This is a genomic window from Arthrobacter sp. SAFR-023 (assembly GCF_051965295.1).
Classification (GTDB): domain Bacteria; phylum Actinomycetota; class Actinomycetes; order Actinomycetales; family Micrococcaceae; genus Arthrobacter.
Map to the genome: position 1 here is coordinate 81,459 of NZ_JBQCMF010000001.1, position 56,384 is coordinate 137,842.

Genomic DNA, 56,384 nt, shown 5'->3' on the forward strand with positions numbered 1-56,384 from the left:
TGCACCTCTAGCTCAATTGGCAGAGCAATTGACTCTTAATCAATGGGTTCCGGGTTCAAGTCCCGGGGGGTGCACCACCGAAGCCCCGCCTTCAAGGCCATAAGCCTGAAGGCGGGGCTTTGTCGTTCCCGGAATGTGCGTGGTGCCGGCTGCGCGCCAGGCACGAGTTGTCGCAGCCGAAACTTCGTGTAGAGTTGCATGTCGTTGCGGAGGTCAACGGGGAAACTAAAGCCCGCGGATGAACGAAGCAGCAGATGCACCTCTAGCTCAATTGGCAGAGCAATTGACTCTTAATCAATGGGTTCCGGGTTCAAGTCCCGGGGGGTGCACCATCGAAGCCCCGCCTTCAAGGCCCCCTTGCCTGAAGGCGGGGCTTTCTCGTTCCCTCGGTATGGCCTCACGCGCGGCGCGCCCGCGGAGGATCCTAGTCCGGAGCACTGCCCGAGGATCCCCTGACCTGCAGCTCGCTGCTGACCAGATGCGTCCGGCCCGGCAGATCCGGGTTGCCCAGCCGCTCCAGGATGAACTTGCCGGCCTGGACCCCCACCGCGAGATTGCCGTTGTCCACAGAGGTCAGGGACAGGTGCCGGATGCGGGCCAGATACGTGTTGTCGTAGCCGACCAGGGAAATGTTCCCCGGAACAGTCACCCCCGCGTCCGCTGCCGCGGACAGCACGCCCATGCAGGCGATGTCATTGAAAGCGAAAATCGCCGTCGGCGGGGTGCCCGCGGCCAGCAGGGTGCGGGCTGCAGCGTAGCCGCTTTCCTCACTCATGCCGCCGGCCACCGTGCGCGGTTCCAAGCCGGCCGTTCGCATCGCCTGCTCGTAACCCGACCGCCGCAGGCGTCCGATCCCATCGGGCCCCTGGAGGTGGGCGATGCGCTTGTGCCCGAGCGCAATGAGATGCTCGGTGGCCTTCCGCGCACCCGCGGCGTCGTCATTGACCACCACATCCACGCCCGGCAGCTCCGGATCAAGCGTGCCTGCCAGCACCACGGGAACCACGGCGGAGGCGGCCCTGATGGCGGTGGACTCCGTGGTTGTCCCCACCACTACCAGGCCGTCAATCCGCTGCTCCAGCAGCGCCTCGACGGATGGTCGGCCGATCCTGCGGTCCGTGTAGGAGTCGGCGAGGACGGGGGAAACGCCGGCGGCGTGCAGGGAGGCGGAAAGACCCTCCAGGAGCTCAATGAACCAGGGGTTCCGGAGATCGTTGAGCAGAACGCCAACGGTCCCGGTGCGCGGCATCGAGAGCCCGCGGGCGAGTTTGTTGGGCCGGTAACCCAGTTCGTCCATCGCCTCAAGCACCGCCCGCCGTCGGGCATCACTGACGTTCCCGGAGCCCTGCAGAACCAGCGAGACGAGTGACTTGGACACCCCGGCCCGGTCTGCCACATCACGGATGGTGGGCTTCGCCGGGGGCTGACCGCTGTAGGGGAACGATGGGCTCAACAATGCTCCTCTTCACGTCATGCCAGCTGGTGCTGCCTGTCCGGTTCCAGCCTAAGGGGTTGACGAACCGGGCCTGTGCCATTGATTATGGACCGGTCCAAGAAAATTCCAAAGAGTCAAAGAGGATCTTGATGAGTGAACCGCACGCACGGCAGTTGGTGGCCGGAATGGTTGGCGGCGGCGCAGGGGCGGACATCGGCAAGACGCACCGCCGCGCGATGCGTCTGGACGGCGAATATGACCTTCAGGCCGGCGTCTTTGGCCGCGATGGGGCCCGCTCCGCTGCCCTGGCGTCCCAGCTCGGCATCCCGGAAGACCGGCACTACGCCGGTTACCGTGAGATGGCGGAAAAAGAAGCGCGCCGGGAGGACGGCGTCGATGTAGTGGTTGTTGCGACCCCGAACGACAGCCACTTCGAGATCGCCCGCACTTTTCTCGAGGCCGGCATCTCGGTGGTATGCGAGAAGCCGCTGACCCGCGACTCAGTGACCGCCGCGGAACTGGTGCGGATCGCCGCTGACAACGGCGCCGTCCTGGCGGTTCCGCACTGCTACTCGGCCTACGCCATGGTGCGCCACGCGGCCCGGATGGTGCGCGACGGCCAGCTGGGAACGGTTACGTTCGCGGACGTAGAACACGCCTCTGGCTGGGCGGCCACTCCCCTGGAACAAGGCGGGCACAAGCAGGCCATCTGGCGGACGGACCCGGACATCGCCGGCTTCCCGAGCGTCGTTGGCGACCTCGGCACGCATGGCTTCCACCTCCTTCGCTACATCACCGGGCTCGAGGCCGAGAGGGTCTCCGGACGGCTGAAGACCCTGGTTCCGGGCAGGCGGGTCTTCGACCACGCCACGGTCGAACTGCAGCTCACCGGAGAGGTTCCGGGCCGGTTATGGGCCAGCATGGCCGCCGCCGGTCACAACCACGGCCTGCGGATCCGGGTCTTCGGCACGAAGGGAAACCTCGAGTGGCAGCATGAGGACCCCCATCACCTGTTGGTGCAGGACCTCGACGGGACCACCACGGTGCTGACGGAAGGGCTCAGTACCCTGTCAGAGGACGCCTCCCGGCTCACCAGGGTGGGGTTGGGGCATCCCGAGGGATTCCTCGAAGCGTTTGCCAACTTCTACCGCGATCTCGCCGCCGAACTGCGCGCCCGCCGGGACGGCACCCTGCCGGAGACCCGGGAACTGTCCTTCCCCACGGGTTACGACGGCCTTGTCGGCGTCCGGTTCGTCGAGGCGGTCGCCGCTTCGAATGCCCAGGATGCCGCCTGGGTAATCCCGGCTGGTGCCGCGGAGAAGGTGGGGGTCTGACCATGCAGCGCTTCGCACTCCTCGGCGCAGGCTTCATTGGCTCGGTTCACGCCGCCAACCTTGCAGCCCACCCGGACACTGACTTCCGCTTGGTCTTCGATGTGGACCAGGACCGCGCGAAGGCCCTGGCTGCCAAGCATGGCGCCCGCGCTGCCGCGGGCTTGGAGGAGGTGTTCGATTCCTCCTCCATCGACGCGGTGTTCATTGCCTCGTCCACCGACACCCATGCCGCGCACTTGCGCCGCGCCGCCGAGGCCGGCGTGGCAGTGCTGTGCGAGAAGCCGATCGACCTGGACCTCGGGCAGGCCAGGGAGACTGCAGCTTTCGCCGCCAAGCACGCGGTGCCGGTCATGGTGGACTTCAATCGGCGCTTTGATCGCGACTACGCCGAGCTCAAAAGGATTGTCGACGCCGGGGAAATCGGAGATGTAGAGCTTATCCAGCTCACCAGCCGCGGCCCGGCCATGCCGCCGCTCTCCTACATCGCCACGTCGGGCGGACAGATGCGGGACCAGACCGTTCACTTCTTCGACCTCGTCCGCTGGCTTACGGGAGCGGACCCGGTTGAGGTCTTCGCCACCGGATCGGCCCTGGCCGAACCGCGGCTGGCCGAGTACGGCGATGTGGATACGTCCGTGGTGTCACTCCGGCTTCCCGGCGGCGCCCTGGTCCAGATCGACTGCGTCCGCCGCACCGGTTACGGCTATGACGAACGGATCGAAATCATGGGCTCTGAGGGCATGGCCGAGGCCGGCCGCCAACGTGCCGGCGCTGTGTCCCGCTACTACTCAGGGAAGGTGGTGGACGACGGCATGCACCCCGGCTGGTTTGAGCGGGTTCAGCCGACCTACGCCGCGGCCCTGGCCCACTTTGTGGCCGCGCTGGAGAATGGAACAGCGGGCGACGGCGGTTCAGCCGTCACGCCGTCACTCGAGGATGGCTTGAAGGCCCAGGCCATCGCCGAAGCGGCAACGCTGTCCCTGCGCACCGGCAGGACCGAGACGATCCAGTACTGAACCGGCGCTCGGCGCGAACGTACAGTTGCGTCCCCTTTTCCGTCCGGAATTGGAGCACAACTGTACGTTCGCGCTGTGTCAGCCCGCCGCCTGGAGCGCCACCCGCACCGGCTCCCCCGACTGCAGCGATGCCTGGGCAGCGTCCGCCACCATGGACGCTGCGACGGCGTCCTCCGGCGTGCACGGGTTCGGCCGCTGCCCCAGCACTACTTCCACGAAGGCCGCCATCTCGGCACGGTAGGCCGTGTGGAACCGCTCGGCGAACGTCAGGTGCGGCGGCCCCGCCGGGAAACCGACCCCGGGCTCGGCAGAAGACATCGCCATCTGCTCATCCATCCCTACCATGACGGACCCTGCAGATCCCTGGAGTTCCAGCCGGACATCATGGCCCGCCCCGTTGTAGCGGGTGGCCGAGACCGTTCCGACGCTGCCGTCGTCGAACGTCACCACAGCCAGCGCGGTATCGACGTCGCCCACGGCACCGATTGCGGGGTCACCGTTGTTGGACCCCTTGGCGAAAACCTCCACGATTTCCTTGCCGGTGAGCCACCGGAGGATGTCGAAGTCGTGGACGGAGCAATCACGGAAGAGCCCGCCGGACGTCGCGAGGAATTCCACCGGCGGCGGCGTCATGTCGCAGGTGACCGCCCTGACCGTGTGGAGCCATCCCAGCTCCCCGGCGTCGAAGGCGCGCTTGGCCTCCAGGTAGCCTGGATCGAACCGGCGCTGGTGGCCGATCTGCACCGTGCCGGCCGCGGTCCGGATGTGGTCGAGCACAGGCAGTGATTCCTCGACATTCACGGCCACGGGCTTCTCGCAGAACACCGGGATTCCCGCGTCCACTCCCGCCCTGATCAGGTCCGGATGCGTGGCGGTTCCGGTAGCAATGACCAGACCATCGATGCCGGAGTCAAGCAAGGCTTCGGCGGAGGGCAGGAACCCGGCACCAATTCCGCCGGCCAGGGCCCGGGCGTGCTCCGCGGCAACGTCGGTCAACTTGAGGTTCACCGTGATGCCCTGCGGCTTCATCAGCCCATTCAGGCCGGTGATGTTGCGTGCGTGCATCGCACCGATCCTGCCCACTCCCACAAGTCCAAGAGTTACTTCTTTGATGCTGCTGCTGCTTGTCACGGCTCCCCTACCCCGATGCCCGGCCGGTGTCGGCCGTGGAGTCAGTCACGCCGGCGACCTCGGCCTGGACCTGCTTGACGACGTCCCCGTGGCCGCCGAGCTGTTCGAGCTCGTGGGCCAGTTCGGCCAGTTCGGCGCCGCCTGCCATCTGGGCGGTGAGTTCGTCGAGGGTGATGTCCTTCTTGTCGTAGTAGCCAATCGACCTGCCGCGCTTGAGCAGCAGGAACCGGTCGCCGACCGGGAAGGCGTGGTGGGGGTTGTGGGTGATGAAGATGACGCCGAGGCCGCGGTCGCGGGCCTGCAGGATGTAGCGCAGCACGACGCCGGACTGCTTCACGCCCAGGGCTGCCGTTGGTTCGTCCAGGATCAGGACCTTCGCACCGAAGTACACGGCGCGGGCGATCGCGACACACTGGCGTTCACCGCCGGAGAGCTGGCCGATGGGCTGCTCAACATCGCGCAGGTCGATGCCCATGTCCGCCAGCTCCTGCTTGGTGATGTCCTTCATGGCCTGCACATCCAGGCGCTTGAAGGGACCAAAACCCGTGGTCAGCTCGGAGCCAAGGAAGAAGTTGCGCCAGATAGGCATCAGGGGGACCACTGCGAGGTCCTGGTAGACGGTGGCGATGCCGGCATCAAGGGCGTCACGGGGCGAATCGAATTTCCGCTCCTCGCCCATGATGTGGAGGACACCTTCGTCGTGCTGGTGCAGGCCGGCGATGATCTTGATGAGCGTGGACTTGCCGGCGCCGTTGTCCCCGAGCACGCAGGTGACCCGGCCGTTGTCCACGGCCATAGTGACGTCCGTGAGGGCGACGATGTTGCCGTAGTGCTTGCCCACGCTCTCCAGTGAAAGCAGGTGCACCGGGGTGTGGGTCAGCGGGTCCTTCTCGTCCTTGAGCAGTTCCTGCTGGTCGATTTGTTTGGCGTCCATGATGTTCAGCCCTTACTTGAGTCTGCGCGGCGCTTGACGATCAGGTTAACGATGGTGGCCAGGAGCAGCATCAGCCCGAGGAAGAACTTGAACCAATCCGGGTTCCACTGCGCGTACACGATGCCCTTGTTGGCCATGCCGAAGATGAAGGCGCCGATCGCGCCGCCCACTGCGGATCCGTAGCCTCCGGTCAGCAGGCACCCCCCGATCACGGCGGCGATGATGTACAGGAATTCGTTGCCCACGCCCTCGCCGGACTGCACGGCGTCGAAGGCGAACAGGTTGTGCATGCCGAGGATCCAGCCGCAGAAACCCACGGCCATGAAGAGGCCGATCTTGGTCGCCTTGACGGGAACGCCCACGGCACGGGCGGCGTTGGAGTCGCCGCCGACGGCGAAGATCCAGTTGCCCACCTTTGTGCGAAGCAGCACCCAGGAGGCGACGGCAACCAGGGCGATCCAGATGAAGACGGTGTTCTTCACGTCCACGCCGCCGATGTTCACCGACGAGGAGAAGATGGCCTGCGCGGACTCATAGCCGTCCATGTTGGAGATGGACGGTGATGAGACGCCGCCGCCGATCATGCGCGTCAGGCCCAGGTTCAAGCCGGTCAACATCAGGAACGTGGCGAGCGTGACGATGAAGCTGGGGAGCTTGGTCTTCATGAGGATCCAGCCGTTGATGAAACCGATGCTCAGCGACACCACAAGCGCCAGGATCACACCGACCCAGACGTTCATGCTGAAGTACCAGCTGAACATCGACGCCGTGAGCGCGGAACTGATGACCGCGACGCCGGTGGACAGGTCGAACTCGCCGCCAATCATCAGCAGCGATACCCCCACCGCCATGATGCCGATGGTCGAGGATCCGTAGAGCACGGTGGCGAACGCGTTCGGCTGGGTAAAGGTCTGGGACACCGCAGCAAAGAATATGAAGAGGACGATGGCTCCCACAAGGGCGCCCACCTCGGGACGGCCAAGCAGCTTTTGCAATGGATTGCGCCTGCCGACACGTTCGTCGGTCACCGCCGGTTTGGAAATTGTCTGGGTCATGGTCATTGGAATGCTCCTTGCTGCCCGGTCCGGCGTTTCCGCCGGGCCGGGCTGGCGGACTGCTAGCGGATACCCTGCTGGGCGAAGGTGAGGGCGTTGGCTGCGCCGGCCTTGTCCACGATGGTGGGGCCGGTCAGGACAGGCTGCCCGCCGCCGAGCTTGAAGCCGCCGCGCTTGGCCTGCCACAGCGCGTCCACCGAGCCGTAGCCCTGCAGCCAGGGCTGCTGGTCAACGGTGAATTCAACGGCGCCGTCGGCGATCTTCTGGGCGAGTTCGGCGTTCATGTCGAAGGAGGCCACCTTGGCTTTGCTGCCGGCCGTGGTCACCGCTTTAAGGATGGTGAGCGTGTAGGGCGCACCCAGCCCGATGATGACGTCGGCATCAGCGGTGGCCTGCAGTTTGGCGGTCACTGTGGAGGACACCTGGGTCATGTCAGTGCCCTGCACGTACAGGATCTCGGTGGCCGGAACCTTGGACTTCACGCCAGCACAGCGGGCTTCCAGGCCGACGTGGCCCTGCTCCTGGATAACGCAGACAGGGTGCTTGAGTCCGAGGGAGTTGAGCTTGTCACCCACTGCTTCACCGGCGAGTTTCTCATTGGAGCCGAAGTGCGTGAACGCCCCGAGCTGGGCGAAAACGGATTCACCGGCGTTGAGGCTCACCACGGGGATGCCGGCGTCGGTTGCCTTCTCCAGGGCGTCTTTCAGGGCGTCCGGCTTGGCCAGGGTCACAGCGATGCCGTCCACCTTCTGGTCCACGGCCTGCTGGATCAGCTGGGCCTGGCGGCCGCCTTCGGGGTCCGAGGTGTAGAGCAGCTCAACGTTGTCCTTTGCGGCGGCTTCCTCAGCTCCCTTGCGGACGATGTCCCAGAAGGTGTCTCCGGGAGCGGCATGCGTAATGAGCGCGACCTTGATCCGTGGCGTCGACGCAGCCTGCCCGCCGCCTCCGGCGTTTGCGTTCTCCTCCGGCCTGCCGCCGCTGGACGAACAGGCGCTCAGCGCCATCATCGGCACGACGGCGGCTACGAGCGCCGCCCTCCGCCATGAAAATTTCTTCACCGAAAATCTCCTTCGATTCGGGTTCCGGCCGTGCCACGCCGCAGGGCCGGAATGTTGATATCTCTGATCATCGTGACTCGGATCACAGTTGTCAATCTTTGTCCTAACATTAGGACGATATTAGTTTTTGTCCATTTCACTCATCCGTGAAGGCGAGCCGGAACGCCGAGAGGGCCTTGTCCCCCGCGGCGACTCCTGATCCGCCCGACGCAGCGGCCTCGAGGCCGATGACACCCGAGTACCCGACGCCGGCGAGCGCCCTGGCGACGGCGCGGTAGTTCACCTCCCCCGTTCCGGGCTCGAAGCGGCCCGGGACGTCGGCCACCTGAATTTCCCCGATCCACGGCTGCGCCCTGCGGACAAGTTCAATCAGGTTTCCTTCGCCGATCTGGGCATGGTAAAGATCCAGCATCATCCTCACGTGCGGGTGGTCTGCCGCGGACACCAGCGCCAGGGTGTCCTTGGCCCGCGCCAACGGTATGCCCGGGTGGTCCAGGACCGTGTTGAGGTTCTCAAGCGCAAAGACCACACCATGCCGCTCACCGAGCCGGCCCAGCCGTTCCAGGGTGCGGAGGCCGGTCAGCCACATCTGGCCGGTGGAGCGGTGAAGGGGCAGCACGGCAACCCCGCCGTCGCCGAGTTCCGCCGGGTGCACCACCATGCGCTCGACACCCAGCTCCAACGCGGTGGGGATGAGTTTCTCCGCCGATTCAACGACCCGGTCCGCGCTGTCCGGGTCAATGAGGCTGCCGCCGAAGTAGCCGCTCATGGAGGAGAAACGGGCCCCCGTCGCGGCGAGCGCGGAAATGTCCCGGTTCCGGGTGTCCCAGAGTTCCACCTCGAACCCCTGCCCATGAATGCGCTGTACCCGCTCGACGAGGGGCAACTCCCCGTAGATCATTTCGGCGCATGCGGCCAGCCGGAAGGTCACGCGCCGCCCTGTCCTGTGGAGTGCAGTCCTGTGGAGTGCAGTCCTGTGGAGTGCAGCCCTGTGAGATGCAGTTCCGTGGGCTGCAGCCCAGGCTCGGCCGCCCACAGGTGGGCCACAGCCGCAACGTCCACCGGGAGGCCGGTCTCATGCGACCGGATCGCCGCCAGCGCCACGGCGAGCGCATTGCGGGCATCGATCCCGCCGGGGACCGCGGTCCCGACCGCCGGGCGTCCGGCCAGTCGGGCGGCAACACCCTCGACGAAGCGTGCAAGTTCAGCGGTGTAGGCGTCATGGAAGAGGTCGATGTTCAACCGCACGGTGTCGGAGGCAATTCCCGCCGCGGTGTAGCTCACGGCGCTGGATGCCTGCGGCCCACCGGCGGCGACCATGCCGGCGGATCCGAACACCTCGCCCCTCACGTCATAGCCATACAGGGCGTTGAAGTTGGCTTCGGCCACCGCGATGGCCCCGTTGCTGTAGGTCACCGTGACCACCGCCGTGTCCAGCAGGCCTCCGGCTTTCGCTTCCGGCGCCACCAGGGCGTCAGCCACTGCATGCACCTTCACAGGAACCGCTCCCGGGTTCAGCCAGTTCAGAGTGTCGAAATCATGGATAAGCGTCTCCAGGAAGATCGTTCCGTGCGCGATCCGCTCCGGGGACGGGATTCCGGCGGCGGTGCCCGGGTCCCGGGTAAGGGACCGCAGCAGCTGCGGGGTGCCCACCACGCCGTCGTCGATGAGTTTCCTGGCAGCGGCGAAGTCCGCCGCAAAGCGCCTGTTAAAGCCAAACTGGACGTTGACCCCGGCGGCGTCCGCGGCGGCCAGCGCCTCATCCAGTTCTTCGACAGTGCGGCCGCCCGGCTTTTCGCAGAACACGTCTTTCCCGGCCCGGGCCGCAGCTGCGATGAGACCTGAATGGAACCTTGCCGGCGATGCCACCAGGACCGCGTCAATGCCGGGGTCGCCGATCACGTCCGCCGGATCTGCAGTGATGCGGGCAACCCCGAGCTTGCCTGCCAGCGCCTCGGCGGCGGGAAGCGCGGGGTCAGCGATGGCATCCAGCCGCGCACTGGGAATCCGGCGGGCCACTGACTCGGCATGGAAGGCGCCGATCCAGCCGGCTCCAATCAGGCCGAGGCGGACGGGGCGGTTGTCACCGGCCGGTTGCTGCACGTAGGTCATGTTGCAATCCTCTTCTCAGGGCATCTAGATCGTTCTAGTGGCATGATCGTGGCACAGTTTTTAGCCATCTGTCTAGATCGTTCTATAGACTGCTGGCAGCAAGGAGGCACATGTCTGAACAGCAACGGCGCCCCACCCTCGTGGACGTAGCCCACGCCGCCGGCGTATCGCGGGCCCTGGTTTCCATCGTGATGCGCGGCGCCCCCGGCGCAGCCGTTGCCACAAGGCAGAAAGTGCTGGACGCCGCACGCGAACTCGGCTACCGGCCCGACAGCCGTGCCCGGCTGCTGCGCAGCACCCGGACCAAACTCCTGGGCCTCAGCTTCTCCACGGGCCACGCGTTTCACGCCGAAATTGTGGACGCCGCGTACGCCGAGGCCAGCGCCAAGGGCTACGAACTCGCACTGGGCGGTGTCACCAGTGGCAGGCCAGAGGACCGGACCATCGAGGCCCTGCTGGATTTCGGGTCCGAGGCGCTGATCCTGATCTCGCCCACGCTCAGCAGCGACGAACTGGCCCGGTACGCCGGCCAGGTGCCGGTAGTGAGCCTGCTCCGCAACGACGTCGGCGAACTCACCGATTCGGTGAGCAGTGACGATGACGAGGGCATCCGGATGGCGGTGGAACACCTCGTGTCCCTGGGGCACCGGCGGATCGTCCATGTCGACGGCGGCACCGCGGTCTCCGCCGAACCGCGCCGGTCCGCCTTCCGGGCGGAGATGGAAAGCCGAGGGCTGGAGCCGGCCATCATTGCTGGCGGGGCGATGGAGGAAGACGGGATGACTGCGGGCAATGCCCTCGGCCCGGACATGCCGACGGCCGTCATTGCCTTCAACGACAGGTCAGCCCTGGGACTCATCGAGAGTCTCCGGGCGCAGGGCCTGAGGGTCCCGGCAGATGTGTCAGTGCTGGGCTACGACGACAGCCAGTTCGCGCGGCTCAGCTATGTGCAGCTGTCCTCGATCAGCCAGGACGCTCCGCTTCTTGCGGCAGCAGCCGTGGACCGCGCCGTGGCCCGGATTGAGGGAACGCAGCCGCCCGGGCATGTTGTCCGGACTCCGCACCTGGTTGCGCGCAGGACCACGGCGGCTCCCCCCGCCGGCGGGTAGTCGCCGGTGCAGGAACCTGCCTCGAGCTAGGAATTTGCCTCGACGGTCAGCCCGGCGTCAGCTCCGGCCACGATGGCGCTGGTCTCAGGCGATGCGAAGCGCTTGGCCAGCTCCCGGACCACGGCCTGGAGTTCCTGGCGGAGCCGGTCCGGGTCGATGGAGGCCGCGGCCAGGACCGACCGCTCCATGTCTGCTGCAGCCATGACGGCTTCGGTGCCACGCTCCGTGAGCGATACGACGTGGCTGCGCCGGTCCGACGTGCTGCGCTGGCGCACGATGTGCCCGTGCGACTCGAGGCGGCTCAGCGTCTTGCCCATGGTCTGGGCCTGCACCCGCACAAGCTGGGCAAGCTGCGCCTGCGTCATGGGACCGCTGTTGTAGAGCACCTCGATGGCGATGACGCCGGCATGGGTCAGGCCAATGGCACCCAGCTTCTCGTTCCAGGAGTGCTCTACGAGGCGGGCCGCCGTGGACAAGAGACGCCCTGTGGGCCAGCGATCCATATCAGGCATACCACCAAGTATAACTAAGCCTGATTAGTACCCGGGACGACGCCTCACTAAGCTGGAATGTCCTGCACGAAAACAAGGAGACAACGTTGGCTGAAAAACTTACGGCGGGCGACACTGCCCCCGGCTTCACACTGAAGGACGCAACGGGAGCAGACGTCAGCCTCAGCGACTTCCGCGGCCGGAACACCATCGTTTATTTCTACCCGGCCGCCGCCACGCCCGGATGCACCAAACAGGCCTGCGACTTCCGGGACAGCCTGGCATCCCTTCAGGCTGCCGGCTACGAAGTGCTGGGGATCTCACCCGATCCGGTGGGCAAGCTGGCCAGCTTTGCCGACGCCGAGGGCCTCACCTTTCCCCTCCTGTCGGACGAAGACCACGCCGTTGCCGAGGCATACGCCGCGTGGGGCGAGAAGAAGAACTACGGCCGGACTTACGAGGGCCTCATCCGTTCCACCGTGGTGGTGGACGAGGACGGCAAAGTCGCTGTGGCCCAGTACAACGTCCGGGCCACCGGGCACGTCGCCAAGCTGCGCAAGGACCTGAAGCTCGAAGAGGTCGGTCAACCCGGCGCCTAACCACCAAGGCCTCACCTGCGGCGAGGACCGCACAGGTGACGGTACAATTGAGGCTGGCATCCGCCGTCGTACGTCTTCCTGCTGGTGACAGCAGGCCGGGCAGCGCGCGGAGCCGGGCGCGAGTGGTGAAATTGGCAGACACGCAGGATTTAGGTTCCTGTGCCTTCGGGCGTGGGGGTTCAAGTCCCCCCTTGCGCACAAAGCTAAAGAGTAGGAAATCCCGGGTTACGGCCCGGGATTTCCTCGTTTAAAAGACCGCCAGAAATTTTTTCGCGGTTCACCCATCCGCTGCTGCCGGCCAGGCGAATACCCAGTGAGACACCGCCCAAGCCTGGAACTACAGGCCGGTGCCCCACCCAGTCGGAAAAGGATCACCGGAGGGCTCCGCAGCCCCTCCAATCCCGTTCGTCGGCACAACTAAGGAGAATCGAAATGCAGTCTTTCAAGCGCTCAACCTTCACCGTCGCAGGCATTGCAGCCGCAGCCCTGCTGAGCCTCACCGCATGCGGCGGCTCCGCAGGCACGACCAGCAGCTCGTCGGCCGCCGCCGAGCCGTCTGCTTCCAGCATGGCGCCGTCACCGTCAGAGACCGCGACGGCGGCCATGGATCCGGCGGCCAACCTCGCTGGTCCGGGTTGTGCCGACTACGCCAAGCAGGTCCCCAGCGGCAAGGGTTCCGTCGCAGGCATGGCCCTGGACCCCGTGGCCGTCGCAGCCTCGAACAACCCGTTGCTGAAGACCCTGACAGCCGCTGTCTCCGGCAAGCTGAACCCCAAGGTCAACCTCGTCGACACGCTGAACGGCGGCGAGTTCACGGTGTTCGCGCCTGTTGACGATGCTTTCGCCAAGGTGGACGCCGCAACGATCGAGACGCTCAAGAAGGACGATGCCCTGCTGAGCAAGATCCTCACGTACCACGTGGTCCCCGGCCAGGTCACTCCGGACAAGATCGTGGGCACGCACAAGACCGTGCAGGGCGGGTCGGTAACGGTGACCGGGACCAAGGATGCCCTCAAGGTGGATGGCGCCAACGTGATCTGCGGCGGCGTCCAGACGGCGAACGCCACCGTTTACCTCGTGGACTCGGTGCTGATGCCCAAGTAGTCGCTGGGCCTGGGCTCGTAGCCGTCCCGGGCAGAGGCCGCGGTTCGCACCCGAGAGTGCGGACCGCGGCCTTTTGCCGCTCCGGGCCCCGGCGTGTCCTGGCTCACGCATAAGCCAGGGGCCCGCGATCCGTCAATTAGACTGGTGGCGGGCAACAGCCGCCCACGCGCACCCCAGCAGTCCAGAGGTGGTAATCGAGTGCCCAGCAGCAGTATCCCGCGCCGTACGGCCCTCAAGACCGGTGCCGTCCTTCTGGGCCTGACGCTCACTTCCTGTACGAGCGAAACCCAGCCCACGCCGTCGTCCGCTGCGGCAAGCACCACGACGGCAGCCGCTGCCCCTTCAGAAACCTTCACGTTCGGCACGGCCTCACAGCCTCTGGGCCTGGACCCCGCCCTGGCGAACGACGTCGAATCGCAGCGGGTCACCCGGCAGATCCTGGAAGGGCTGGTGGGCGTCGACCAAACGACGGGCGAGCCTACGCCACTGCTGGCAACGCAGTGGACGGAATCGCCGGACGGCCTGGCCTATACCTTCACCCTCCGCCCCGGCATCAGGTTTCACGACGGTTCCCCTTTCAACGCCGACGCCGTCTGCACCAACTTCGACCGCTGGTTCAACTTTTCCGAGGCCCTTCGGAAGCAGGCTCCGGGAACCACCTTCAAAGGGGTCTTCAAGGAGCACGCCGACCATCCGGAGCTGTCCGTTTTCAAATCCTGCACCGCCCTGTCGGCGCTGCGCGTGCGGATCAGCCTCACGGAACGCTTCACCGGGTTCCTGCAGGCCCTGACGCTTCCCGCGTTTGCCATCTCCTCCCCCAAGGCACTCGCCGCCGGGAAGGCCGATCAGCCCAGCCTGCGGCGCGGCAGCCAGGCACTTTCCGCTTACGCCACCCATCCCGTGGGCACCGGACCCTTCCGCTTCTCCGCCTGGGACAGCGCGGGGGTCACACTCACGGACAACAAGGAGTACTGGGGCACCCGGGGACAGATCGCCACGCTCAAATTCGTCACCTATGACCACCCGCAGACGCGGCTGCAGGCCTTGCTGGATGGCAGGATCGACGGTTATGACTCTGTGACGGTGGGAAACTTCGACCAGCTGGTCAAGCGCGGCAAGCAGATCATCCAGCGGGACCCCTTCTCGGTGATGTATCTCGGCATGAACCAGGCAGTTCCGGTACTCAAGGACCTCAAGGTCCGCCAGGCCATCGAGCTGGCCATCGACAAGGACACGCTGATCAGGCGCTTCTTCATCGACAACACCGCCCAGGCCTCGCAGTTCGTTCCGCCCAAGCTGAGCGGGTTCAACAACAACGCACCCGCACTCGGCTACGACCCCCGCAAGGCGAAGGAACTTCTGGCAGAGGCCGGCTACAAGGGCCAGGCCCTGAAGTTCTACTACCCCATGAATGTCACACGACCGTACCTGCCCACCCCGGAAAAGGTTTATGCGGAGATCAGCCGCCAGCTCACGGCGGTGGGCCTGAACATCCAGCCCGTCCCGGTGGACTGGACGGACGGCTACCTGCAGAAGGTGCAGAACCCCGGCGACCACGCCCTGCACCTGCTCGGCTGGAACGGCTCCTATTCCGACGCCGACAACTTCCTCGCCCCGCTCTTCGGCGAGAAGAACGGCGAGTTCGGCTACCAGGACCCGCAGGTGTTCTCCAAGATCGACCGCGCCCGCGGGCTTCCGGACGGCCAGGAACGCACGCAGCAGTACCAGACCATCAACGCCCAGATCGCGGAGTCCCTGCCCGCCGTCCCCATCGCTTTCCCGATCTCCGCACTGGCCCTGTCCGACCGGGTGATCAGCTATCCTGCTTCGCCGGTATTAAATGAAGTTTTCACGAAGGTCCAGCTGAGGCCTTGACGCCGGGGCGCAATTTCAGTTAGAGGGCGGTACAGGGATATTCTGTGACAGCCAGAGCCGCCTACGGGAGACTGATTGTGACCTTCATTTCCAAGACCCAACATGCCGACGTCGTCCTGATTGGCGGCGGCATCATGAGCGCCACGCTGGGTGCGTTCATCAAGCAGCTCGAACCCAACTGGACCGTTTCGCTGTTCGAGCGGCTCGACGAGGCCGGCCTGGAGAGTTCAGGACCGTGGAACAACGCCGGCACGGGGCACGCCGCGCTGTGTGAGCTTAATTACTCCCCCGCGGCCAAGGACGGCTCTGTCAATCCTGCCAAGGCCCTGCACATCAACGAGCAGTACCAGCTGTCCCGCCAGTTCTGGTCCCATCTGGTGGACAACTCCCTGATCGGCTCGCCCAAGGGCTTCATCAACACGGTGCCGCACATGAGTTTCGTTATTGGCGACGACAACTCCACCTTCCTCAAGACCCGGTACAACGCACTCAAGGAGCACACCCTGTTCCGGAGCATGGAGTACTCCGAGGACTTCGCGCAGATCGCCAAGTGGGCGCCGCTGATCGTCAAGGGCCGCGACACGAAGCAGCGCGTCGCGGCCACCCGCGCCGCCGAAGGCACCGACGTCGACTTCGGTGCCCTGACCCGCGAGCTGACCGGATACCTCGCCAACAACGGGGTCGAAATCAACTACGGCCACGACGTCACCGATCTCCGCAGGGCGTCCGACGGCGGCTGGGACCTTTCGCTCAAGCACCCCGCTTCCGGTGAGCGCGGCAGCATCCGGGCCAAGTTCGTCTTCGTCGGCGCGGGCGGCGGAGCGCTGCACCTGCTGCAGGCTTCCGGCATCCCCGAAAGCAAGGGCTTCGGGGGGTTCCCGGTTTCCGGCCAGTTCTTCCGCTGCACGGACCCGTCCCTGGCGTCCCAGCACAACGCCAAGGTTTACGGCCAGGCGTCCGTCGGCGCACCGCCCATGTCCGTGCCGCACCTGGACACGCGCTACGTCAACGGCAAGCGCTCCCTCCTGTTCGGACCGTACGCCGGCTTCTCGACGAACTTCCTGAAGAACGGCAGCTACCTCGATCTCCCGCTGTCCATTCGGCCGAGCAACATCATCCCGATGCTCGCCGTGGCCAAGGACAACATGGACCTGACCGCCTACCTGGTCAAAGAAGTGGCCAAGCGCCACGGTGACAAGGTGGAGGCGCTGCGCGAGTACTACCCCGAGGCCAAGGACGGCGACTGGGAACTCATTACCGCCGGCCAGCGCGTGCAGATCATCAAGAAGGATCCGAAGAAGGGCGGTGTGCTGCAGTTCGGCACCGAGGTGATCGCCGCCCGCGACGGTTCCGTCGGCGCCCTCCTCGGCGCTTCACCGGGAGCCTCCACGGCCGTGCCCATCATGATCGAGCTCCTGCAGAAGTCCTTCCCCAAGAACTTCAAGGGCTGGCAGTCCAAGCTCAAGGAAATGATGCCGGGCTACGGCGTCAAGCTCAACGAAAACCCGGAGCTGGCGGCGGAGCTCGAGAAGGCCACCGCCAAGAGCCTCCAGCTGGAAGCATCGCCCGCAGTCCAGCGGTGACCCTCCAGCGCTGACCGGCGCGGGTTGCGGCAGGCACCACCGAAGGCAAACAGTCCGTCAACCCAGGAGAGCATGCGATGTTCCGGCTGGCCCAACTATCCCTCGGGAACCGCGCGCTCATCGCGCTGATCACCATCTTCGCCTCGGTGTTCGGCGTGATCACCATGTCCTCGCTGAAGCAGGAACTCATACCCTCGGTTGAGTTCCCGAGGATCACGGTGATCACGTCGATGCCCGGGGCGTCGCCCGAGGTGGTGGACAAACAGGTCAGCCGTCCGCTGGAGACGGCGCTGAACGGCGTCGAAGGCCTGGAGTCGACGTCGTCCACCTCCCGCAACGGCGTCTCGCAGATCAGCCTGGTGTTCACCTACGGTTCCAACCTGGACCGGGCCCGGAACCAGATCGACCGGGCGATCTCCAACGCGAAGCGTACGCTCCCGGACGACGTCCAGCCCCAGGCTATCGCCGGCAGCATCAGCGACTTCCCGATCGTCTTCCTCGCCGTCTCCTCCGACAAGCCGCTGAGCGAGCTGAACACGGACCTTCAGCGGCTGTCGGTACCGCGGCTGCAAAAGCTCGACGGCGTCCGCGGCGCCGACGTAACGGGCGGCGCCAACCGGCACATCCTGATCCAGCCGAACGCGGCCAGCATGGCCGCCGGCGGTGCCAGCATCCAGGCGGTCCGGGACGCCCTGACCAACAACGGCGATCTCGTTCCGGCGGGCACGATCGAGGAGAAGGGCCAAAGCCTCTCCCTGCAGATCGGCAGCCCGGTCGACTCGGTGGCCGCGGTGAAGGCCCTGCCGCTCACCGGCGCCACAGCCGGCACCACCATCGGTTCCGTAGCCGACGTCAGCATTCAGGATGACGTGCGCACCTCCATCACCCGGACGAACGGCCTCGAAACAATGGCCATTTCCGTGACGAAGAAACCCGAGGGCGACACCGTGGCGATCTCGCACGCGGTGAAGGATCTGGTGCCCCAGCTCGAGGCGGAGCTTGGCTCGAACGCCAAGTTCACCCCCGTCTTCGACCAGGCGCCCTTTATCGAGAAGTCCATCAAGGACCTCACCACGGAGGGCCTCCTGGGCCTCGGTTTCGCAGTGGCCATCATTCTGCTGTTCCTGATGTCCGTCCGCTCCACCCTGGTCACCGCCGTCTCCATTCCGCTCTCTCTGCTCATCACCTTCATCGGCCTGTCCGGCACGGGGTATTCGCTGAACATCCTCACGCTCGGGGCGCTGACCATCGCCATCGGCCGGGTAGTTGATGACTCGATCGTGGTGATCGAGAACATCAAGCGGCACCTGAGCTACGGCGAAGCCAAGCTCACCGCGATCCTCACCTCCATCCGCGAGGTGGCCGGCGCCATCACCGCCTCCACACTGACGACAGTGGCTGTCTTCCTCCCGATCGCCTTCGTCGGCGAACTCACGGGGGAACTGTTCCGGCCGTTCGCCCTGACGGTCACCATTGCGCTGCTCTCCTCGCTCCTGGTGTCGCTGACCATCGTTCCCGTGCTCGCGTACTGGTTCCTGAAGAGCCCCGCCAACGGTGCCGGCGAGGCCCCGCGCTCCGCCCGGGAAGTCCAGGCACAGGCACACGAGGCCGAGCAGCGCAGCCTCCTGCAGCGCGGCTACCTTCCCGTCCTGACCAAGACCCAGAAGCACCCCGTGCTCACCCTCATCGCCGCGGTCCTGGTCCTTGGCGGGACCGCTGCAATGACGCCACTGCTCGCCACCGACCTGCTCGGACGCTCAGGCGAGAACAGCATGACGGTCAAGCAGGAACTGCCCGCCGGCACGAGCCTCGAGGACACCAGCGCCGCGGCCCGGAAGGTCGAGGACGTCCTCCTTGGCATCGACGGCATCAGGGACGTCCAGGTGACCTCCGGCAACGCGCAGGCGGGCTTCACCGCGCTGACGTCCTCGGGCGCCTCCAACTCCTCTTTCACCGTGGTCACCGAAGAAAAAGCAAACCAGGGCAAGCTGCAGGAGGCCGTCCGCAGCGAACTGGCGGCGGCAGGTGCTGCCGGCAAGATCTCCGTCGGTTCCCAGCAGGGAGGCTTCGGAACGTCCTCCACCGTGGACGTCACCCTGAAGGCTGCCACCTCCGAAGATCTGAGGAAGGCCAGCGACTCCATGGTCAAGGCATTGACCGGAGTGCCCGGAAGCAGTGAGGTGACCACCAACCTGGCTGCCAGCCAGCCCGTGGTACAGGTGAAGGTTGACCGGGCCAAGGCCGTTGCCGCCGGCCTGACCGAAGAGCAGGTGGCGGGCGTCCTCGCCTCCACCATCAGCCCCGTCCCCGCAGGCACCGTGCGCATCGACACGGACGATTTCCCCGTCCAGATCGGCGAAGGAAAACGCTTCACCAGCATCGCCGCCGTCCGCGACATCCCGCTCCCCACCGCTTCCGGCGCCGTCCCGCTCAGCCGCATTGCCGCCGTCGAACAGGTCGACGTCCCGGTCTCCATCACCTCCAGCAGCGGCCAGCGGACCGCGCAGGTGTCCGTTACGCCGTCGGGATCCAACCTGGGAGCCGTCAGCGCGGAAGTGCAGCAGCGCCTCAAAGCCGTGGACCTTCCCGCCGGGGTGACCGCGGCGATCGGCGGCGCCACCACCCAGCAGGCGGAATCCTTCCGGCAGCTCGGCCTCGCACTTCTGGCCGCAATCGCCATCGTCTACGTGATCATGGTGGCGACGTTCAAGTCCCTGGTGCAGCCGCTGATCCTCCTCGTTTCGGTGCCGTTCGCCGCCACCGGAGCGGTTGCCCTGCTTCTTGTCACGCGGGTCCCCTTGGGGCTGCCGTCGCTGATCGGCATGCTGATGCTCGTGGGCATCGTGGTGACCAACGCGATTGTGCTGATCGACCTGATCAACCAGTACCGGAATCCGCGCGGCGGCAATCCGGGAATGAGTGTTGCCGACGCCATCACCCACGGCGCCCGGCAGCGACTCCGGCCCATCCTGATGACCGCGCTGGCCACGGTCTTCGCGCTGACCCCCATGGCCCTGGGCATGACGGGCGGCGGCGGGTTCATTTCGCAGCCGCTGGCCATCGTGGTGATCGGCGGCCTGGTGTCCTCCACCGCGCTGACGCTGGTGCTCGTCCCCGTGCTCTACCGGCTGGTGGAGGGGCGGAAGGAGAAAAAGGAGCTCATGCGCCAGCTCAAGCAGCGTCCCGGATTCTCCCCCGCGGAAGACGACGTCGACGCCGAGTTCGCGGACTGGACCACGGGCATGGTGCCCAAGCTCAGCGGACGGCGTGCCGCCCCCGGCTCCCCCGAATAACCCGGCGCCTCCCCACTTCTCCTCCCCACCCAACTAGGTAGCAGCAGAGGGCGTTCCCAGCGCTGGGAACGCCCTCTGCTGCTACCAAGATCACGTGCCTGCCGTGCGCCCTGTGGATAACTCAAATCCCGCCTCTCGTTTTTGGCACGATGGGGCCATGAAATATCCGAGCCCGTTGCCGGAGCATCTCTCGGCCGTGGCCTTCACCGTGGATGAGGCTCTCAACGCCGGAGTTACCCGGGCCCGGCTGAAGAACGGCGGCCTCGTGACTCCCAGCCGGGGCATCCGGATGCCTTCGGGAGCCGGCACCAGCCCCGAGTGCCTGGTGCAGCTTGCACAGTTGGCCAGGCCGCACACGCTGGTGGCCCGTCTTTCGGCCGCGTCACACGCCACGGCGTTCCTGCTGTGGGAGTTCCCCGGCTTTCTCCCGGGCGCCGACAGGCCGGGCATCCACATTTCCCGTCCGGATGCGGTTAGTATCACCCAGCGCCGGGGTGTGGTGGGCCACCGCGGGCAGTTCTTTCCGGACGAAGTCGTGGAACTCTACGGGGTGTTCGTGACCAGCAGGGCCCGGACGTGGCTGGACATCGCACGGCGGATGAGTGTCGACGAGCTTACGGTGGTGGCTGACCACCTCCTGCGCCGTCCCCGCCCCGAATTCGAGGGTAGGTCCGCAGCCCATGCCACCAGCGACGAACTCGCCGACATGTTGGACAGGCACAAAGGAACGCCCGGGATCAGGAAGGCCCGACTGGCACTGGAACAGGCGCGCGTCGGCGCGGATTCTGCCCCCGAGACACGGCTCCGGCTTGCCTTGGCCCGCCGTCGCCTTCCCGAAGCTGACGTCAACGTCCCTGTAACGCTGGTTGGCGGCGTCGTGCGCCAACCCGACCTTTCCTACCCGGAGTTCCGTGTGGCGGTGGAATACGACGGTGAAGGCCATTCGGATCCGGCACAGGTGCTGAGGGATATCGGCCGCGACGAGGATTTCGCGGCCGCGGGCTGGATCCTGGTGCGGATCGGGAAGGCGCACATGGAGAACGACGCGCGGGCGGCCGTCCGAAAGGTCCGCTTGGCGCTCCTGGCGCGTGGCTGGTCCCCATCTGAGTAGCAGTTCAGGACGTTCCCGGCGCTGGGAACGCCCTGAACTGCTACTCAGTTGGGAGGGCCGGGAATAACCTGACGCTGAAGACGTTGAGGGCAGTACATGCAAATGCATGTAAATCGGGTACACTGTTAACACAGGCCCGAACAACCTCGGCGAACGGAAGGCTCATCATGCAGATCGGCGTATTCAGCGTCAGCGACATCACCCAGGACCCCACCACGGGCCGGACCCCCACCGAGCACGAGCGCATCAAGGCATCCGTGGCGATCGCCAAGAAGGTCGAAGAAATCGGCATGGACGTCTACGCCATCGGTGAGCACCACAACCGGCCGTTCTTCTCCTCCTCCCCCACCACCACGCTCGCATACATCGCCGCGCAGACCGAGCGCGTCACGCTGTCCACCGCCACCACTCTGATCACCACGAACGATCCGGTCAAGATCGCCGAGGACTTCGCCATGCTGCAGCACCTCGCCGACGGCCGCGTGGACCTGGTGCTGGGCCGCGGCAACACGGCCCCGGTCTACCCCTGGTTCGGCAAGAACATCCAGGACGGGATCGAGCTCGCCATCGAGAACTACAGCCTGCTGCGCAAGCTGTGGGATGAGGACACCGTCAACTGGTCCGGCAAGTTCCGCACGCCGCTGCAGAACTTCACCTCCACCCCGCGCCCGCTCGACGGCGTGTCCCCCTTTGTGTGGCACGGCTCCATCCGCAGCCCACAGATCGCGGAGGTGGCTGCCTACTACGGCGACGGGTTCTTCGCGAACAACATCTTCTGGCCCAAGGAGCACTACCAGCAGCTGATCAGCCTCTACCGCGAGCGCTACGAGCACTACGGCCACGGCAAGGCGGACCAGGCCATCGTGGGGCTGGGCGGGCAGTTCTTCATGAGGAAGAACTCCCAGGACGCCGTGAAGGAGTTCCGGCCGTACTTCGACAACGCCCCCGTCTACGGCCACGGCCCGTCACTGGAAGACTTCACGTCCCAGACGCCGCTGACCGTCGGCAGCCCCCAGGAGGTCATCGAGAAGACCCTCACGTTCCGCGAGTTCTTCGGTGACTACCAGCGCCAGCTGTTCCTGATCGACCACGCAGGGCTGCCGCTGAAGACCGTCCTGGAGCAGCTGGACCTGTTCGGCGAAGAAGTCCTGCCGGTCCTGCGCAAGGAGTACGCAGACCGCACGCCGGCGCACATCCCGGCTCCGCCCACGCACGCCGGACGCGTTGCCGCACGGATCGCAGCCGAAGAAACCGCTGCCTCCCCGACGGAGTCGCGATGACACCCCGGACAGCCTCGGGGACGTCGGGGCCGTCGATGTCCACAGTCCGGCTGGCCGCCGAAACCTGGGAGTCGCTGTTCCGCGCCCAGGTGGCCGTGATGCGGCGGCTGCAGTCCGGCCCCGCTTTCCGGGACCTGGCGGTGAACGAGTATGACGTGCTGTTCACACTGTCGCGGTGCCCGTCAGGCTGGCTGCGCCTGAACGAACTGAACGACAACGTGCTCCTGAGCCAGTCCAGCCTGAGCAGGCTGGTGGACCGGCTGGAGAAACGCGGCCTCGTGGAACGCACGCCGGCGCCGGACGACGGCCGGGGCGTGTTGCTCAAACTCACCGAGGAGGGCGCCGCGCTGCAGAAGGAGATCGGCCGGGAGCACGTGCGGGACATCGCCGAGCTCGTTGGCCCGGCACTGACGGCGGCAGAGCAGCGGGAACTGCTGCGGCTCACGGAGAAGCTGCGCGCGTCGCTGCCGTCTCGTTAGTCACTGCCGTCCCGGCAGCGGGACGGCAGGCGGCGCCGCCGTCGGACGGCCGACGCCGGGACGCCAGTTAAGCGGATAGTTCCGGTCAGCGGATGACGGCCAGCTTGTCCGGATCCTCCGCCGGCAGCTCGCCGTCCACCGTGGCCATAACCCGGATTTCCCGGAGGGAGAGGCTGCCGCCCACGGTGGACAGGAAGGCTGTGTCCGAGGAGTCGCGCCCGGCCGTGATGCGCAGCATGGCCTCCCTGGGCGCGAGGCCGGTGGGGTCGATCACGTGCCACGCCCCGTTGATATGGGCCTCGGCCACGGCGTGGAAGTCCATCGGGGAAAGGCCCGGCGCATAGACGGCCGCCAGCCTGGCAGGCACGTTCTTGGCGCGCAGCAGCGAGATGGCCAGGTGCGCATAGTCCCGGCAGACGCCCCGCCGGTTCAGGAGGGTCTCCACGGCGCCGTCGGTTCCCCGGGAGGAGCCGCTGACGTAGCGCAGTTCGTTGAACACCCAGTTGCGGACGGCGTGCAGGAGCTCCTCGCCCTGGAGTCCGCCGAACTCCGCATACGATGTGGGGAGCAGCCGGTCGGACTCCGCGTAGCGGCTGGGCCGGACGTAGCGGATCAGCTCCATCAGCGCGGCATCCTCAGGTTCGGCCCGGCCTCCGACGGTCGCGGAGTAATCCACCGTGACCTCCGTGGGCTCGGCGAACTCCATGTAGTGGAACCTGCCGCCGTGGTGGTCCGAAAGCTCGGTCAGCGGAACCTGTTCCCCGCCCGCCGTCACGCTGAGGTTTTCCTCGAAGGACGTGTAGCCGGCGTTCCTCGCCACGGAGATGGCCATTGCCACCTTGGTGTCGGCCACGGTCTTGAATACCAGGCGGGCAGCAACAGTTCGTTCCATGAGTCTCCGGGGTGTGAGGCGGCGTCAGCCAGTCGCGGCTGCGGGCGGGGGATGTGCCGGAGGCGCAGCGGGACTAGTTCTTGATCTTCAGAGACATTAGCATCCGCTGGACATTGGCGAATTCGGGGCCCTCGTTGACATAGCCGGCGGCCTGGTCAAGGGTGTCGAAGGCCTTGGCCGGGGCCACCTTTTCATCCGGGGCGAACGCCTTCAGGGAGCGCACGTCGCTGAACGCGTAGTTCCCCTTGCCGGCCAGGCCCTGCACCACGTTCTGCAACTGGCAGGCCTTGGAATCGGCGCCGCCCACCAGGTTGGTGATGCCGTAGGAGCCGAAGTAGCGGTAACCCTGGATCACCCTGAACACCACGTGCGGGTCGATGGTCCCCTGCCCGCCGCTGTGCGGCAGCTCGACGGGGACACTGCTGACGACGACGTAGGATTTGCGGGCGGAGGCGGCACACGTTGCTGCCGATGCCTCCGGCAGGCCCGTCTGCAAGGTGGCCAGATAGCCGCCTTCCGCGTCCTTGACCTCGATCTTCACCGCGCCGGGAAGGGTTCCCTTGTCCGGTTCCACCGACTGGGCAATCCAGTCCTGCGGAAGCTCGAAGCTCACGGTCTTGGCAGGGTCGGTGAAGACCTTCCAAGCCGCTGCCGTGGCGCCGGGCGAGGCCGAGGCACTGCCCGATGCAGTGCCGGTGGGGCTCGCGGAACCCGAGGCCGCCCCGGCAGCCGGGCTCGTGCCAGGCTCCACTGTCCAGACGGGCGCGCCCTTGCCGTCGCTGCTGCAGCCGGCGATCAGTCCTGCAGTCAACAGCACGACGGCGGCGATGCCCGTGCGTCCAGAGGCCGTGATCCCTGTCATGGCTCCAGCCTAGCCCGGACGCCGGGCCCGACCCGGGGATGCCCGCCGGCGTTTCGACCGTGAATTAGCAACTAGGCTGAGGTCATGGCCGAACATGAGCTGGACGCAGCCGAGCAGACCCTGGCGGGCATGTCCGCCGTCGACATTGCCGACTGGCGGCTGCGGACCTTCGCCCTCTATGACACTGTGCGCAAGATCGCCGCGGACAGCCCCGAGGAAGCGCACGCCTACTGGCGCCAGGAGCGCGACCGCATGTTCGGCACTCATGCTGCGTCGGCCCTGACGGCCGAGGCCAAGGCGTCCTTCTACGGGCTCAAAACGGCGGACTATGATCCCATCTACCGCTTTTACGTACCCCTGACCAAGGAAGGGGCCGGGCGGGAAATGACCGTGGAAACTGGGACGGACGGGCTGGTCAGGTTTGTCCGGCTGGGAACATTCGACCTTCCCGAGATGGGGCAGCTGGCCGTGTGGAAACTGATGGGCTACGGCGGCGGGATCTTCGTTCCGTTCCGCGACGCCAGCGCCGGAAAGCCCGGCGGAAGCTATGGTGCCGGCCGCTACCTTCTGGACACCATCAAGGGCGCGTTCCATGGCGTCCGCGGCTCCGGGCCCGACGCCCAGTACGTGCTGGACTTCAACTTCGCCTACAACCCCTCGTGTGCCTACAACGAGGCCTGGGCCTGCCCGCTCGCCGGCCCCGCCAACCGGCTGGCCGTGGAGATCCCCGTCGGCGAGCTGTACTGACGTCCCGTAGTTCGGGGCCGCTCCGCAGGTATTCTTCACAGGACACATACGCACAGGGCACATACGATGGCTCAATGACCCCAGCTTTTCCGCGGCGGATCGCCCGCGTCCGCCCCCTCGCCCCTGCCCCGTCGTCGTCCCCATCCTCAGCCCCGGGGACAGACTCGGACAACGGACAGCTTCCCGAACAGTTCTTCGTGGCCAACGACGCCGCGGACTTCGCGGGCATCGCCGGCCGGACCTGGACAGTAGTAGAGTCGCCGTTCCCCGGCTCGCGCGCCAATGCCGGCAGCGCCCACCGCAAGGGATGGGAACCCGGAGCTGAGGTTCCCGAAGACAGTTTCACGTTCCTGGCACCGAGCGTCCCGGCCAACGTCCTCGGGATGGCCCACAACACGGGGCAGGCCGGCCGGAACCTTCCCGCGCAGGCCTTCCACAAGGCGGCCACCAGCGTGATCGGCCCGGGCGAGCCGATTGAACTGCCGGCGGGAATCGGACTGGTGGAGCCGGAGGCGGAACTGGCCGTCGTCGTCGGCCGGACAGCGAAAAACCTGACCCTCGGCAGCGCGCGGACGGCGGTTCTGGGCTACACCATCGGCAACGACGTCACCGCGCGCAAGCTGCAAAAGTCCGACGAGCTCTGGCTGAGCGCCAAGAGCCAGGACACCTTCACGCCGGCCGGCCCCTGGATCGTCACCGGACTGGACCATGCGGACCTGCCTGTCGGCGTCGTCCATAACGGTACCGAACTGCCCACGGCCAGCACCGCGGACCTGGGCTGGAAGGTGGATGAGATCCTGGTCTACCTGACGTCATTCATGACCCTGCATCCCGGCGACCTGGTGCTCACCGGGTTCCCGGCGGCGAGCGCCGGCATCCAGCCCGGCGACACCGTCACCTGCCGGGTGGGCGGGATCGGAGAGCTTTCCAACCCCGTCACGGCCGCCAGCTGACCGGCACCTTAACCCGGAATCAGGCCCAGGTTCCGGACGCTTCCGACGGCGGCCGTCACCGCCGCGGCGGCCGCCTCCAGGTCCGCGGCGGTCACCGACGAATCAAAGCTGAACCGCACGGCGGTCTGCGCCACCTCCGTTTCGATGCCGAGTGCCACCAGAACCGGCGACGGCGCATCCGAGCCGGCCGCGCACGCCGAGCCGCTGGAGCACACCACGCGCTGGCGCTCGAGTTCGAGGAGCACGGATTCCCCGCTGGTGCCCGGGAAGCAGAACGACGCCACGGAGGGTAGCCGCTCAGACGGATGGCCGGTCAGCAGGGCACCGGGAATGGTGTCCAGCACGGCGGCAATAAAACGGTCGCGCAGTCCCGTGACGCGGGCCGCGAGCGCAGGCTGGTCGGCGTGCGCCAGGGTGAGGGCGGTGGCCAGCGCCACGGCACCGGCAACGTTTTCGGTGCCCGAGCGCCGGCCGCGTTCCTGGCCGCCGCCATGCACCAGGGGCTCGATCCGGGTCCGGCCGCGAACGAACAGGACGCCGTTGCCCTTGGGCGCCCCGAGCTTGTGCCCGGAGATGCTCAGCGCGTCCACGCCGAGCGCCCGCACATCCAGCGCCAGCCAGCCGGCGGCCTGCACGGCGTCGGTGTGGAACGGGATCCCGCGCCCCCGCGCCAGGTCCGCAAGCTTGGCCACCGGCTGGACGGTCCCCACCTCGTTGTTGGCATACATGATGCTGACCAGCGCGGTTTCGTCCCGCAGCACCGCGGCGAGTGCCTCCGGGGTCACGGTTCCGCTCCCGTCGACCGGCACGACGTCCACGGCGAAACCGTGGAAGCGTTCGAGGTACCGTGCGGACTCCTCCACAGCAGGATGCTCGACGGCGCTGATCACCACCCGGTTCAGCGCCGGGTCCGCGGCCTGCCGGGCCAGGGCAATCCCCTTGACGGCGAGGTTGTCCGCCTCCGTTCCGCCCGACGTGAAGGTGATCTCCCCTGGCCGGCAGCCGAGCACCGCGGCGACAGTCTTCCGGGCGTCCGCGAGTGCCCGCGCGGCGGAGTCACCGAGCGAGTGGTGGCTTGACGGGTTGCCGAACTCGCCGGTGAGGTAGGGCCACATGGCCTCCAGCACCTCCCGGCGGACCGGTGTTGTGGCTGCTGCGTCCAGGAAGATCATGGTGTGCTCACCCCACTGTCAGTTCGACGTCCAGGCCGAGGTCCAGGGCCGTGACGCTGTGCGTCAGGGCGCCGACCGAGATGACGTCCACGCCGGCGGCGGCGATGTCCGCCACGGTGCGGAGGTTGACGTTGCCGCTGGCCTCGACAATGGCCCTCCCGGCCACCTGCCGGACGCCGGCACGGAGTTCCTCCAGGCTGAAGTTGTCCAGCATGATGGTGTCCACGCCGGCGGCCAGGACGGGTTCGATCTGCTCGGCGCTGTCCACCTCCACCTCGAAATGAGTGGTGTGGCCGAGCTGGGCCTTCGCGTCAGCGAGCAGCGCCGTCAGCCGCGCCGGGTCTCCCCCGGTCATAACGGCCAGGTGGTTGTCCTTGGCCAGCACGGCGTCGGACAGGCTGTAGCGGTGGTTGGCGCCGCCCCCGCAGCGCACGGCGTACCGCTCCAGAACGCGCAGGCCGGGGGTGGTCTTGCGGGTGTCCGTGATGCGGGCCTTGGTGCCGGCAGCCAGTGCCACGAATTCGGCTGTCTTGGTGGCGATGGCACTCATTCGCTGCGCCAGGTTCAGGCCCACCCGCTCGGCCAGCAGCACGCTGCGCGCCCGGCCGGTGACCCGTGCCAGCTTTGTCCCTGCGGCGAAGGTTTCGCCGTCGGCCACGAGCAGCTCCACCTGCGTGTCCGGGTCCACCATCAGCATGGCGTCGCGGAACACGCTGCCGCCACTGAAGACGCCCGGGACGCGGGCCTTGAGCACCGCGGTGGCGCTGGCCTCGGCTGGGATCAGCAGCTGCGAGGTGATGTCACCGCTGGGCGCATCCTCCGCGAAGGCCCGCTCCAGGATCTCGCGGACGGGTGCTGCAGGGAGGGTCAGGCTAGTCATGGACAAGGCTCGCTTTCGGGCTCATTCTGAATTCTTCGTCAAGGTCGCCGACTGGAAGATCTGCCGGCCGGCTGTCATCCCGGTAATGCGCGCCGAGCGACACCTGCCGCTCTCGCGCCGCGTGGACCAGCAGCTGCGCGGCGAGCAGCAGGTTGGCGTCCTCGTGCGTGGCCGGGTCCGCTGACTGCGGCACCGCTTCAGGACGCACGACGGCGGCCCACACCCCAAGCGCTGCCCCCGCCTCCCGCAGAAGCTCGCCACTGCGCAACACCCCGGCCTTGGCAGTCATCAGCCGCCGCAGGGCGTCCCGAGAGAACTCGCCGGGAACCGCGGACACATCACGTTCAGGACCATATCCCCGCTTTTTCCCGGGGTAGGGCGGAGCGTTTTGGTCGTCCGCCACGAAGTCGCGGGACAGTGCTACGGAAGCGTGCGTCAAAGGGAGGCCGCTAGCGGCTGAGCTAGCACGCGGAGTAGTGCTGTCTTGCGACGGTTCCGCCAGGAATGCTTCTACAGCCCGCCGGCCGAACACCAGTCCCTCGAGAAGCGAGTTACTGGCAAGCCGGTTGGCGCCCTGGACGCCGGTGCAGGCTACTTCTCCGGCGGCATACAGCCCGGGGACGGTGGTGCGGCCGTGCAGGTCGGTGGAGACGCCGCCCATCCAGTAGTGCGCGGCCGGTGCGACGGGGACGAGCTCCCGGGTCCAGTCGATGCCGGCTTCGCGGGTGCCCCGTGTGATGGTCGGGAAGCGGCGTTTGAGGAACCCTGCTCCCCTGGCGCCTTCGAGAACCCGGGCGTCCAGGTAGACGTGGCCGGTGGGGTTACCGAGCACGGCAAGGTGCAGGGCAATGCTGCGGGAAACGACGTCGCGCGGGGCGAGTTCGGCGTCGGGGTGGTACCCATGCAGGAAGCGGTGGCCGTGTGAGTCCACGAGGACGGCACCCTCACCGCGGACGGCCTCGGAAATCAGCAGCGGGTCCTGGCCGCCGTCGGACTTTGCTCCCTTGTCCTGGCGGACGAGGCAGGTGGGGTGGAATTGGAAGAACTCCAGGTCTGCCACGGCGGCACCGGCGCGCCAGGCGAGGGCAAGTCCGTCCGCGGTGGCAACGGATGGGTTGGTGGTCTGGGCGAACAGCTGACCCGCCCCGCCGGTGGCCAGCAGCACCGCGTCGGCCTGGATGCTGCCCGGCCGGCCGTCCTGCAGGAACTCAACGCCGGTGACCCGCCGGCCCTGCTGGAGGAGGGCTGTGACGCTGGCGTGGCCCAGCAGCCGGATCCTGCCAGTGGCCTGCGCGGCCAGCACGGCGCAGATCAGGGCGTTGGCGATGCCCGCGCCGGTGGCGTCGCCGCCGGCGCGCAGGATCCGCGGCGCGGAGTGGGCCGCTTCGAGCCCCAGGGCGGGGTCGCCGTCGTCGTCCAGGTCAAAGCGGACGCCGAAGCGGCCGAGCCCGGCGATGTCCCGGCGCGCCTCGGTGCACAGCACCCGGACAGCCGCCGGATTGCAGTGCCCGGCACCGGCCTTCAGGGTGTCGGCGATGTGGGCGGCCACGGTGTCGCCGGGTGCCGGCTCGTCCAGGACGGCGGAAATGCCGCCCTGGGCGAAATACGTATTGCTGTCCGCGAGCGCGCCCTTGGTCAGCAGCACCACGTCGGCGCCTGCCTCCGCCGCGAGCAGCGCGGCGTAGAGGCCGGCGATGCCGCTGCCGACGACGGCGAGCCGCCGTCGGCCGGCAGATCCGTGTTCGCTGGGGATGGTCATTGCGGCTCCCTGTTAGGGCTTGGCGGCGAGCATGCGCTCGAGTGCTGTCCTGGCGTCCTGCTGCACGTCGTCGTCCACGGTGATGCGGTTGACAACGCGGCCGGCGACAAGCTCTTCGAGGACCCAGGCCAGGTAGCCGGGGTGGATGCGGTACATGGTGCTGCACGGGCAGATGACCGGGTCCAGGCAGAAGATGGTGTGCTGCGGGTACTGGGCCGCCAGCCTGTTCACCATGTTGATCTCGGTGCCGATCGCGAAGACCGTGGGCTCGGTGGCCGCCGCGATGGCCTTCTGGATGAAGTCAGTGGACCCGGCGGAATCGGCCGCGTCCACCACCTCCATGGGGCATTCCGGGTGCACGATGACGTTGACGCCCGGGAAGTCGGCGCGTGCCTTCTCGATCTGGGCCACGCTGAAGCGCTTGTGGACCGAGCAGAATCCATGCCAGAGGATCACGCGGGAGTCCAGCAGCGCCTGCTCGTCGTTGCCGCCAAGTTCCTTGCGCGGGTTCCACATGGGCATCTGCTCGAGCGGAACGCCCAGCGCCTTGGCCGTGTTCCGGCCGAGGTGCTGGTCCGGGAAGAACAGGACGCGCTGGCCGCGCTCGAAGGCCCACTCGAGGACCGTCTTGGCGTTGGAGGACGTGCAGACGATGCCGCCGTTCCGGCCACAGAAAGCCTTCAGCGCCGCGGAGGAATTCATATAGGTGACCGGGATGACCGGAACCCGGCCTTCGGCGTCGGGCCCGGTGCCGAAAATCTCCTCGAGCTGCTCCCAGCAGTCCTCCACGGAGTCGGCGTCGGCCATGTCCGCCATGGAGCAGCCGGCAGCAAGGTTGGGCAGGATGACCGCCTGCTCCGGCGTGGAGAGGGTGTCAGCGGTTTCGGCCATGAAGTGCACGCCGCAGAACACGATCGCTTCGGCATCGGGCCGGGTCAGCGCGGCGTTGGCCAGCTGGAATGAATCGCCGACAAAATCGGCGTACTGGACAACCTCGTCGCGCTGGTAAAAGTGGCCCAGGATGACGGCGCGGTCCCCGAGCGTGGCCTTGGCAGCCCGGATCCGGGCATCGAGTTCAGCTTCACCGGCAATCTTGTACTCCTCGGGAAGCTGGCCCTGGCGCGGCGTGGAGGCAGGCGCGACGTCCGCGCTGGAGGCGCCGGGACCGTAGGCGGGAACGCCGGCGAGCGTTTCCGCGAGGTCGTATTCCCAGGGACCCTTGGCAAGCGCCGGGCTGCAGGTGCCGCCGGTGCCGGCAGCCTGGGCCAGCTCGGCCTGTTCACGCGTGATCAGCTGGATGGCAGTGTTGACGCTGCTCATGGGGTGCTCCTGTTATCTGGGTCAAGGCCGGGGCGGCCGGTAAAGCGGTAAAGACGCGGCGGGCGGTGCTTGCCGCCCTGCAGGTATTCACCGGTTTCTTCGATTTCCGGCGTCGACTTGATCTGCCGGCGGAAGTTGGCGGGGTCCAGTTGCGTGTCCAGCACGGCTTCGTAGACCTCGCGGACCTGGGCGAGGGTGAAGTATTCCCCCAGGAAGTGGTAGGCGATGGAGCCGTAGGCCAGCTTGTTCCGCAGGCGCCAGAGTGCGTAGTCCACTATCCCGTTGTGGTCGAAGGCCAGGCTGCCAAGCTTGTCGGCGCGGAACCACCGGACGTTCTCGGATTCGTCCGCGAGCGCCGCTTCAGTGGGCTGGACCAGCGCCCAGTAGACGATGGACACCACGCGCTGCGTGGGCGAGCGGTGCAGGCCGCCGAAGGCGTAGAGCTGCTCAAGGTAGCTGGGCGCCAGCCCGGTTGTTTCCCTCAGGTTCCGCGAGGCGGCGTCCTGCAGGGATTCAGCATGGGTCAGCGGACCGCCGGGCAGGGCCCAGAGCCCCTTGAAGGGCTCCCGGATCCGCCGGACCAACGGAATCCACAGGGTGGGCCGGCCTGAGGACTCGCTGGGGCGGAGGGCGAAAATCACCGTGGAAATGGCGAGCGACGGCGGCGCGGACTGCCGCTCGGCCACGTTGGCTGAGGTGGTGTACACGGTAATCACCCGCTTCGCTGCGATCGGCGGGCCCGTCTGGTGCCCGCCCCGGTTAGTTATAGTCAAGTTGACTCAAACTGATTCTACGGCCGGTCGTCCGGGATGCAAAATGTTTCGCCGGAAGTTGGGTGTAAATTCAAAAGGTCCCAAAAGGACCAGTTCCCCAACCCCAAGAAGGTACGCAGCATGACGACGAAGTCCACGGCGGAGCGACCCGCAGTACAGCTCCGCCACAGCATGAAGCCGAGGCAACTCACCATGATGGGCCTGGGCAGCGCCATAGGCGCCGGGCTTTTCCTGGGCTCCGGCGCCGGCGTCCAGGCGGCGGGCCCGGCGGTCCTGGTTTCCTACCTTGTGGCCGGCACGCTCATCATCCTGGTCATGTGGGCGCTGGGCGAAATGGCGGCAGCCAACCCCAACAGCGGAGCCTTCTCCGTTTACGCCGAACGCGCCATGGGCAAGACCGCCGGGGCAACAGTGGGCTGGCTCTGGTGGCTGCAGCTGGTGGTGGTCATCGCCGCCGAGGCGCTCGGCGCCGCGGGGCTGCTGTTTTCAGTCTGGCCGGTGGTTCCGGTATGGGCGCTCTCCCTGGTGTTCATGGTGGTGTTCACCGGCATCAATCTGGCCGGTGTGAAGAACTTCGGCGAGTTCGAGTTCTGGTTTGCCATCCTCAAGGTGACCGCCATCGTCCTGTTCCTGGCCATCGGCGCCGCGCTGCTGCTGGGCCTGCTGCCGGACGCGGCATCCCCGGGCCTGGCCAACGTCACCGGGGACTTCGCGCCCTCGGGCCTGGCCGGCATTGCAACCGCACTGTTCGTGGTGATCTTTGCGTTCGGCGGCACGGAGATCGTCAGCGTCGCAGCGGCCGAGACCGAAAACCCCGAGCACAGCGTCACCAAGGCCATCCGGACGGTCGTGTGGCGGATCCTCGTCTTCTACATCGGCTCCGTCTTCGTGATCGCTGCCGTTCTTCCGGCCACCTCGGAGGCGCTGTCCTCGCCGTTCGCGGGCGTCCTGGATGCCGCCCGCATCCCGGGTGCCGCCACCGCCATCACCCTGGTGGCCGTCGTCGCACTTTTGTCCGCCCTGAACGCCAACCTGTACGGGGCGTCCCGCATGGTGTTCTCGCTTGCAGAGCGCGGCGAGGCTCCCGGTTTCCTGTCCCGGCTGAGCGGCGCGGGCGTGCCGATGGTCGCGGTCGGCGTCTCGGTCGCTTTCGGGTTCATCGCCACCGTCCTGGAACTGCTGTTCCCGGAACGCATCCTGCCCGCCCTGTTCCAGCTCGTCGGGTCCACGTGCCTCGTGGTCTGGGGTTCGGCACTGGTCTCCCAGCTCATCCTGCGCCGGCGGGCAGACCGCGACGGCACTCACCTGCCGCTGCGGATGAGGGGCTTCCCCGGGCTCACGGTGTTCGGCCTTGTGCTGCTGGGGCTGGTGTTTGCCGTGGGTTTCAGCGCCGAGAGCAGCCGCATCCAGCTGATCAGCACGCTGCTGCTGATTGCGGGCATCTCGGCCGCCTGCTGGGCAGGGGCCCGGATCGCGGGATCCCGGCGCGCCCGGCGCTCCTAGCCGTGGATTTTCCCGCTCCGCCGGCAGGTAGAGTGGTGCCCATCCACGGCGGACCGGCGACGAAGCAGTCCCGGCGAGCCCAGTACATGATGAGGACTGAGACTTGACGAGGACTGAGGCGATGAGCGGCAGACACACCGGCGAACAGCACTCCCACACGGTCGAGGGGACCGACCCGCAGCTGTACGTCGCGGTGCACGACCCCCAGAACGACGCTGGACTCCGCCCCATCCTGCTCATCCACGGCTTCTCCGCGTCCAGCAAGCTGAACTGGGAAGACACCGGCTGGATCCCGGCGCTGCTGGAGGCCGGCCGCCGCGTCATCGCCGTCGATCTCCCCGGACACGGCCGGAGCGGCGCGCCGGAGGACATGGACTCCTACTCCCCCAGCCGGATCAGGGCGGACCTGCTGCAGATCGCGTTCGACGCCGGAGCCCGGCCTTTGCGCGACGGTGACCCCGCCAGCGGGCTGGACGTGATCGGCTACTCCCTCGGTTCCCGGCTCGGCTGGGAGTTCGGCGCCACCCAGCCGGAACTGGTCCACCGGCTCGTCCTGGGCGGCCCCAACATGGCGGACCCGCTGGCAGCCTTCGACCTCGTCGCCGCCCAGCGCTACCTGGCCGACGGCACGCCCATTGCCGACGCCTCCACTGCCGGGCTCCTCAGCATGGCGCAGGCGCTGCCGAGCAACAACATCTTCGCGCTGCTGTCCCTGGTGGAGGCCATCAAGGGTGAACCGTACGATCCGGCCGAGGCCGTGCCGCACATGCCCGTGTTGCTGGTCGCCGGCGAAAACGATGAACGCGCCGCGTCCATGCCGCAGCTTGCCGAACTGGCAGCTAAGGCTGGTTCCGTGGCCGAGCAGCTGGTGCTGCCCGGCCGCACCCACACCAACGCCATTACCAGCCGCGCCTTCAAGCAGGCCGCCATCGCGTTCCTCGGCAGTTAAGGGAACCGGCAGCTCCCACCCGAGCCGACCGGCGTAGGCTGGACTTTGGGGGCGGAGACACCGGAAGAGGAACCCATGGGCATGGTTTTTGAGGACCGGGAAGACGCAGGACGGCAGCTTGCGGCCGCCCTGCCGCAGTTCCGCGAGCGCCCGGACACCCTGGTGCTGGGCCTGGCCCGGGGCGGCATTCCGGTGGCCGCCGCCGCGGCCGAGGTCCTGCACCTGCCGTTCGGTGCCCTGCTGGTCCGCAAGCTTGGCATCCCGGGTCATGACGAGACCGCGTACGGCGCGCTCGCCTACTCAGGCGGAAGGATCGTCCGCCTTCTCAACAGGCCGCTCGTGGAGCGGATCCTGGACGACGGCGTGCGGCAGGAGTGGCTCGACCAGGTGGAGCAACGGGAGCGGACCGAACTCATGCGCCGCGCCGACAGCTATCCGGCCGTGCACCCCGATGTTCACGGCAAGACGGCCCTGCTAGTGGACGACGGCTTGGCGACCGGGGCCACCATGCGGGCGGCCGTCGAGGCTGTACGGATGGCCGGCGCGGCAGCAGTAGTGGCCGCCGCGCCCGTCGGTTCGATCGAGGCAGAGAAGTCATTGTCCCGTGTGTGCGATGTCCTGTGCCTCCACCTGCCCGGAAGGTTCCGGGCAGTGGGGGCCTTTTACCGGCACTTCGAGCAACTGCGGGACGAGGACGCCATTGCCCTGCTGCACGGCGCCCGCATCTAGTGCCGGCTCACGCCGAGGGGCCGGCCCCGAGTCTCCTTCGCCAGGATCACGCCGATGGCCGAGATGACGCACAGAACCATGATGTAGATGCCGATGGAGCCGGTCCACTTGGTGGCCAGCAGGAGTGACTCGGCGATGGTGGCGGCAAACGCGCCGCCCAGGATGGCGCCGAACGCGTAGCCGATCGAAATTCCCGAGTACCGCACGTTGGCGGGGAACATCTCCGCATACATGGCCGACATGGGGCCGTAGGACAGGCCCAGGCCCACCGTGAGGACAAACAGCGCCACGCCGTAGAGCACGATGTCCTTCGTGTCGATGAGGGCGAACATTGGGATCATCCAGACGAAGACAATCGCGTAGCCGGTCAGGAAGGTCTTGACCCGGCCGATCCGGTCCGAGAGCCAACCGCCCACCAGTGTGAAGATCAACCAGCCGAAGGATGCCAGCGTGGTGGCCAGCAGAATCTGCGGCGTGGGCATCTTCAGTGTCCTGGTGGCGTACGCGATGAAGAAGGCGATCAGGAGGTAGCCTGCCGCGTTGTTGCCGATGAAGATCAGGGTGGAGTGCAGAACCGCCTTCTTGTGATGGCGGATGAGCTCGCCGAGGGGCGCCTTGCTTTCGGCCTTGCGCGCGGCCATTTCCTTGAAGACCGGGCTTTCGCCGACTGCGCGGCGGATGATGTAACCCACCACGATCAGCACGATGGAGAGCAGGAAGGGAACGCGCCAGCCCCAGGAGGCGAAATCTTCCTTCGACATTCCGGAGTTCAGGAAGAACAGCAGCCCGGTGGCCAGAATCATGCCCACGGGAACACCGATCTGCGGGTAGGCGCCGAACAGCCCCCTTTTGTGCAGCGGCGCGTGCTCCACAGCCATGAGGGCGGCACCGCCCCATTCGCCGCCGGCGGAGAAGCCCTGGAGCACACGGAGGAGGATCAACAGGATTGGTGCCCACGCGCCAATCTGGGCGTAGGTCGGCAGCATGCCAATCAGGGCCGTTGCGGCGCCCATCATGATGAGGGTGAACACCAGCATTGCTTTGCGGCCCAGGCGGTCGCCCAGGTGTCCGGCAACGATGGCGCCGAGCGGCCGGAACAGGAAGCTGATGCCAATCAGGGCGAAGGAAAGGATCTGCGCCAGGCCCGGGTTGGATTCGTTGAGCGGGGCGAGGAACAGCGGGGACAGCAGGGTTGCCGTCAGCTGGGCGAAAATGAAGAAGTCGTACCATTCGATGGTGGTGCCCACCAGCGTGCCGGCGAGGACTTTGCGTTCCTCCCGCTTGCTGCTGGGGCCAACCTCTGAATCTACGGGTGAAGTTGCGGTCATTGAAACTCCGTGGCCGGGGCAGTGCTACTGCCAAGTTTGATGTGAAGCTGTTCGATTTACCGATCGAACGGTCAGTTAGTGTGAGGATACTACGAAGTGTGATCTGGCGCACCCCTCGACCGGTTCGGTGCGCAAGCGGCTACAATGTTCCATATTTGAACACAGAAATCTCATAGAGAACGACGTACGGCAACAGGCCACGTGAGCCCCTTTGGCCGGCCGCCCCGCTTTACCTGCCTAGGATGGACAGCATGACTCCCGACGCCGGTGCCGCAGCGCAGGTTGCGCCCGCCCAGACCTCGCCATCGCAGACGCTCTCACGGGGCATCCGCGCATTGGAAATCCTTGCCGACGCAGAGCGCCCGCTGACCATTGCCGAGCTGGCGGAGGCGATGGGCGTCCACCGTTCCGTGGCCTACCGGATCCTGCGGACCCTTGAGGATCACTCCCTGCTGGTGCGCGACGACGCCGGGCGGGTCCAGCCCGGCCCCGGCCTAGCCGTTCTGGCGCGCGGCGTTTCGCGGAACCTTCAGACCGCAGCGCTGCCGGAACTGACCCAGCTGGCCAACACACTTAACATGACGGCCTTCGTGGCGGTGTGGGACCACCAGGAATGCGTGACACTCGTGACGGTGGAACCACGGCATTCGGCCGCCACAGTGGTGCAGCATCCGGGGTCGCGCCATCCGATCAGCTCCGGCGCACCCGGCATCGCCATACAGTCCGCCCTGACGGAGCACGAGTGGAGCCAGCTGGCTCCCGCCGTGCCGTACCGCCCAGAGGCAGGAGAGGCGCGCAAGCGCGGTTACGCGGCAAGCCACGACGAAGTGATCGCGGGGGTCTCTTCGCTTGCCGCGCCGGTCCGTGTGCCCGGCGGACGCCCGGCGGCTGTCGCCGTCGTCTATATCCGCTCATCGGAGGATCCGGCCGAGGTGGCCGCTGCCCTGACGGCCAGCGCGGCCCGGATCGAAGCTCAGCTCGCCTGAGCTGAGCGCTTGCGGGAACGGACGACGGCGGAGGCCGCCGCCCCGAGAGCGAACAGCGCCGCCGCGGCGGCTGCCGAAACGAGGAAGGCGGCGTGGTGGCCCCCTTCCTGTGCCAACTGGCCGCCGAGGGAGGAACCCAGGGCCGTGCCGGCGACGATGCCGCTGGCGAGGGCCGTCATCACAGTGGCCAGCCGGCCCGCGGGAGCCACAAGCCCGCCGATGGCAAACACCGTGACCATGACCGGGCCCACCGGCAGGCCCAGCGCAAGCAGTACCAGCACCATGCCCCAGCCGTCGGCTGGCAGGAACAGCAGGGCTGAAAGCCCGGCCATGGCCGCCGCGCCGGTCACCCAGCGGGCAGTTACGCGGAATCCGGCCGGCCAGTAGGCCACCGAGATCGCGGCCGCGGCCGAGCTGATTCCCATGACGGCGTACAGGAGTCCGGCCGCCTCCGACGTTGCGAAACCGGCGGCAAACGCGCTCAAGGCTGCCTGTGTGGAGCCGAAAAACGTGCCCATGCAGACCATGGCCAGGACCGGCAGTGCCACGCGGGCCAGGCCGGCAAAGCGGCTGCCGGCCCGGGCTTCGGCATTATTTCCGGCGGCATTTCCCCTGACTGCGCGGCTGCCGGCGCGGGTGCCGGCGGCAGCCCGCCGTGGAACAGCGGCGTGGGTACGGTGGACGGCGAAGGCGGGAACGAGTGTGAGGGTGAGCGCGGCGGCCAGGGCGAGCGGCAGCCACGGGGCGACCAAGCTTGCCAGCACGCCCACAAGGGCCGGACCGAGCACGAAGGTCAGTTCGTCGGCCGTGCTCTCATAGGACAGCGCGACATCCAGATCGGTGCTGTCCCCGGCCCGCCGACTTTCGGCTGTGAGCGCCATCCACCGGACGCGGGCCAGCGGGCCAACCTGGGGGCAGCTGAGGCCGGCCGCCAGAGCGGCCGCGATGACGCCCCAGGCGGCGCCGACGTCGTGCACGCCGGGAATCAGATACGCGGTGGCAATGACGGCAAGTACGGCCACGACGTTCAGGACGGCCGAGATCAGCAGTACCGGGCGCTGGCCGAGCCGGTCGGCCAGCCAGCCGAGGATCGGCGCACCGACGGCCGAGCCGATACCGACGGCGCCGGCAGCGGCCCCGCCTACGGCGTAGGAGCCGGTGACAGACGTAGCAAGGGTGAGGGTTCCCAGGGTCAGCATCGCGAGGGGCAGGCGGGCAAAGAGGCCCACTGGCAGGAATCCCCTGCCCGCCAGCGCCGGCAGGCGCGCGAAACGGCCACCGAACTGCGGGACGGGCGCCGGAGTGTTGGCGGACGGGGTAATGGGACGGGGGTCGGCGGGTGGTTGGGGCGCCGTTGAAGTGCTCATGTATGCGGGCTCGTTCAGTCGTGCGCATCGTCCCTCCTCCCGATGCGCTGAACCCGGTAACAGTCCCATGGTACTGGACCCCGCCCGCCGCGGGGCGGGCATCACCTGGTTCAGACCGTTACGAGCGCATCAACGATGTGCACCGTGGAGCCGTTGCGCTGCTTCACCACCTGAAGCTGGCTGCCGATGCGCTGCTTCATCTCCCCCACGTGGCTCACGAGGCCGACCACGCGGCCCCCGTCGCGGAGGCCCTCCAGTGCATCCATGACCTGCTCCAGTGCCTGCTCGTCGAGGCTGCCGAAGCCCTCGTCGACGAACAGCGTTTCAATGTCGACACCGCCGGCTTCCTGCTGCACCACGTCCGCGAGGCCAAGGGCCAGCGACAGTGAGGCCATGAACGATTCCCCGCCGGAGAGTGTCGAGGTGTCGCGGCGGCGGCCGGTCCATTCGTCCACGACTTCCAGCCCGAGCCCGGACTTGGCGTTCCGGGCTGCCCGCGCGTCCGAGTGCTGCAGGGTGTAGCGGCCGTCGCTCATGGCGACGAGCCTTTCCGACGCGGCAATGGCGACCTGTTCGAGCCGCGCCGCCAGGACGTACGCGTTAAGGCTCATTCGGTAGCTGTTGTCGCCGGAGCCGCGGGCCGCTTCGGCGAGGCCTTTCAGGAGTTCGGCGCGTTCCCGCGGCTCCCGGCCGGATTCAGCGAGTTCCCCGTACTCCGTACGGAGGCGTCCCAGCGTCTGGGCGGCCTGCCGCGCCATACCCGCCGCCAATGCGATGTCCTTTGCTGCCTCGGCGGCCTGTTCGGCTTCGGTGCGCAGCAGGTCCAGGTCCGCGGGGGTGGTCGTGGAGCCGCTTTCGTCTTCCCTGGCGCTGCGTTCCTTGGCTGCGACAACGAGCTCTTCGCTGGCGAACAGTTCCTCCAGCCGCACCTCCTCGTCGCGCCCGGCCTGGACGGCAGACTCCAGCCTCGCCGCTTCCGTCCCCGGCAGCAGCGCCTGGCGGGCCTCGGCGGCGGACGCGAATCCGGCCTCGGGAAGAGCGCGGTCCAGCCCGGTCCGTGCCTCTGCCAGCCGGGCGGCAGCCTGGTCCAGCTGCGACCGGGCAGCGTCTGCCTGTTCGAGAATGTCGACAAGCTGGGCGACGGCGTCGCTGCGGAAAGCGAGGCTGGCGTGGCCGGCACGAAGCGTTTCGAGCGACGATTCCAAGGCGTTGGACTGCCCCTCGATCTCGGTCAGGGCGGATTCTGTTTGCGCCAACTGCGACAGCAGGTCCACTCGCAGCTGCTCCGTGGCCTCGATGCGCTCAGCCAGTTCCTCCTGCCGGCTCCTGCTCGCTGCCAGTTCTGCTACGGCCGCAGCCGCCTCGGCAGCAGCTTCCCGGGCGGACTGGGCGGCTTCCGCCGCTTCGGCGGGATCGGTGTCGCCGTCCTGGCCGGCGAGAACGGCGACTAGCTGCCTGGCCTCGGAAAGCTCCGCTTCCAGTGCAGCCAGCGCCCTTTCGGCCGCCTCGCTGCGCTCCTTGGCCCGTTCCTCTTTCTCGGCAAGCCCCAGGACGGAGTCCCCGGCGGGAACCGGCTCGGGGTGCTCCGGGCTGCCGCAGACGGGGCAGGGCGCCCCGTGTTCCAGGCGCGAAGCCAATTCGGCCGCCGCATTGGCAAGGCGTTCTTCCCGGACGTCCAGCCATTGCCGGCGCAGTTCCTGGTGGTGTTCCCGGCCTTTGAGGTGCCGCTCGGTGACCGCAGCGCATGCGGCCGCAGCAATGCCGTAGCGCCGGACAACATCCACCAGCTCGTCGGCGGCTGCGGCTTCCTTGGTCCGCAGCACGGATTCCCCTGCCAGCTGTTCCAGCGGCTCCAGCGCTGCGCGCAGAGCCTCCATCTCGGTGCGGAGGGAAAGCAGCCTGACGGCCTGGTCATCTCCGGAACGGGTAAGTTCCTGCCGCCGCTGCCCAAGCCCGGCGGCCCGTGCGTGCAGGCCACCCAACCGGTCCTCATCGGCAAGGCGTTCACCGATCACAGCGGCCAGCGAGCGCAGCCGCGAAAGCTCTGCGGCGACGTCGACGGCGGCGTGTTGTGCGTGGGCGCTGTGTTCAATCACAGTGCCGTGTTCCGCGGTGCCGTGTTCCGCAGTGCCGTGTTCCGCGGTGCGGTGTTCCACAACTGGCAGTTCCATAACTGGCAGTTCCGAGCTTGAGCTCACTGCCTCCCGCACGCCCGCAAAGGCGAGGTCCGCAGCTCTTTCCGCCCGTACAAGCAAAGATTCGGCGGCGGTCACGGCCTTCAGCTGGCCGCCCAGGAGCTCGGCCTTCCGGTGCAGGTCAAGCGCGGCTCCCGCGCTGGCCAGTCCAGGCGCGGCGGCCTCTGCATCTGCCCTCCGGCGCAGGGCAGCAGCAAGCTTCAGGCGCCTTTCCTCCCTTGCCAGCTCCGCTTCGAGCCGCTCCGTGCACCCGCGGCGCTGCACCTCGGCGGATGCCGCATCCTCGGCCAGGGCAGAGGCACGCTCGGAGGCGGCAGACTCCAGCCATGACAGCAGTTCGGGACCGTCGGCGGGTTCCGGCGCCGCGTCGGGGTCGACTTCGAGGGCCGTGGCCTCCGCCCTGGCCCTCGCCACCAGCAGGGCCAGCCTGCCCTCAAGATCGGCTACTTCACTGACAGCCCCGGCGGCCTGTAACGCAAGCTGCCGTTCCACTGCCTCGAACCGTTCGGTTCCGAAGAGCTTCTGCAGCAAGTCGAGGCGGTCCGAAGCCTTGGACCGGAGGAACGCGGCGAAGTCCCCCTGGGGGAGCAGAACCACGCGGGTGAACTGCTCCCGGTCCATGCCGAGGAGCGCGGTGATCTCCGCCCCGGCTTCGTCGTTCCGGCCGGACTTTTCTACCCACGCACCTGCCACCCGTTCACGCAGCAGCGTTTTGGCCTGCTGCGTGGTGAACCCGTTCCGTCCGCGGGTGCTGGGCTTGTCCCAGGCCGGCGAGCGGGAAACCTCAAAACGCCTGCCGCGGGCCGTGAATTCGCAGGTCACGCGGGGTTCGGCAGCCGAGTCGGCATGGTCGCTGCGCAGTCTCTTTCCGTCCTGCCGCGCGCCCGGCACGGACCCGTAGAGGGCATAGCAGAGGGCATCCAGCACGCTGGTCTTGCCAGCGCCGGTGGGGCCATTAAGCAGGAACAGCCCGTGGGCGCTCAGCCGGTCGAAATCGATTTCCTCGGTTCCGGCGAACGGCCCGAACGCGGAGATTTCCAGACGATGGATCCTCACAGTGATGCCTCCTGCAGACGCACGTTCTCCAAAGCTTCGGTGAGGGCGGCCTGTTCCGCCGTGTCCGGCTCCCGGCCGCGGACGTGTTCCAGGAACCCGCAGCAGACGGCGAGGTCATCCTCCGCCTCCGCCAGCCGGCTGCTGTAGCTCGCCTGCGAGGCGGCGGGTGCCCCCTCCGGCTCGAAACCGAGGACGAGCGTATCCGGGAACCTGGCACGCAGCCGCTCCATGGCCTGCGCCGGCCGCTGGGCGTCCGTCAGGGTCACCTGGCAGTAGGCTTGCTCGGCCCAGGCGTGCTCCGAGGACTCCAGCAGCCCGTCGAGTGTCCCCCGGAGGACGGCAAGTTTCCGCGGCGCGTCCCAGAGGATCTCCACCACGGCCGTGACCCCGGACCCGTCAACGTCAACGAGCCAGCCGCCCTTCTGGTGCTTTGCTTCGGAGAACGAGTAGGCCAACGGCGAGCCCGAATACCGCACCTCGGTGGACAGGGACTGCCGGCCGTGCAGATGGCCAAGTGCTGTGTAGCTGAAGCCGTCAAACAGGTCCAGCGGCACGGCACCCACTCCCCCGATGCTGAGATCGCGTTCGCTGTCTGAGCTGATGCCCCCGCTGGCGAAGGTGTGTGCAAGCACAACGGAATGGACCGTCCGGGATTCGCTGCGCGTGGCGACGTCGGCCCTGACGCGTTCCGTGGCGGCACGGGTGACTTCGAAGTGACTGGCGGTGTCCACTCCGAGCTGTTCGGCGACCAGCCGGGGTTCGAGCCAAGGGATGCCATAGATGGCCAGTACCGGGTCGGTCCCCGTGCCGCCGAGAGGAAGCAGGACGGGGACGTCCAGATCCTGCAGGCGGGTCCGCAGGTGAACACCGCCCTTCTCCAGAAGCCGGGAGGCGAAGCCGAGCCGGATGGCGGAGTCATGGTTTCCGCTGGTCAGCACCACCTGTGCGCCTGCCCCGGTCAGCCGGACCAGCGCATCGTCCAGGAGGTCGACCACATCGACGCCGGGCAGTGCCCTGTCGTAGACGTCGCCGGCGATCAGCACGACGTCGACGGAGAGTTCCCTGACCCGGGCTACCAGTTGATCGACAAAGGCGCGCTGGGCGTCCAGCATGCCGACGCCGTGGAAGGACCGGCCCAGGTGCCAGTCGGAAGTGTGCAATAACCGCATATTCATAAGCTAGACGCGGGTACCGACAAAATAGCCGACCCCGCGCCTCGGCGCGTCAGGACTCCTTGCTGCGCGGCCCGTCGAAGAAGTCGCGCGCATCGTCGCCGCCTGCACCAGGCGCTGCGGACGCGGGCTTTTCGGCTGCTTCTCGGCCCGAGGTGCCGTCGAAGTCGCCCTCAGGGTCAGACGCGGAATCCGCGGCGTCGTCGGCGTGGCCCGCGGCGTCGTCGGCGTGGTCCGCGAGGGCGGCACCGCGGCCCTGGGCGTCGGCGAACCCACGAAAAACAAGTCCTGCGATGCCGGCACCGACGATCGGGGCCACCCAGAACAGCCAGAGCTGCTCCAGCGCCCAGCTGCTGCTGAAGAGCGCCGAGGCGGTGGCCCGGGCCGGGTTGAAGGGCGCGTTGCCAAGGGCCTGGCCCAGCTGCAGCAGCACCGCAAATGCCAGCCCGACGGCGAAGGGCGCGGCGGCCGCATGGTTGTTGCGGCGGGCCGTCATGCCAAGGAACACGGCGACCAGGAGGGCTGCTCCCAGCACCTCCACGAGCAGCACACCGGCCATCGACGTTTGGATCACGGAGTGCTCGCCGAAGCCGGCGGTGACAGTGTCGAAGGCCGTACGCGCGTCCTGGATGTTGGGCACCGTGCGGAGGATGCCGAACAAGGCGAGCGCGCCTGCCGCTGCGCCGACCAGCTGCGCGCCGACGTAGGCAGCCGCGGCGGCGATGCCGATCCTGCCGGCGACGAGGTTGCCCAGGGTGATGGCCGGGTTGAAGTGCCCGCCAGAGATGTATGCGAAGGCCAGCATCGCCGCCGTCACGGCCAGGCCTCCGGCGAGTGCTCCAGGGAGCGGATTGGACTGCGGCAGGGTGAAGAGCGGCACGCCCAGCCCGGCGACCACCAGAAAGAGTGTTCCGAACGCCTCCGCTCCGAGCCTGGACAGGAGTCCGGGCTCGAATCCGTTGCTTCCGGCGGAATGCCGGTCATCGGTCGGGGGGACGGACACAGGGGTGCTCATGGGAGAATCCTTTGGTTTCTGTCAGCGGGGAATGCGCTCGCTTCGGGAGCCGGCCCCAGCAGTCTGGCAGCAAAGTCTGGACGGTTGCTGAATCCGAGCTTATCGCCCGGCGGCCGGGCCCCCGGCATTGCGAGTGCGACATCACAGCCCAGTCGGGGGCGCAGCGGTCGACACCACAGCATCCGGAAGGCCTGAGCCGGGACAGCGCCGGCGGGAAGGTAAATTTGCCTGCATGAGCACTGTTCCCGGCACCGTTCCCTCCCCCGACTCCCGCATCCATGGCTGCCTGCTCGGCGGCGCCCTGGGCGACTCGCTCGGCTACGCCGTCGAGTTCGATTCCATATCCGAGATCCGGCGCCGTTTCGGCGCCGCCGGGCTCCGGGATTTTTCCGCGCTCGACGGCGGAGCCCACTTCTCGGACGATACCCAGATGACGCTGTACACGGTCGACGGGATAGTCGAGGCCCTGGAATGGGCCAACTCGGGTGTCGGCGCCGACGCCAACGCCTGCGTGTGGCTTGCGTACCTGCGCTGGCTGGACACGCAGGGCGTGCCAGTGCCCGAATCCGCGCCGCGGCCGCAGCCCCGCTGGATTGACGCCCAGGAAGTGCTGCGGCACCGGCGGGCGCCCGGCAACGCCTGCCTGAGCGGGCTGGCCACCGGCGAAATGGGAACGGCCGCCCGTCCGGTCAATCCCGAATCGAAGGGCTGCGGAACCGTGATGCGTTCTGCCCCCTTCGGGCTGGTTCCGCACATTCCCGCGGACTCCGTGTACAAGTTGAGCGCCGACGCGGCGTCGCTCACGCACGGTCATCCCTCCGCGCGGCAGAGCGCGGGCGCTTTCAGCCTGCTCATCTACTCCCTGGTGCAGGGCAGCGGCCTGGCCGAGGCAGCGCAGGCCGCACTTGAGCGTGTGCTGGGCGATAACGAGGCGGCGCCCGAGCTCCGTGAGCGGCTGGGTGACGCGGTCCGGCTCGCCGGTGAGGCCGTCCAGGCCGGCGCCTCGGTACTCAGCCCGGAGGACCTGGTCCGTGAACTGGGTGAGGGCTGGGTGGCGGAGGAGGCTCTCGCCGTCGGCCTGTACGCGGTCCTGGCCACGGCTCCCCGGACACAGGGAGAAAGCGCAGAGGGAGATCGCGCGCCCGATCCCGTGGAGCATTTCAAGGCAGCGATCGCCGTGGCCATCAACCACAGCGGCGACAGCGATTCCACTGGCTCCATCGCGGGAAACATCCTCGGTGCGTACTACGGCACGGACTGCCTGCCTGCGGACTGGCTTGCGGCGCTCGAGGCCCCCGAGGTGATCCGCGGGATGGCCGGGCAGCTGGTTGGCGTCACGTCTGGCTGAGCGAAAACGTTGTTGCACGCCTCGCAGACATCCTCGGGGATTAAGCCCTTGCGCTGCAGCAGGCCGAAGATGGCACAGCCAAGGCAGAACCCGGCGAAGGCCTCCAGCGAGGCGGCAACAATCAGCACGGCCAGCAAGATCCACGCGGCAGGCGCGAGGCCGGCGGCCAGCAGGACGGCGGCAGCCGTGGACATCGCAGCGCCAATGAGCTGGGCGAAGCGCTTGGGCGGACCGGGCACCAGCTTGGCCCGTCCGAGCCGCGGGGCGAGGACCCGGACCGAAAGCAGGGCGAGCGGGGAAATCCTCGGGCCGAACAGCACGCGCAGCCAAAAGCCGGCGGCAATGACGGCCAGGCCCCAGCCGAAGCCGGTGAGCAGCGTCGCGGCCGCCAGCAGGACCACCAGCCCGGCGGTGATGCGCGCGGCGTACTCGTTGACCGGGTTGGGAAAGGCGAAGACGGAGCCCGGCCCGTCCTGACTGCGCGGTTTGCCCGGTTTACCTGGAACGCTTAGTTTGCCCATGGGGCAAGGCTAGGGAGCGGCGGCGGCGCCGGGAAGCTTTATTGCGCCATGTGTACTCTGCGCCCCCATGCCTTTCGGGACGCTTCCTCAGATCATGTCGGTTCTCCCGCGATCCTTCCTCAGGTCCTGTCGCCTTTCTGACGACGCTCCCTGAGATCCTGTCGCTCTTGGTGCGACCCTTCCTCACTTGAAGCCGGGCCTGGGCCATGTCGGGTTGCCCGTGTGTTCCGCCGAGATGAGGACGCGTTTGAAGAATGCCTTCAAGATGTGAGGGAGCGTTTGAAGAAAGCCTGCAAGAGGTGAGGACACGTCGGAAGAAACCCGACGGGATGTGAGGGAGCGTTTGGGGAAACCCGCGAGAGGTGAGGAAGGGTCAGTGGGCGGCGCGAGTAGCTTTATTGCGCCATGTATTCAGAGGCGCCGTGTACGGGCGCGCCGCCCACCATCTGCAGGAACTCCCCTTCGGAGATCACCTCGATGGCCTGGCCGCGGTCGTGCAGCTCCAGCACCCGTTTGGCTTTCCCGGTGAGCCGGCCGGAGCGCAGGTCGCCGGCCACGAAGCCGTCGCCCACCACGAGGACGCTGGTCCGTGCCGTGACCCGGCTTTCCGGGCGCGCCCCCAGTTCCGCGGACCGGGTCTTCGCCTCGGGCCGCGGCATCCCGAGCTGGCCGGTGAACACGACGGTCTGGCCGAACAGCGGGTTCCCGGGTTCGGCGTCGGGATTGGGCTCGGGATTCGGCCCTTCCTCGGGCCACCCGCTGCGGAACGGCCGGACCACCCGGTCAGCACCGCCGCCCGCGGCGGCGAGGGCTGAGACGGTCGCATTGGAAAGCTCACCGCTGGACGGATCGAACGCTGCCTGTTGCGGTATGGACAGCCCAAGCGAAAGGTAGAGCTCGGCGATACTGTTGGCCCGGTTGCGCCCCGCGATGTCGATGAGGATGCCGGCGCACGCCCGGGCGTCCTCGGCGGCATCGTGGTGGTTCACGAGCGGCACGCCCGCTTCCTCGGCGGCAAAGGGCAGGGAATTCGAAACCAGGGAGTAACAGCGCCGGGAGAGCATCACGGTGCACACATAGTCGTAGGCGGGGCCGGGAAGCCCCGAGACTTCCAGCCCGGAGCGGATCACGCCGAGGTCGAAGGCTGCGTTGTGGGCCGCGAGGATGTCACCGCCGATGAATGCGCCGATCTCCGGGAACAGCTCCCCAAAGCGGGGCCGGCCGGCCACCTGCTCCGGCCTGATGCCGTGGACGCGGACGTTGTGGTAGTCGAACGAGTCGTGGTTTTCCGGCGGCCGCATGAGCCACGAGGCTTCCTCGACGATGACGCCGCTGCGGACCTTGGTGAGGCCAACGGCGCACGGCGAACCGCGGAAGCCATTGGCGGTCTCGAAGTCGATCGCCGTAAAGTCCAAACCCACGGGGACAACTGTAGCCCGGCAGGGGCGCTGAGCCCGTCAAGTACCCTTGAAACGTGAACTTTAATGCATTGAGCGACTTTGCCGTGCCCGCGCTGGGTGGCGCCGGCCCCGTCCAGCCGCATCTGGCATCATTCCTGCCCGATTGGCTCAACCCCCAGATATTCCTCGCCGACCCGGCCCTTGCCCCGTGGGTTGTTCTGCTGGTGTGCGGGATCATCTTCGCCGAAACCGGGCTGCTGATCGGGTTCTTCCTGCCCGGCGATTCCATGCTGTTCACCGCGGGCCTGCTCGTGGCGACGGACACGATCAAATTCAATATCTGGCTCTTCGCCGCGCTGATCATCGTGTCCGCCATCATCGGCAACCAGACGGGCTATCTCATCGGGTCCAAGGCGGGCCCCGCCATCTTCAACAAGCCGGACTCCAGGCTTTTCAAGCATGAGAACGTTGACAGTGCCCACAAGTTCTTCGAAAAGCACGGCGGCAAGGCCCTGATCCTGGCGCGCTTTGTGCCCATCATCCGTACCTTCGTCCCCGTCATCGTCGGCGTTGCCCAGATGGACAAGCGCAAGTTCTTCCTCTTCAACGTCATCGGCGCCCTCCTCTGGGGCGGCGGCGTGACGCTTCTCGGCTACGTGCTGGGCGACAAGATCCCGTGGGTGCGGGAAAACCTGGACATCATCTTCATCGTGATCGTCCTGCTCTCGGTGATTCCTGTCGGCATTGAAGTTCTGCGCGGCATGACCGCCAAGCGCGAGGCCGCTGCCTTTGGGACGGACCCGGTGGAGGAGTTCATCGAGGAGCACGAGCCTGAGGCCGAGCGCAAGACCAACCTCGACTGACCTCCCGGAAACAGCTAAGGCACCTCACTCACGTGAGGTGCCTTAGCTGTTTGTGCTGTCAGCGTTTTACCGCAGGGCCTCGACGATCGAGGGAAGCAGTGCCCGGAACGCCAGGCCCCGGTGGCTGATGGCGTTTTTCTCCTCCGGGCTGAGCTCGGCGCAGCTCCGGTCCAGGCCCGCGGGTTCCAGGACGGGGTCATAGCCGAACCCGCCTTCGCCGCGCGGCTCACGCAGCAGCGTGCCGGCCAGCTGCCCGTACTCCACCACTTCGCGGGCCCCGTCCACGGAGGCCGACGCCGGCACGGCGAGCGCCGCGGCGCACACGAAGGCGGCCCCGCGGTGGCCGTCCGGCACGTCCGCCAGCTGGGCCAGCAGCAGGTGCAGGTTGGCGTCGTCGTCACCGTGCCGGCCGGCCCAGCGCGCGGAGAAGATCCCCGGCGCGCCGCCCAGGACATCCACGGACAGCCCGGAGTCGTCGGCGAGGGCCACCAGTCCCGTCGCTTCGGCCACCGCCCGCGCCTTCAGCAGCGAGTTTTCCGCAAAGGTCACCCCGGTTTCCGCGACGTCGGGGGCTCCGACGGCGGCCGCGTCCACCACCTGCGTGTCGACGTCGAGCCCCGGGATCTGCCCGCGCAGCAACTCACGCAGCTCCCGCAGTTTCCCGGCGTTGCGCGTGGCCAGCACCAGCCGGGGTGCCGCTTCAGGTTCGGGCACGCCGCTGACGGCGCTGTCGCTGCTCACGGAGCTTCGGCCAGGGTCTCGCGCTGGATCGCGGCCAGCTGTTCCGTCCCCAGCAGTGCCAGGTCCAGCAGCTTGTTGAGCTCGTCGCGGTCGAAGGGGGCGCCCTCGGCCGTGCCCTGGACCTCCACGAACTTGCCGGAGCCGGTCACCACGACGTTCATGTCGGTTTCGGCCCGCACATCCTCGATGTACGGCAGGTCCAGCATCGGAATACCGTCGATGATCCCCACGGACACGGCGGCGATGGTGTCCACCAGCGGCTGGGCGTTACGGGCGATCATCTTGTTCTCGCGGGCAAAGCGGATGGCCTCGGCGAGCGCCACGTAGGCGCCGGTGATGGCCGCCGTCCGGGTTCCGCCGTCGGCCTGCAGGACATCACAGTCCAGCACGATGGTGTTCTCCCCCAAAGCCTTGGTGTCGATGATCGACCGCAGCGAGCGCCCGATCAGGCGGGAGATCTCGTGGGTGCGGCCGCCGATCTTGCCCTTGACGGACTCGCGGTCCGAGCGGGTGTTCGTGGCACGCGGGAGCATGGCGTATTCGGCGGTCACCCAGCCGCGGCCTTCGCCCTTGAGCCAGCGCGGAACACCTTCGGTGAGGGAAGCGGTGCACAGGACCCGGGTGTTGCCGAACTCGATGAGGGCCGATCCCTCGGCCTGCTTGGACCAGCCGCGGGTGATGCTGATGGGCCGGAGCTGGTCCGGGGTGCGGCCGTCGGCACGGATGACGGGGGCAGTGGTTGCTTCGGAAGTCATGCCTTTAGCTTATCGAGGCTGCAGGCGCGACGGTGCCACGTTTACGGTGCCACAGCAGGGAACCCGGCGTCAGACGGTGTAGTGCACGCCCGCCACGGCCACGGCCACGTCACCGGCGAAGGCGGGACGTGCCTCGGCCATGACCTTGGTCTGCGACGTCCACACCGGAATGTGGGTCAGGAGAAGGCGGCGGGCGCCGGCGGCGGTGGCTGCCTCGGCGGCCCGTTTGCCGGTCAAGTGGACGTCCTTGATGCCGTCGTCGCGGCCCTCCTCGAAGGCCGCTTCGCAGAGGAAGAGGTCGGCGTCCTTGGCCGCCTCCTCCAGCCCGCGGCACGAGTCGGTATCGCCTGAATAGGTCAGCACGCGGGTCACGGCATTCCCGGCGGCGTCCGGTTCGGTCACCTCCACGCGCAGCGCGTAGGCCTCCTCGACCGGGTGGTTCACGGCGAAGGGCGTGACAGTGAAGGGGCCGACGGTGACGGACTGGCGCTCGGTCCAGTTCGTGAAGTCGAACTCCTCGTGCATCCCCGGATCCAGGTCCAGCCCGTAGGCAGTTGCCATCCTGTCGGCGGTGGCGGCGGGGCCCCAGACGGGGATCCTGCCCCGGTCCCAGCCGCCGGGCTTCCAACGGACCGCCACGTGCAGGCCGCAGAGGTCCATGCAGTGGTCGGGGTGCAGGTGGGTGAGGAAAATCGCGTCGATGTCCTCGAGGTCCGTGTACCGCTGGATGGCGCCCAGGGCCCCGCTGCCGAGGTCCATGACCACTTTCCACACCCGTCCGCCGTCGTTGGCAGTCAGCAGGTAGCAGGACGCGGGCGATCCGGGGCCGGGAAATGAGCCCGTGCAGCCGACGATGGTGAGCTTCACTGGAACGACCCCCCGGTGGCTGCCCCGCTGCCGGCGGCCTGCCCGACGAAGTTGGAGATGCGCGGGCGGGCGGCCGCGTTCCGCGCGGCTGCGATCATTTCGGGGGTGATCCGGGCCAGGCTGCCCGTGGGGTACTGTGCCGCGACATGGTCCACGTGCTTGACGCTAAGCACCTCCGGCCCCAGGAACCTGCGGGCCAAGGCTTCGAACTGGCCCGGATCGCCGGTGGCGATGAAGCTGTGCTCCGGCGGCGCCGGGTCCGTCCGTTCGAGGCCGTTGCTGGCCAGCGCCCGGTAGACGTCCTTGGCGGTTTCCTCGGCACTGGAGACCAGCGTGACGTCCTCGCCCATGACGTAGGAGATCACGCCGGTCAGGAGCGGATAGTGCGTGCAGCCCAGCACCACGGTGTCCACACCGGCGGCTTTCAGCGGCTCAAGGTACTCGCGGGCGACGTCGAGAAGTTCCGGCCCCGTGGTGATGCCGGCCTCCACGTACGGCACGAATGCCGGGCAGGCCACGGAGGTGATCGCCAGGTCAGGCGCCGCGGCGAAGGTGTCCTCGTAGGCCCGGGAGCCCACAGTGGCGGAGGTGCCGATCACGCCGACGCGGCCGCTGCGGGTGGCTGCGACGGCGCGGCGCACGGCCGGCTGGATCACCTCAATGACGGGAATTCCGTAACGCGCCGTGTACCGCTCACGGGCGTCCCGCAGCACCGCGGCCGACGCCGAGTTGCAGGCGATGGTGAGCAGCTTGACGCCGGAGTCCACGAGTTCGTCCATGACGCCGAGGGCGTTGGCGCGCACCTCTGCGATGGGCAGCGGCCCGTACGGGCCGTGGGCGGTATCGCCGACGTAGAGGATGGATTCATTCGGCAGCTGGTCGATGATTGACCGCGCCACCGTGAGGCCGCCGACACCGGAGTCGAAGACGCCGATCGGCAGCGATCCCACATTTACGCCGTCGGCCGTTGCGGACTCCGCTGCAGCTCCCGCTGCCGGATCCATGCTCGATGCTGAAGTCATGATTATTTGAGGATAGGTCTTCCCGTGAGGTGCGGCCATCACTTGTGGCGGGCGACTCGTGTCGAATTTGTCACATCCGGAGGCCGAAGCGGCTCATCGCCGAAGCCGCCCAGTGGCGGAAAAGTTCACCGCCGGAACGGCTCAGGGCCGCGTGTCCAGTGACTGCAGCATCGCCTGCACGAGGGATTCCTGCAGCCACGTGGTGAAGTTGTAAACCAGGGCGAGGTAGCTTTCCACGTCCTCGGCCTGGGACCAGTCCTGCATCTGGTGGACGTGGTCCGCGTCCGCCTCGTCACGGATGTCGAGCCGTTCCGCGAGCACCAGCCGCACGTCATTGAGCGCGGTGGACCAGTGGCGGGCATCAGCCGGTGTCAGGACGAGCTCGTCCTTATCCAGGCCCAGCGCGGCGGCGCGCAGCGCGCCGATCTTGCTTTCCCTCAGTGAGCGTTCGGTGAGCTGGCGGAACTCAAGCGAGGCCGCGGCGTCGTCCTTCACTGCGTTGGGCAGCAGCCGGCGGAGGGCGCGGTCCGACGGTTCCCGGACCTCCATGTCCAGTCCGATCATGGCGGCGAGCGGATCCTCGGAGCCGCGGTCCGCAGGCTCCAGCATGGAGATGACATCGGCGAAGAGGCTGCGGAGCAGTTCCCTCTCGGCCGGTTCCAGAAAGCCGGAGATGCCTTTGAGTCCGTATTTGAAAGCCTTAGCCACGTTTTCCCTTGCCCTTGCCCGGGCCGCGTTTGCCGCCCCCGCTGTCTCCGCCGGTAGCCTTCTCCACGGTGGCCCACAGGCCGAACCCGTGCATCGCCACCGCGTGCTGCTCCACCTGTTCCTTGCTGCCGTGGGCAACGATGGAGCGGCCCTTCCTGTGGACCTCAAGCATCAGCTTGTTGGCTTTGGTTTCCGAGTAGCCGAAATAGCTCTGGAACACGTAGCTGACGTAGCTCATGAGATTGACGGGGTCATTCCAGATGACAAGGTTCCAAGGGACGTCCGGGGCGGTCAGCGCGTCGGTGGACACCGCCGTTCCGGTCTGGGTGCTCTCCTGGGTGTCAGGGCCGAGCGCAACACTTAAGGTCATCTGTCCATTCTATGGCGGTGCTGGGCCCACGCCGGCGAGGGCCCCACGGCGAAGCGAAGCGAGACGTGGGAGCCGGTGGGTGGGCCCACGCCGGCGAGGGCCCCGCGGCGAAGCGAAGCGAGACGTGGGAGCCGGTGGGGACTAGAGTGATTTTTGTGAGTAACTCCGCCGGCTGGGAGCAGCCCCGCACGTCCCTGTTCACCGACCATTACGAGCTGACCATGCTGCAGGGGGCCCTCCATTCCGGCGCCGCGCACCGCAAGGCAGTGTTCGAGGCGTTCGCGCGCCGGCTCCCGGACGGGCGCCGCTACGGGATTGTCGGCGGGACGGGCAGGCTGCTCGAAGGCATCATGGCGTTCCGGTTCGGCGACGCGGAACTCGAATTCCTGGCACGCACCGGCGTGGTTAACAAGGAGACGCTCGACTACCTGGCTGACTTCCGCTTCACCGGCGACATCTGGGGATACGCCGAAGGCGAGGCGTACTTCCCCAACTCCCCCATCCTGATCGTCGAATCAACGTTCGCCGAGGCATGCATCCTGGAGACCTACATCCTGTCCGTCCTCAACCACGACAGCGCCATCGCCTCGGCGGCCTCGCGCATGGTGATGGCGGCCGGCCAGCGGCCCTGCATCGAGATGGGGTCCCGGCGGACCCAGGAGGAATCAGCCACGGCTGCCGCCCGTGCCGCCGTCATCGCCGGATTCGACAGCACCTCAAACCTCGAGGCCGGGCTCCGGTACGGGCTCAAGACGGTGGGCACCGCCGCCCACTCCTTCACGCTGCTCCACGACACCGAGCGGGACGCCTTTGAGGCGCAGATCGCCTCCCTGGGGGCCGGCACCTCACTGCTGGTGGACACGTACGACGTCGAGACCGCCGTCCGTACGGCCGTTGACATCGCCGGGGACAAGTTGGGCGCCGTGCGGCTGGACTCCGGCGACCTGGTGGAGCAGGCGCAGTGGGTCCGGCAACTGCTGGATGACCTGGGCAACGAACGCACCCGCATCACGGTGACCTCGGACCTGGACGAATACGCCATTGCGGCCCTGCAGTCCGCCCCCGTCGACTCCTACGGGGTGGGCACGTCCCTCGTGACGGGCTCCGGGGCACCCACCGCCAGCATGGTTTACAAGCTGGTCAGCCGGACCAACGACGCCGGGGAGTTCGTTTCGGTGGCCAAGGCCGCCAAGAACAAGACGAGCAAGGGCGGGCGCAAGTACGCCCTCCGCCGGCTCAACGACAACGGCACGGCCACGCAGGAGCTCATCGGGGTGGGCCACCGGCCGGCGGACGACGGCAATGACCGGGCGCTGCTGCAGCAGTTCATCAAGAACGGCGAGCTCCTGCCCGGCTGGACCGGCCACGAAGGCGTCCTGCGCGCCCGGCAGCGCCACGCCGATTCCATGGCCGAACTGCCCTCGGTAGTCCACCGTCTGCACCGCGGCGAGCCGGCCATCCCCACGCTCTATGAGGACAACTGATGGGAACTGAGGAGAACTGATGGCACGGGCACTCATCATCGTCGACGTCCAGAACGATTTCTGCGAGGGCGGCGCGCTGCCGGTGGAGGGCGGGGCCGCCGTGGCCGGGGCCATCAGCGAGTACGTCGAGAACCACCACGGCCAGTTCGACCACATCGTGGCCACGCAGGACTGGCACATCGATCCGGGCACACATTTCTCGGAAGCCCCGGACTTCAAGGACACCTGGCCGCCGCACTGCGTGGCCGGGAGCCCGGGTGCTGAGCTGCACCCGGAACTGGACACCGAACACATCCAGGCCTACTTCCACAAGGGCCTGTACACCGCGGCCTATTCCGGGTTCGAAGGCCTGCTTGCGCCGGAGGACGCCGTCCCCACCGGCGAGCGGCAGCCCGGCTCCCTGCCGGGTGCTGCCGACCCCGGTTACGCTCCTGAAGAAGACGCGATCGGCCTCGACGACTGGCTCCAGAGCCACGACGTGGAGGACGTCGTGGTGGTGGGCCTCGCCACCGACCACTGCGTCATGGCGACGTCACTGGATGCCGTCCAGGCTGGCTACGCCGTCACCGTGATCAAACGGCTGACGGCGGGTATCGCCGGTGACCTCGACGACACCTACGCCGAAATGGAGCTGGGCGGCGTGGACCTCGAGTAGGTTCGCGCCTGGTTCCCGCCTGCCTACGTCGTGCGGCGTTAAGTCCTGCCGATGAACCAGTCCTGGAGCTTCTTCAGCCTGGACTGGAGCTGCTCCTCGTTGGCCTGTGCCACCGGAGGGCCGCCGCAGACGGTCCGCAGCTTCGTGTGCACCACGCCGTGCGGGGTGCCCGTCCGTGCGGACCAGGCCGCCACGTTCTTGGCCAGCTCGTTCCGCAGGTCCATCAGCATCCGGTGGTCGGGTACCGCGGGGGCGGCGGGCGCTGCCGCAGGGCCCTGGCGTTTCTTGCGGCCCTGCTGCTCGTGCTGGCGCTGGCGCAACAGCATGCCCACCTGCTCGGCGTCCAGCAGGCCCGGGATGCCGAGGAAGTCGAGCTCATCCTCGGAGCCGATGTCGCCTCCGGTGCCGAACTCGCCGCCATCAAACAGCACACGGTCGAAGGAAGCCTGCGAGTCCAGAGCCTCAAACTTGCCTTTGGTCAGGCTGTCCGACGCCTTCTCCTCGCGGTTCGCCTCGTCCATCAGCGACTCTTCGAGGTCCATCAGGCCGTCCCCGTCATCGTTCTGCGGCCGGTCCAGGGCATGGTCACGTTCGGCTTCCATGCTGTTGGCCAGCGCCATCAGCGGGGGAACGGACGGCAGGAAGACCGAGGCCGTCTCGCCCCGTTTCCGGGAACGCACAAAGCGGCCCACTGCCTGGGCGAAGAACAAGGGGGTGGAGGTGGACGTGGCGTAGACGCCCACCGAAAGACGCGGCACGTCCACGCCTTCGGACACCATGCGCACGGCAACCATCCAGCGCTGGTTGCCCGCGCTGAACTCCTCAATCTTGTTTGAGGCCTTCGCATCATCGGAGAGGATCACCGTCGGCGACTCACCCGTGATCTTCTTGAGCTGGCCGGCGTACGCCCGGGCGTCCTCGTGGTCGGTGGCGATCACCAGGCCGCCGGCGTCGGGAACGGACCGCCGGACCTCGCTGAGCCGCTTGTCCGCT

50 protein-coding genes and 3 tRNA genes (1 of these 53 only partly in view) are annotated in these 56,384 nt (G+C 67.4%); 24 read left to right on the forward strand and 29 right to left on the reverse strand.

The features are described 5' to 3' along the window. The first annotated feature begins 1 nt into the window (after position 1). A tRNA-Lys gene (locus ACTHQX_RS00380) sits at positions 2-77 on the forward strand. Between the two features lie 179 nt (positions 78-256). Further along, positions 257-332 (forward strand) — tRNA-Lys (locus tag ACTHQX_RS00385). A gap of 92 nt (positions 333-424) precedes the next feature. Here the strand turns inward: ACTHQX_RS00385 and ACTHQX_RS00390 are convergent. Continuing rightward, positions 425-1,453, reverse strand: a complete 1,029-nt coding sequence (locus ACTHQX_RS00390) for a LacI family DNA-binding transcriptional regulator (protein ID WP_440155095.1) — start codon at positions 1,451-1,453, stop codon at positions 425-427. Between the two features lie 131 nt (positions 1,454-1,584). Here ACTHQX_RS00390 and ACTHQX_RS00395 point away from each other — a divergent pair, with 131 nt between their 5' ends. Continuing rightward, entirely contained in the window at positions 1,585-2,769 is a 1,185-nt protein-coding gene (locus tag ACTHQX_RS00395; RefSeq protein WP_440155097.1) for a Gfo/Idh/MocA family protein, read from the forward strand. Between the two features lie 2 nt (positions 2,770-2,771). Then, positions 2,772-3,785: a Gfo/Idh/MocA family protein gene (locus ACTHQX_RS00400; protein WP_440155098.1), complete on the forward strand. Its 1,014-nt coding sequence runs from the start codon at positions 2,772-2,774 to the stop codon at positions 3,783-3,785. A gap of 78 nt (positions 3,786-3,863) precedes the next feature. Here ACTHQX_RS00400 and ACTHQX_RS00405 read toward each other — a convergent pair whose 3' ends face one another. The 6 genes from ACTHQX_RS00405 to ACTHQX_RS00430 all read right to left on the reverse strand — a co-directional run bounded on the left by ACTHQX_RS00405 (position 3,864) and on the right by ACTHQX_RS00430 (position 10,075). Beyond that, a complete protein-coding gene (locus ACTHQX_RS00405; protein ID WP_440155480.1) occupies positions 3,864-4,898 on the reverse strand; it encodes a Gfo/Idh/MocA family oxidoreductase in 1,035 nt (344 codons plus the stop codon). A gap of 25 nt (positions 4,899-4,923) precedes the next feature. Beyond that, positions 4,924-5,850: an ATP-binding cassette domain-containing protein gene (locus ACTHQX_RS00410; RefSeq protein WP_440155099.1), complete on the reverse strand. Its 927-nt coding sequence runs from the start codon at positions 5,848-5,850 to the stop codon at positions 4,924-4,926. 5 nt (positions 5,851-5,855) lie between these two features. Continuing rightward, on the reverse strand, positions 5,856-6,911 hold the full coding sequence (locus ACTHQX_RS00415) for an ABC transporter permease (protein ID WP_440155100.1): 1,056 nt from the start codon (positions 6,909-6,911) through the stop codon (positions 5,856-5,858). A gap of 56 nt (positions 6,912-6,967) precedes the next feature. After that, positions 6,968-7,963, reverse strand: a complete 996-nt coding sequence (locus ACTHQX_RS00420) for a substrate-binding domain-containing protein (protein WP_440155101.1) — start codon at positions 7,961-7,963, stop codon at positions 6,968-6,970. A gap of 136 nt (positions 7,964-8,099) precedes the next feature. Continuing rightward, positions 8,100-8,894: a TIM barrel protein gene (locus ACTHQX_RS00425; RefSeq protein ID WP_440155102.1), complete on the reverse strand. Its 795-nt coding sequence runs from the start codon at positions 8,892-8,894 to the stop codon at positions 8,100-8,102. Next, positions 8,891-10,075, reverse strand: a complete 1,185-nt coding sequence (locus tag ACTHQX_RS00430) for a Gfo/Idh/MocA family oxidoreductase (RefSeq protein WP_440155103.1) — start codon at positions 10,073-10,075, stop codon at positions 8,891-8,893. Before ACTHQX_RS00430 ends, ACTHQX_RS00425 begins: the two co-directional genes overlap by 4 nt. A gap of 110 nt (positions 10,076-10,185) precedes the next feature. On the opposite strand from ACTHQX_RS00430, the gene ACTHQX_RS00435 reads away from it, so the two are divergent. After that, on the forward strand, positions 10,186-11,184 hold the full coding sequence (locus ACTHQX_RS00435) for a LacI family DNA-binding transcriptional regulator (RefSeq protein ID WP_440155105.1): 999 nt from the start codon (positions 10,186-10,188) through the stop codon (positions 11,182-11,184). A 26-nt stretch (positions 11,185-11,210) separates the two neighbouring features. Here the strand turns inward: ACTHQX_RS00435 and ACTHQX_RS00440 are convergent, their stop codons facing one another. Next, entirely contained in the window at positions 11,211-11,687 is a 477-nt protein-coding gene (locus tag ACTHQX_RS00440; RefSeq protein ID WP_102972116.1) for a MarR family winged helix-turn-helix transcriptional regulator, read from the reverse strand. A 95-nt stretch (positions 11,688-11,782) separates the two neighbouring features. Here ACTHQX_RS00440 and bcp point away from each other — a divergent pair, with 95 nt between their 5' ends. From bcp to ACTHQX_RS00485, 9 genes are all read left to right on the forward strand, one after another. Beyond that, complete coding sequence (gene bcp, locus ACTHQX_RS00445) at positions 11,783-12,274, forward strand: thioredoxin-dependent thiol peroxidase (protein WP_440155106.1); 492 nt, start codon at positions 11,783-11,785, stop codon at positions 12,272-12,274. Between the two features lie 116 nt (positions 12,275-12,390). Then, a tRNA-Leu gene (locus ACTHQX_RS00450) sits at positions 12,391-12,472 on the forward strand. Positions 12,473-12,706: 234 nt separating this feature from the next. Continuing rightward, the gene (locus ACTHQX_RS00455; protein WP_440155107.1) at positions 12,707-13,378 is read left to right on the forward strand and encodes a fasciclin domain-containing protein; all 672 of its coding nucleotides are present in this window, start codon (positions 12,707-12,709) and stop codon (positions 13,376-13,378) included. Positions 13,379-13,576: 198 nt separating this feature from the next. After that, complete coding sequence (locus ACTHQX_RS00460) at positions 13,577-15,253, forward strand: ABC transporter substrate-binding protein (RefSeq protein ID WP_440155109.1); 1,677 nt, start codon at positions 13,577-13,579, stop codon at positions 15,251-15,253. A gap of 77 nt (positions 15,254-15,330) precedes the next feature. Beyond that, positions 15,331-16,836, forward strand: coding sequence for a malate:quinone oxidoreductase (locus ACTHQX_RS00465; protein ID WP_395405199.1), 1,506 nt, complete (start codon positions 15,331-15,333; stop codon positions 16,834-16,836). Positions 16,837-16,913: 77 nt separating this feature from the next. Continuing rightward, complete coding sequence (locus ACTHQX_RS00470) at positions 16,914-20,129, forward strand: efflux RND transporter permease subunit (protein ID WP_440155110.1); 3,216 nt, start codon at positions 16,914-16,916, stop codon at positions 20,127-20,129. Positions 20,130-20,286: 157 nt separating this feature from the next. Next, positions 20,287-21,240, forward strand: a complete 954-nt coding sequence (locus ACTHQX_RS00475; RefSeq protein ID WP_440155112.1) for a hypothetical protein — start codon at positions 20,287-20,289, stop codon at positions 21,238-21,240. Between the two features lie 167 nt (positions 21,241-21,407). After that, on the forward strand, positions 21,408-22,520 hold the full coding sequence (locus tag ACTHQX_RS00480; RefSeq protein ID WP_440155114.1) for an LLM class flavin-dependent oxidoreductase: 1,113 nt from the start codon (positions 21,408-21,410) through the stop codon (positions 22,518-22,520). After that, positions 22,517-22,999: a MarR family winged helix-turn-helix transcriptional regulator gene (locus ACTHQX_RS00485; RefSeq protein ID WP_236803885.1), complete on the forward strand. Its 483-nt coding sequence runs from the start codon at positions 22,517-22,519 to the stop codon at positions 22,997-22,999. Before ACTHQX_RS00480 ends, ACTHQX_RS00485 begins: the two co-directional genes overlap by 4 nt. Positions 23,000-23,084: 85 nt before the next feature. Here ACTHQX_RS00485 and ACTHQX_RS00490 read toward each other — a convergent pair whose 3' ends face one another. Then, the gene (locus ACTHQX_RS00490) at positions 23,085-23,891 is read right to left on the reverse strand and encodes a transglutaminase-like domain-containing protein (protein ID WP_440155115.1); all 807 of its coding nucleotides are present in this window, start codon (positions 23,889-23,891) and stop codon (positions 23,085-23,087) included. 73 nt (positions 23,892-23,964) lie between these two features. Continuing rightward, positions 23,965-24,753, reverse strand: a complete 789-nt coding sequence (locus ACTHQX_RS00495) for a hypothetical protein (RefSeq protein ID WP_440155116.1) — start codon at positions 24,751-24,753, stop codon at positions 23,965-23,967. A gap of 84 nt (positions 24,754-24,837) precedes the next feature. On the opposite strand from ACTHQX_RS00495, the gene ACTHQX_RS00500 reads away from it, so the two are divergent. Next, a complete protein-coding gene (locus ACTHQX_RS00500) occupies positions 24,838-25,500 on the forward strand; it encodes a DUF1684 domain-containing protein (protein ID WP_440155118.1) in 663 nt (220 codons plus the stop codon). A 74-nt stretch (positions 25,501-25,574) separates the two neighbouring features. Continuing rightward, positions 25,575-26,453 (forward strand): fumarylacetoacetate hydrolase family protein, encoded by an 879-nt coding sequence (locus ACTHQX_RS00505; RefSeq protein ID WP_440155119.1) that lies wholly within the window; start codon positions 25,575-25,577, stop codon positions 26,451-26,453. Positions 26,454-26,461: 8 nt separating this feature from the next. Here ACTHQX_RS00505 and ACTHQX_RS00510 read toward each other — a convergent pair whose 3' ends face one another. From ACTHQX_RS00510 to ACTHQX_RS00530, 5 genes are read right to left on the reverse strand one after another with little or no spacing between them, the layout of a single operon-like run. Then, positions 26,462-27,625: a cysteine desulfurase family protein gene (locus ACTHQX_RS00510; RefSeq protein ID WP_440155121.1), complete on the reverse strand. Its 1,164-nt coding sequence runs from the start codon at positions 27,623-27,625 to the stop codon at positions 26,462-26,464. A gap of 7 nt (positions 27,626-27,632) precedes the next feature. Next, positions 27,633-28,505 (reverse strand): carboxylating nicotinate-nucleotide diphosphorylase, encoded by an 873-nt coding sequence (gene nadC, locus ACTHQX_RS00515; RefSeq protein WP_440155123.1) that lies wholly within the window; start codon positions 28,503-28,505, stop codon positions 27,633-27,635. Then, positions 28,498-30,264 carry an L-aspartate oxidase gene (nadB, locus tag ACTHQX_RS00520; protein ID WP_440155124.1) on the reverse strand — a complete coding sequence of 589 codons (1,767 nt, stop codon included), beginning with the start codon at positions 30,262-30,264 and terminating at the stop codon, positions 28,498-28,500. Before nadB ends, nadC begins: the two co-directional genes overlap by 8 nt. A gap of 12 nt (positions 30,265-30,276) precedes the next feature. Further along, positions 30,277-31,584 (reverse strand): quinolinate synthase NadA, encoded by a 1,308-nt coding sequence (gene nadA, locus ACTHQX_RS00525; protein ID WP_440155126.1) that lies wholly within the window; start codon positions 31,582-31,584, stop codon positions 30,277-30,279. Further along, entirely contained in the window at positions 31,581-32,291 is a 711-nt protein-coding gene (locus tag ACTHQX_RS00530; protein ID WP_236809353.1) for an NUDIX hydrolase, read from the reverse strand. The genes nadA and ACTHQX_RS00530 overlap by 4 nt, the downstream gene beginning before the upstream one ends. Before the next feature lie 186 nt (positions 32,292-32,477). On the opposite strand from ACTHQX_RS00530, the gene ACTHQX_RS00535 reads away from it, so the two are divergent. The 3 genes from ACTHQX_RS00535 to ACTHQX_RS00545 all read left to right on the forward strand — a co-directional run bounded on the left by ACTHQX_RS00535 (position 32,478) and on the right by ACTHQX_RS00545 (position 35,538). Further along, positions 32,478-33,860, forward strand: coding sequence for an amino acid permease (locus tag ACTHQX_RS00535; RefSeq protein ID WP_440155128.1), 1,383 nt, complete (start codon positions 32,478-32,480; stop codon positions 33,858-33,860). Positions 33,861-33,981: 121 nt separating this feature from the next. Further along, the gene (locus ACTHQX_RS00540) at positions 33,982-34,809 is read left to right on the forward strand and encodes an alpha/beta fold hydrolase (protein WP_236803905.1); all 828 of its coding nucleotides are present in this window, start codon (positions 33,982-33,984) and stop codon (positions 34,807-34,809) included. A 75-nt stretch (positions 34,810-34,884) separates the two neighbouring features. Continuing rightward, positions 34,885-35,538, forward strand: a complete 654-nt coding sequence (locus ACTHQX_RS00545) for a phosphoribosyltransferase (RefSeq protein ID WP_440155129.1) — start codon at positions 34,885-34,887, stop codon at positions 35,536-35,538. On the opposite strand, the gene ACTHQX_RS00550 is transcribed toward ACTHQX_RS00545, so the two are convergent. Continuing rightward, positions 35,535-36,866 carry an MFS transporter gene (locus tag ACTHQX_RS00550; RefSeq protein ID WP_440155130.1) on the reverse strand — a complete coding sequence of 444 codons (1,332 nt, stop codon included), beginning with the start codon at positions 36,864-36,866 and terminating at the stop codon, positions 35,535-35,537. The genes ACTHQX_RS00545 and ACTHQX_RS00550 overlap by 4 nt on opposite strands. A gap of 251 nt (positions 36,867-37,117) precedes the next feature. Here ACTHQX_RS00550 and ACTHQX_RS00555 point away from each other — a divergent pair, with 251 nt between their 5' ends. Then, positions 37,118-37,852 (forward strand): IclR family transcriptional regulator, encoded by a 735-nt coding sequence (locus ACTHQX_RS00555; RefSeq protein ID WP_440155132.1) that lies wholly within the window; start codon positions 37,118-37,120, stop codon positions 37,850-37,852. On the opposite strand, the gene ACTHQX_RS00560 is transcribed toward ACTHQX_RS00555, so the two are convergent. The 4 genes from ACTHQX_RS00560 to ACTHQX_RS00575 all read right to left on the reverse strand — a co-directional run bounded on the left by ACTHQX_RS00560 (position 37,840) and on the right by ACTHQX_RS00575 (position 44,657). Continuing rightward, positions 37,840-39,219, reverse strand: coding sequence for an MFS transporter (locus ACTHQX_RS00560; protein WP_440155134.1), 1,380 nt, complete (start codon positions 39,217-39,219; stop codon positions 37,840-37,842). The two genes, ACTHQX_RS00555 and ACTHQX_RS00560, sit on opposite strands and share 13 nt — an antisense overlap. Before the next feature lie 110 nt (positions 39,220-39,329). After that, entirely contained in the window at positions 39,330-42,470 is a 3,141-nt protein-coding gene (locus ACTHQX_RS00565; protein ID WP_440155136.1) for an AAA family ATPase, read from the reverse strand. Further along, complete coding sequence (locus ACTHQX_RS00570; protein ID WP_440155138.1) at positions 42,467-43,639, reverse strand: exonuclease SbcCD subunit D; 1,173 nt, start codon at positions 43,637-43,639, stop codon at positions 42,467-42,469. Before ACTHQX_RS00570 ends, ACTHQX_RS00565 begins: the two co-directional genes overlap by 4 nt. Positions 43,640-43,694: 55 nt before the next feature. Then, positions 43,695-44,657 carry an MIP/aquaporin family protein gene (locus tag ACTHQX_RS00575; protein ID WP_440155139.1) on the reverse strand — a complete coding sequence of 321 codons (963 nt, stop codon included), beginning with the start codon at positions 44,655-44,657 and terminating at the stop codon, positions 43,695-43,697. Between the two features lie 232 nt (positions 44,658-44,889). Between ACTHQX_RS00575 and ACTHQX_RS00580 the strand changes: the two genes are divergently transcribed. After that, the gene (locus ACTHQX_RS00580; protein ID WP_440155141.1) at positions 44,890-46,005 is read left to right on the forward strand and encodes an ADP-ribosylglycohydrolase family protein; all 1,116 of its coding nucleotides are present in this window, start codon (positions 44,890-44,892) and stop codon (positions 46,003-46,005) included. On the opposite strand, the gene ACTHQX_RS00585 is transcribed toward ACTHQX_RS00580, so the two are convergent. Then, entirely contained in the window at positions 45,903-46,526 is a 624-nt protein-coding gene (locus tag ACTHQX_RS00585) for a DUF4395 domain-containing protein (RefSeq protein WP_440155143.1), read from the reverse strand. The two genes, ACTHQX_RS00580 and ACTHQX_RS00585, sit on opposite strands and share 103 nt — an antisense overlap. Before the next feature lie 395 nt (positions 46,527-46,921). Next, positions 46,922-47,947, reverse strand: a complete 1,026-nt coding sequence (locus tag ACTHQX_RS00590) for an exonuclease domain-containing protein (RefSeq protein WP_440155144.1) — start codon at positions 47,945-47,947, stop codon at positions 46,922-46,924. Positions 47,948-48,015: 68 nt separating this feature from the next. Here ACTHQX_RS00590 and ACTHQX_RS00595 point away from each other — a divergent pair, with 68 nt between their 5' ends. Beyond that, entirely contained in the window at positions 48,016-48,789 is a 774-nt protein-coding gene (locus ACTHQX_RS00595) for a VTT domain-containing protein (protein ID WP_236809355.1), read from the forward strand. A 66-nt stretch (positions 48,790-48,855) separates the two neighbouring features. On the opposite strand, the gene rdgB is transcribed toward ACTHQX_RS00595, so the two are convergent. The 6 genes from rdgB to clpS all read right to left on the reverse strand — a co-directional run bounded on the left by rdgB (position 48,856) and on the right by clpS (position 53,252). Next, a complete protein-coding gene (rdgB, locus tag ACTHQX_RS00600; protein ID WP_440155146.1) occupies positions 48,856-49,530 on the reverse strand; it encodes an RdgB/HAM1 family non-canonical purine NTP pyrophosphatase in 675 nt (224 codons plus the stop codon). Beyond that, a complete protein-coding gene (gene rph / locus ACTHQX_RS00605) occupies positions 49,527-50,285 on the reverse strand; it encodes a ribonuclease PH (protein ID WP_078026682.1) in 759 nt (252 codons plus the stop codon). Before rph ends, rdgB begins: the two co-directional genes overlap by 4 nt. 69 nt (positions 50,286-50,354) lie before the next feature. Further along, positions 50,355-51,152 (reverse strand): MBL fold metallo-hydrolase, encoded by a 798-nt coding sequence (locus tag ACTHQX_RS00610; protein ID WP_440155147.1) that lies wholly within the window; start codon positions 51,150-51,152, stop codon positions 50,355-50,357. Continuing rightward, entirely contained in the window at positions 51,149-52,174 is a 1,026-nt protein-coding gene (murI, locus tag ACTHQX_RS00615; RefSeq protein WP_440155149.1) for a glutamate racemase, read from the reverse strand. The genes ACTHQX_RS00610 and murI overlap by 4 nt, the downstream gene beginning before the upstream one ends. Positions 52,175-52,315: 141 nt before the next feature. Further along, positions 52,316-52,882, reverse strand: coding sequence for a DUF2017 domain-containing protein (locus tag ACTHQX_RS00620; RefSeq protein WP_440155151.1), 567 nt, complete (start codon positions 52,880-52,882; stop codon positions 52,316-52,318). Beyond that, a complete protein-coding gene (gene clpS / locus ACTHQX_RS00625; RefSeq protein ID WP_102972085.1) occupies positions 52,875-53,252 on the reverse strand; it encodes an ATP-dependent Clp protease adapter ClpS in 378 nt (125 codons plus the stop codon). The genes ACTHQX_RS00620 and clpS overlap by 8 nt, the downstream gene beginning before the upstream one ends. A 155-nt stretch (positions 53,253-53,407) precedes the next feature. On the opposite strand from clpS, the gene ACTHQX_RS00630 reads away from it, so the two are divergent. Together ACTHQX_RS00630 and ACTHQX_RS00635 are read left to right on the forward strand one after the other, a co-directional pair. Further along, positions 53,408-54,736 (forward strand): nicotinate phosphoribosyltransferase, encoded by a 1,329-nt coding sequence (locus tag ACTHQX_RS00630; protein WP_440155153.1) that lies wholly within the window; start codon positions 53,408-53,410, stop codon positions 54,734-54,736. 19 nt (positions 54,737-54,755) lie between these two features. Then, positions 54,756-55,391: an isochorismatase family protein gene (locus tag ACTHQX_RS00635; RefSeq protein ID WP_440155155.1), complete on the forward strand. Its 636-nt coding sequence runs from the start codon at positions 54,756-54,758 to the stop codon at positions 55,389-55,391. A gap of 38 nt (positions 55,392-55,429) precedes the next feature. On the opposite strand, the gene ACTHQX_RS00640 is transcribed toward ACTHQX_RS00635, so the two are convergent. After that, positions 55,430-56,384 carry the 3' portion of a DEAD/DEAH box helicase gene (locus ACTHQX_RS00640; protein ID WP_111905907.1) on the reverse strand. It continues 824 nt past the right edge of the window, so 955 of the gene's 1,779 nt are visible here — the last part of the coding sequence; the start codon falls outside the window, past its right edge; its stop codon occupies positions 55,430-55,432.

What these genes read in the sequence shown, in the direction of transcription:
- ACTHQX_RS00550 (WP_440155130.1), bottom strand. Translation starts at nt 36,866, where the DNA reads ATGACCGCAACTTCACCCGTAGATTCAGAGGTTGGCCCCAGCAGCAAG.
- nadC (WP_440155123.1), bottom strand. Translation starts at nt 28,505, where the DNA reads ATGACTAGCCTGACCCTCCCTGCAGCACCCGTCCGCGAGATCCTGGAG.
- ACTHQX_RS00410 (WP_440155099.1), bottom strand. Translation starts at nt 5,850, where the DNA reads ATGGACGCCAAACAAATCGACCAGCAGGAACTGCTCAAGGACGAGAAG.
- ACTHQX_RS00440 (WP_102972116.1), bottom strand. Translation starts at nt 11,687, where the DNA reads ATGGATCGCTGGCCCACAGGGCGTCTCTTGTCCACGGCGGCCCGCCTC.
- ACTHQX_RS00555 (WP_440155132.1), top strand. Translation starts at nt 37,118, where the DNA reads ATGACTCCCGACGCCGGTGCCGCAGCGCAGGTTGCGCCCGCCCAGACC.
- ACTHQX_RS00535 (WP_440155128.1), top strand. Translation starts at nt 32,478, where the DNA reads ATGACGACGAAGTCCACGGCGGAGCGACCCGCAGTACAGCTCCGCCAC.
- ACTHQX_RS00490 (WP_440155115.1), bottom strand. Translation starts at nt 23,891, where the DNA reads ATGGAACGAACTGTTGCTGCCCGCCTGGTATTCAAGACCGTGGCCGAC.
- ACTHQX_RS00415 (WP_440155100.1), bottom strand. Translation starts at nt 6,911, where the DNA reads ATGACCATGACCCAGACAATTTCCAAACCGGCGGTGACCGACGAACGT.
- ACTHQX_RS00480 (WP_440155114.1), top strand. Translation starts at nt 21,408, where the DNA reads ATGCAGATCGGCGTATTCAGCGTCAGCGACATCACCCAGGACCCCACC.
- murI (WP_440155149.1), bottom strand. Translation starts at nt 52,174, where the DNA reads ATGACTTCAGCATCGAGCATGGATCCGGCAGCGGGAGCTGCAGCGGAG.
- ACTHQX_RS00485 (WP_236803885.1), top strand. Translation starts at nt 22,517, where the DNA reads ATGACACCCCGGACAGCCTCGGGGACGTCGGGGCCGTCGATGTCCACA.
- ACTHQX_RS00580 (WP_440155141.1), top strand. Translation starts at nt 44,890, where the DNA reads ATGAGCACTGTTCCCGGCACCGTTCCCTCCCCCGACTCCCGCATCCAT.
- rph (WP_078026682.1), bottom strand. Translation starts at nt 50,285, where the DNA reads ATGACTTCCGAAGCAACCACTGCCCCCGTCATCCGTGCCGACGGCCGC.
- ACTHQX_RS00470 (WP_440155110.1), top strand. Translation starts at nt 16,914, where the DNA reads ATGTTCCGGCTGGCCCAACTATCCCTCGGGAACCGCGCGCTCATCGCG.
- ACTHQX_RS00560 (WP_440155134.1), bottom strand. Translation starts at nt 39,219, where the DNA reads ATGAGCACTTCAACGGCGCCCCAACCACCCGCCGACCCCCGTCCCATT.
- ACTHQX_RS00540 (WP_236803905.1), top strand. Translation starts at nt 33,982, where the DNA reads ATGAGCGGCAGACACACCGGCGAACAGCACTCCCACACGGTCGAGGGG.
- ACTHQX_RS00635 (WP_440155155.1), top strand. Translation starts at nt 54,756, where the DNA reads ATGGCACGGGCACTCATCATCGTCGACGTCCAGAACGATTTCTGCGAG.
- ACTHQX_RS00435 (WP_440155105.1), top strand. Translation starts at nt 10,186, where the DNA reads ATGTCTGAACAGCAACGGCGCCCCACCCTCGTGGACGTAGCCCACGCC.
- clpS (WP_102972085.1), bottom strand. Translation starts at nt 53,252, where the DNA reads ATGACCTTAAGTGTTGCGCTCGGCCCTGACACCCAGGAGAGCACCCAG.
- ACTHQX_RS00570 (WP_440155138.1), bottom strand. Translation starts at nt 43,639, where the DNA reads ATGCGGTTATTGCACACTTCCGACTGGCACCTGGGCCGGTCCTTCCAC.
- ACTHQX_RS00395 (WP_440155097.1), top strand. Translation starts at nt 1,585, where the DNA reads ATGAGTGAACCGCACGCACGGCAGTTGGTGGCCGGAATGGTTGGCGGC.
- ACTHQX_RS00575 (WP_440155139.1), bottom strand. Translation starts at nt 44,657, where the DNA reads ATGAGCACCCCTGTGTCCGTCCCCCCGACCGATGACCGGCATTCCGCC.
- ACTHQX_RS00510 (WP_440155121.1), bottom strand. Translation starts at nt 27,625, where the DNA reads ATGATCTTCCTGGACGCAGCAGCCACAACACCGGTCCGCCGGGAGGTG.
- ACTHQX_RS00430 (WP_440155103.1), bottom strand. Translation starts at nt 10,075, where the DNA reads ATGACCTACGTGCAGCAACCGGCCGGTGACAACCGCCCCGTCCGCCTC.
- ACTHQX_RS00455 (WP_440155107.1), top strand. Translation starts at nt 12,707, where the DNA reads ATGCAGTCTTTCAAGCGCTCAACCTTCACCGTCGCAGGCATTGCAGCC.
- ACTHQX_RS00585 (WP_440155143.1), bottom strand. Translation starts at nt 46,526, where the DNA reads ATGGGCAAACTAAGCGTTCCAGGTAAACCGGGCAAACCGCGCAGTCAG.
- ACTHQX_RS00500 (WP_440155118.1), top strand. Translation starts at nt 24,838, where the DNA reads ATGGCCGAACATGAGCTGGACGCAGCCGAGCAGACCCTGGCGGGCATG.
- ACTHQX_RS00505 (WP_440155119.1), top strand. Translation starts at nt 25,575, where the DNA reads ATGACCCCAGCTTTTCCGCGGCGGATCGCCCGCGTCCGCCCCCTCGCC.
- ACTHQX_RS00475 (WP_440155112.1), top strand. Translation starts at nt 20,287, where the DNA reads ATGAAATATCCGAGCCCGTTGCCGGAGCATCTCTCGGCCGTGGCCTTC.
- ACTHQX_RS00545 (WP_440155129.1), top strand. Translation starts at nt 34,885, where the DNA reads ATGGGCATGGTTTTTGAGGACCGGGAAGACGCAGGACGGCAGCTTGCG.
- nadB (WP_440155124.1), bottom strand. Translation starts at nt 30,264, where the DNA reads ATGACCATCCCCAGCGAACACGGATCTGCCGGCCGACGGCGGCTCGCC.
- ACTHQX_RS00495 (WP_440155116.1), bottom strand. Translation starts at nt 24,753, where the DNA reads ATGACAGGGATCACGGCCTCTGGACGCACGGGCATCGCCGCCGTCGTG.
- ACTHQX_RS00400 (WP_440155098.1), top strand. Translation starts at nt 2,772, where the DNA reads ATGCAGCGCTTCGCACTCCTCGGCGCAGGCTTCATTGGCTCGGTTCAC.
- nadA (WP_440155126.1), bottom strand. Translation starts at nt 31,584, where the DNA reads ATGAGCAGCGTCAACACTGCCATCCAGCTGATCACGCGTGAACAGGCC.